General features: G+C 38.6%; 52 protein-coding genes (1 of these 52 running past the window's edge). 21 read left to right on the top strand and 31 right to left on the bottom strand.

Annotated features, from left to right (window positions below):
• The 13 genes from H5115_RS00260 to H5115_RS00200 form a co-directional block, all read right to left on the bottom strand.
• Positions 1-292, bottom strand: the 5' portion of a protein-coding gene (locus tag H5115_RS00260; RefSeq protein ID WP_165724281.1) for a chalcone isomerase family protein. Its footprint begins 197 nt before the window's first position; 292 of the gene's 489 nt are visible here — the first part of the coding sequence; it begins with the start codon at positions 290-292; its stop codon lies off the left edge, out of view.
• Between the two features lie 53 nt (positions 293-345).
• Complete coding sequence (locus H5115_RS00255; RefSeq protein ID WP_182752994.1) at positions 346-846, bottom strand: DUF2878 domain-containing protein; 501 nt, start codon at positions 844-846, stop codon at positions 346-348.
• A complete protein-coding gene (locus tag H5115_RS00250; protein WP_182752992.1) occupies positions 824-2086 on the bottom strand; it encodes a cyclopropane-fatty-acyl-phospholipid synthase family protein in 1263 nt (420 codons plus the stop codon). Before H5115_RS00250 ends, H5115_RS00255 begins: the two co-directional genes overlap by 23 nt.
• 37 nt (positions 2087-2123) lie before the next feature.
• Entirely contained in the window at positions 2124-2861 is a 738-nt protein-coding gene (locus H5115_RS00245) for a DUF1365 domain-containing protein (protein ID WP_182752990.1), read from the bottom strand.
• Positions 2854-4110 (bottom strand): NAD(P)/FAD-dependent oxidoreductase, encoded by a 1257-nt coding sequence (locus H5115_RS00240; protein ID WP_182752988.1) that lies wholly within the window; start codon positions 4108-4110, stop codon positions 2854-2856. Before H5115_RS00240 ends, H5115_RS00245 begins: the two co-directional genes overlap by 8 nt.
• On the bottom strand, positions 4107-4817 hold the full coding sequence (locus tag H5115_RS00235) for an SDR family NAD(P)-dependent oxidoreductase (RefSeq protein WP_002962466.1): 711 nt from the start codon (positions 4815-4817) through the stop codon (positions 4107-4109). The genes H5115_RS00240 and H5115_RS00235 overlap by 4 nt, the downstream gene beginning before the upstream one ends.
• Positions 4818-4819: 2 nt before the next feature.
• Positions 4820-5248 carry a nuclear transport factor 2 family protein gene (locus H5115_RS00230; RefSeq protein WP_002962464.1) on the bottom strand — a complete coding sequence of 143 codons (429 nt, stop codon included), beginning with the start codon at positions 5246-5248 and terminating at the stop codon, positions 4820-4822.
• Position 5249: 1 nt separating this feature from the next.
• Positions 5250-6644, bottom strand: a complete 1395-nt coding sequence (gene phrB, locus H5115_RS00225) for a deoxyribodipyrimidine photo-lyase (RefSeq protein ID WP_182752986.1) — start codon at positions 6642-6644, stop codon at positions 5250-5252.
• The gene (locus tag H5115_RS00220; protein WP_002962461.1) at positions 6644-7597 is read right to left on the bottom strand and encodes a DUF523 and DUF1722 domain-containing protein; all 954 of its coding nucleotides are present in this window, start codon (positions 7595-7597) and stop codon (positions 6644-6646) included. Before H5115_RS00220 ends, phrB begins: the two co-directional genes overlap by 1 nt.
• An 8-nt stretch (positions 7598-7605) precedes the next feature.
• The gene (locus H5115_RS00215) at positions 7606-8286 is read right to left on the bottom strand and encodes a ChrR family anti-sigma-E factor (RefSeq protein WP_002962459.1); all 681 of its coding nucleotides are present in this window, start codon (positions 8284-8286) and stop codon (positions 7606-7608) included.
• Entirely contained in the window at positions 8279-8902 is a 624-nt protein-coding gene (locus H5115_RS00210; RefSeq protein WP_002962457.1) for a sigma-70 family RNA polymerase sigma factor, read from the bottom strand. The genes H5115_RS00215 and H5115_RS00210 overlap by 8 nt, the downstream gene beginning before the upstream one ends.
• Before the next feature lie 68 nt (positions 8903-8970).
• Entirely contained in the window at positions 8971-9549 is a 579-nt protein-coding gene (locus H5115_RS00205) for an LON peptidase substrate-binding domain-containing protein (RefSeq protein ID WP_182752984.1), read from the bottom strand.
• Between the two features lie 235 nt (positions 9550-9784).
• Entirely contained in the window at positions 9785-10057 is a 273-nt protein-coding gene (locus H5115_RS00200) for a hypothetical protein (RefSeq protein ID WP_182752975.1), read from the bottom strand.
• A 298-nt stretch (positions 10058-10355) separates the two neighbouring features.
• Between H5115_RS00200 and H5115_RS00195 the strand changes: the two genes are divergently transcribed.
• Positions 10356-12047: an alkaline phosphatase gene (locus H5115_RS00195; protein ID WP_182752973.1), complete on the top strand. Its 1692-nt coding sequence runs from the start codon at positions 10356-10358 to the stop codon at positions 12045-12047.
• Between the two features lie 60 nt (positions 12048-12107).
• On the opposite strand, the gene H5115_RS00190 is transcribed toward H5115_RS00195, so the two are convergent.
• Together H5115_RS00190 and H5115_RS00185 are read right to left on the bottom strand one after the other, a co-directional pair.
• Positions 12108-13586 (bottom strand): cellulase family glycosylhydrolase, encoded by a 1479-nt coding sequence (locus tag H5115_RS00190; protein ID WP_182752971.1) that lies wholly within the window; start codon positions 13584-13586, stop codon positions 12108-12110.
• A 386-nt stretch (positions 13587-13972) separates the two neighbouring features.
• Complete coding sequence (locus tag H5115_RS00185; RefSeq protein WP_182752969.1) at positions 13973-14323, bottom strand: hypothetical protein; 351 nt, start codon at positions 14321-14323, stop codon at positions 13973-13975.
• Positions 14324-14508: 185 nt separating this feature from the next.
• Between H5115_RS00185 and H5115_RS00180 the strand changes: the two genes are divergently transcribed.
• From H5115_RS00180 to H5115_RS00160, 5 genes are all read left to right on the top strand, one after another.
• Positions 14509-15138, top strand: a complete 630-nt coding sequence (locus tag H5115_RS00180; RefSeq protein ID WP_182752967.1) for a hemolysin III family protein — start codon at positions 14509-14511, stop codon at positions 15136-15138.
• Positions 15139-15246: 108 nt separating this feature from the next.
• Positions 15247-16206 (top strand): hypothetical protein, encoded by a 960-nt coding sequence (locus tag H5115_RS00175; protein WP_182752951.1) that lies wholly within the window; start codon positions 15247-15249, stop codon positions 16204-16206.
• 284 nt (positions 16207-16490) lie between these two features.
• The gene (locus tag H5115_RS00170; RefSeq protein ID WP_182752949.1) at positions 16491-17303 is read left to right on the top strand and encodes a TIGR02391 family protein; all 813 of its coding nucleotides are present in this window, start codon (positions 16491-16493) and stop codon (positions 17301-17303) included.
• An 85-nt stretch (positions 17304-17388) separates the two neighbouring features.
• Positions 17389-17877: a hypothetical protein gene (locus H5115_RS00165; protein ID WP_182752947.1), complete on the top strand. Its 489-nt coding sequence runs from the start codon at positions 17389-17391 to the stop codon at positions 17875-17877.
• A gap of 107 nt (positions 17878-17984) precedes the next feature.
• Positions 17985-18461 carry a hypothetical protein gene (locus tag H5115_RS00160; protein WP_182752945.1) on the top strand — a complete coding sequence of 159 codons (477 nt, stop codon included), beginning with the start codon at positions 17985-17987 and terminating at the stop codon, positions 18459-18461.
• Between the two features lie 305 nt (positions 18462-18766).
• Here the strand turns inward: H5115_RS00160 and H5115_RS00155 are convergent, their stop codons facing one another.
• Both H5115_RS00155 and H5115_RS00150 read right to left on the bottom strand, forming a co-directional pair.
• Positions 18767-19078, bottom strand: coding sequence for an MGMT family protein (locus tag H5115_RS00155; RefSeq protein ID WP_182752943.1), 312 nt, complete (start codon positions 19076-19078; stop codon positions 18767-18769).
• Entirely contained in the window at positions 19068-19964 is an 897-nt protein-coding gene (locus H5115_RS00150) for a LysR family transcriptional regulator (protein ID WP_182752941.1), read from the bottom strand. The genes H5115_RS00155 and H5115_RS00150 overlap by 11 nt, the downstream gene beginning before the upstream one ends.
• A 122-nt stretch (positions 19965-20086) precedes the next feature.
• Here H5115_RS00150 and H5115_RS00145 point away from each other — a divergent pair, with 122 nt between their 5' ends.
• Both H5115_RS00145 and H5115_RS00140 read left to right on the top strand, forming a co-directional pair.
• Positions 20087-21169: an efflux RND transporter periplasmic adaptor subunit gene (locus H5115_RS00145; protein WP_182752939.1), complete on the top strand. Its 1083-nt coding sequence runs from the start codon at positions 20087-20089 to the stop codon at positions 21167-21169.
• Positions 21170-21171: 2 nt separating this feature from the next.
• Positions 21172-24240, top strand: a complete 3069-nt coding sequence (locus H5115_RS00140) for an efflux RND transporter permease subunit (RefSeq protein WP_182752938.1) — start codon at positions 21172-21174, stop codon at positions 24238-24240.
• A 108-nt stretch (positions 24241-24348) separates the two neighbouring features.
• On the opposite strand, the gene H5115_RS00135 is transcribed toward H5115_RS00140, so the two are convergent.
• Positions 24349-24645, bottom strand: coding sequence for a PBPRA1643 family SWIM/SEC-C metal-binding motif protein (locus H5115_RS00135; RefSeq protein WP_182752936.1), 297 nt, complete (start codon positions 24643-24645; stop codon positions 24349-24351).
• A 265-nt stretch (positions 24646-24910) separates the two neighbouring features.
• On the opposite strand from H5115_RS00135, the gene H5115_RS00130 reads away from it, so the two are divergent.
• On the top strand, positions 24911-25465 hold the full coding sequence (locus H5115_RS00130) for a hypothetical protein (RefSeq protein WP_220487146.1): 555 nt from the start codon (positions 24911-24913) through the stop codon (positions 25463-25465).
• A gap of 16 nt (positions 25466-25481) precedes the next feature.
• On the opposite strand, the gene rluF is transcribed toward H5115_RS00130, so the two are convergent.
• The 10 genes from rluF to H5115_RS00080 form a co-directional block, all read right to left on the bottom strand.
• Positions 25482-26477: a 23S rRNA pseudouridine(2604) synthase RluF gene (gene rluF / locus H5115_RS00125; RefSeq protein ID WP_182752932.1), complete on the bottom strand. Its 996-nt coding sequence runs from the start codon at positions 26475-26477 to the stop codon at positions 25482-25484.
• Positions 26478-26563: 86 nt separating this feature from the next.
• Positions 26564-27634, bottom strand: a complete 1071-nt coding sequence (locus tag H5115_RS00120) for a DUF418 domain-containing protein (protein WP_182753214.1) — start codon at positions 27632-27634, stop codon at positions 26564-26566.
• Between the two features lie 30 nt (positions 27635-27664).
• Positions 27665-28879 carry an EAL and HDOD domain-containing protein gene (locus H5115_RS00115; RefSeq protein WP_182752930.1) on the bottom strand — a complete coding sequence of 405 codons (1215 nt, stop codon included), beginning with the start codon at positions 28877-28879 and terminating at the stop codon, positions 27665-27667.
• An 89-nt stretch (positions 28880-28968) separates the two neighbouring features.
• A complete protein-coding gene (locus H5115_RS00110; RefSeq protein WP_182752928.1) occupies positions 28969-30504 on the bottom strand; it encodes a glycogen synthase in 1536 nt (511 codons plus the stop codon).
• A gap of 80 nt (positions 30505-30584) precedes the next feature.
• Positions 30585-31886 carry a glucose-1-phosphate adenylyltransferase gene (gene glgC, locus H5115_RS00105; RefSeq protein WP_182193809.1) on the bottom strand — a complete coding sequence of 434 codons (1302 nt, stop codon included), beginning with the start codon at positions 31884-31886 and terminating at the stop codon, positions 30585-30587.
• A 14-nt stretch (positions 31887-31900) separates the two neighbouring features.
• Entirely contained in the window at positions 31901-34438 is a 2538-nt protein-coding gene (locus H5115_RS00100; protein WP_182752926.1) for a glycogen/starch/alpha-glucan phosphorylase, read from the bottom strand.
• On the bottom strand, positions 34431-36494 hold the full coding sequence (gene glgX / locus H5115_RS00095; protein WP_182752924.1) for a glycogen debranching protein GlgX: 2064 nt from the start codon (positions 36492-36494) through the stop codon (positions 34431-34433). Before glgX ends, H5115_RS00100 begins: the two co-directional genes overlap by 8 nt.
• Positions 36487-38694 (bottom strand): 1,4-alpha-glucan branching protein GlgB, encoded by a 2208-nt coding sequence (gene glgB, locus H5115_RS00090; protein WP_182752922.1) that lies wholly within the window; start codon positions 38692-38694, stop codon positions 36487-36489. The genes glgX and glgB overlap by 8 nt, the downstream gene beginning before the upstream one ends.
• Positions 38695-40689 carry a 4-alpha-glucanotransferase gene (malQ, locus tag H5115_RS00085; protein WP_182752920.1) on the bottom strand — a complete coding sequence of 665 codons (1995 nt, stop codon included), beginning with the start codon at positions 40687-40689 and terminating at the stop codon, positions 38695-38697.
• Between the two features lie 9 nt (positions 40690-40698).
• Positions 40699-41001 (bottom strand): isoamylase early set domain-containing protein, encoded by a 303-nt coding sequence (locus H5115_RS00080; protein WP_002958606.1) that lies wholly within the window; start codon positions 40999-41001, stop codon positions 40699-40701.
• A 386-nt stretch (positions 41002-41387) separates the two neighbouring features.
• Between H5115_RS00080 and H5115_RS00075 the strand changes: the two genes are divergently transcribed.
• Entirely contained in the window at positions 41388-42320 is a 933-nt protein-coding gene (locus H5115_RS00075; RefSeq protein ID WP_182671206.1) for a hypothetical protein, read from the top strand.
• Between the two features lie 57 nt (positions 42321-42377).
• Here the strand turns inward: H5115_RS00075 and H5115_RS00070 are convergent, their stop codons facing one another.
• A complete protein-coding gene (locus H5115_RS00070; RefSeq protein ID WP_182752918.1) occupies positions 42378-43547 on the bottom strand; it encodes a cache domain-containing protein in 1170 nt (389 codons plus the stop codon).
• A gap of 516 nt (positions 43548-44063) precedes the next feature.
• Positions 44064-44492, bottom strand: a complete 429-nt coding sequence (locus H5115_RS00065) for an Lrp/AsnC family transcriptional regulator (RefSeq protein ID WP_182752916.1) — start codon at positions 44490-44492, stop codon at positions 44064-44066.
• A 194-nt stretch (positions 44493-44686) separates the two neighbouring features.
• Between H5115_RS00065 and H5115_RS00060 the strand changes: the two genes are divergently transcribed.
• From H5115_RS00060 to H5115_RS00045, 4 genes are read left to right on the top strand one after another with little or no spacing between them, the layout of a single operon-like run.
• Positions 44687-45892 carry an aspartate aminotransferase family protein gene (locus tag H5115_RS00060; RefSeq protein WP_165724041.1) on the top strand — a complete coding sequence of 402 codons (1206 nt, stop codon included), beginning with the start codon at positions 44687-44689 and terminating at the stop codon, positions 45890-45892.
• A 50-nt stretch (positions 45893-45942) separates the two neighbouring features.
• On the top strand, positions 45943-46977 hold the full coding sequence (astA, locus tag H5115_RS00055) for an arginine N-succinyltransferase (RefSeq protein WP_182671203.1): 1035 nt from the start codon (positions 45943-45945) through the stop codon (positions 46975-46977).
• Between the two features lie 7 nt (positions 46978-46984).
• On the top strand, positions 46985-48451 hold the full coding sequence (astD, locus tag H5115_RS00050; RefSeq protein WP_182752915.1) for a succinylglutamate-semialdehyde dehydrogenase: 1467 nt from the start codon (positions 46985-46987) through the stop codon (positions 48449-48451).
• 36 nt (positions 48452-48487) lie between these two features.
• Complete coding sequence (locus H5115_RS00045) at positions 48488-49291, top strand: DUF1338 domain-containing protein (protein WP_182752913.1); 804 nt, start codon at positions 48488-48490, stop codon at positions 49289-49291.
• Positions 49292-49362: 71 nt separating this feature from the next.
• On the opposite strand, the gene H5115_RS00040 is transcribed toward H5115_RS00045, so the two are convergent.
• On the bottom strand, positions 49363-50643 hold the full coding sequence (locus H5115_RS00040) for a flavohemoglobin expression-modulating QEGLA motif protein (RefSeq protein WP_002958615.1): 1281 nt from the start codon (positions 50641-50643) through the stop codon (positions 49363-49365).
• Between the two features lie 146 nt (positions 50644-50789).
• Here H5115_RS00040 and H5115_RS00035 point away from each other — a divergent pair, with 146 nt between their 5' ends.
• From H5115_RS00035 to H5115_RS00005, 7 genes are all read left to right on the top strand, one after another.
• Positions 50790-51047, top strand: coding sequence for a DUF3081 domain-containing protein (locus tag H5115_RS00035; protein WP_008169639.1), 258 nt, complete (start codon positions 50790-50792; stop codon positions 51045-51047).
• On the top strand, positions 51047-51352 hold the full coding sequence (locus H5115_RS00030; RefSeq protein WP_002958617.1) for a hypothetical protein: 306 nt from the start codon (positions 51047-51049) through the stop codon (positions 51350-51352). Before H5115_RS00035 ends, H5115_RS00030 begins: the two co-directional genes overlap by 1 nt.
• 409 nt (positions 51353-51761) lie before the next feature.
• Entirely contained in the window at positions 51762-52337 is a 576-nt protein-coding gene (gene betI / locus H5115_RS00025) for a transcriptional regulator BetI (RefSeq protein WP_002958618.1), read from the top strand.
• Between the two features lies 1 nt (position 52338).
• Positions 52339-53802 (top strand): betaine-aldehyde dehydrogenase, encoded by a 1464-nt coding sequence (betB, locus tag H5115_RS00020; protein ID WP_002958619.1) that lies wholly within the window; start codon positions 52339-52341, stop codon positions 53800-53802.
• Positions 53803-53813: 11 nt separating this feature from the next.
• Entirely contained in the window at positions 53814-55481 is a 1668-nt protein-coding gene (gene betA / locus H5115_RS00015; RefSeq protein WP_182752911.1) for a choline dehydrogenase, read from the top strand.
• Positions 55482-55639: 158 nt separating this feature from the next.
• Entirely contained in the window at positions 55640-56857 is a 1218-nt protein-coding gene (locus tag H5115_RS00010) for a BCCT family transporter (protein ID WP_182752902.1), read from the top strand.
• Positions 56858-56866: 9 nt separating this feature from the next.
• Positions 56867-57568 (top strand): TorF family putative porin, encoded by a 702-nt coding sequence (locus H5115_RS00005; protein WP_182752900.1) that lies wholly within the window; start codon positions 56867-56869, stop codon positions 57566-57568.
• The last annotated feature ends 103 nt before the right edge of the window (positions 57569-57671 follow it).

Here is a 57671-nt window from a genome sequence, read left to right as displayed (position 1 = left end):
ATAATTTACTGTCGTATTTGTCTGCTAGCTCTTTTTTTCCAATATGCTCCCACTGCTCATTTGTTGCTTTTACGATTTCTTTAGCTTCAAAGTCACGTAAATAGGTAAGTTTAAATTTAATAGGATGCGTTCCTGCGCTGTAATTACCTGAAGAGGTAAATAAAACCGCGTCATATACATCCCAAAATAAATACTCCATTCGTGCTTCGCCTACTTTGTTAAACTGTGTGTTAGCTAAAACAATTGAAGTTGTAAGCAAATAAAAAGTAACTGCCTTTAGTAAAAATTTCAAAATAAGCTCCCTTGTGTCAATGAGTAATGTTACGAAATGGGAATTGTGGGCGATCAGCGATTGATGAATAACTTGATTTTTTGGTTTATAAAAACAATAACAGTAAACACTGTAGACCAGAGCGCACCGTAAACGAGCCAAAACTGCCATAAAGGTAAACCTAAACTTATTACTTCAAAGCGTGCTCCAGCCCAATAACTTGCTGGCGCAAAAGCCATGCATACTAAAAAGGCCTGCCAAAGCTTTAATTTACTCAAAAAAACCATAGAAGTATTTAAAGAAAGTAATAACGCAGCCCATAAAAAGACGAGCCATAGAGGGAAGGGATAAACTTTAAATTCTAACAAGCCTAACTTTACTGCTATAAATTCTAATAATAGTGCTAAAGGTAGGGCTTTAATAAGAAGTAAGGTGTCTTGTTTTTTTTGTTTTGACAACCAAAACATCAAAACAATAATCAATCCGCTAAAAAGTAGCGAATCAGCTTCAAGCAGCAAGGATAAAAACCACACTGCTTGAAATAAAACAAAATTAGTAACCGAGCGCAATATCATCGTTATCGCTAACAAAACGTGGTTTACGCGCCATTAAATGCACCGTACTTGTTGCTCTGGCTCTAAACGCGCCTTCGCAATAAGCAAAATAGAACAACCATAAACGATAAAAACGTTCATCAAATTTTGAGCGGTCCAAATCAGGCCAGCTTTTTATAAAACGGCTTCGCCAATCAGCTAATGTTCTTGCGTAGTGTGCACCAATATCATTTACAGTATGAATTACCATATCGGTGTTATTTTTAATTTGCTCACTCATTTCGTTAAGTGATGGCAAACATCCGCCTGGAAAAATATACTGCTGGATAAAGTCAGAGTTTTTTAAGTAATGCTTATAACGCTGATCGCCAATAGTTATAGCTTGTATGAGCATGGCACCGTCATCTTTTAACAATTCACCACATTGGGTAAAAAAGCTAGGTAAGTACTCATGGCCCACCGCTTCTATCATTTCGATAGAAACAAGCTTGTCGTACTTTCCTTTCAATTGCCTGTAATCAAGCTTAAGTAATGTAATTTTACTTTCAAGACCAAGCTCTGAAATTTTATTAGCGACATAATCATGTTGCTCATCAGATATGGTTGTTGTTGTTACATGGCAATCGTAATGTGTGGCTGCGTATATAGCAAAAGCCCCCCACCCTGTACCAATTTCAATTACTGAATCATTTTTTTGAAGCTCAACTTGCTCACAAATGCGTTTAAGCTTGTATTGTTGAGCCTCTTCAAGTGTCGCTTCTTTTGCAGGATATACAGCACTTGAGTAAAGCATTTCTTTACTCAAAAATGATTCGTACAGATCATTACCTAAATCATAATGAGCAACGATGTTTTTCTTAGAACCCGATTCAGAATTTTTGTTTTTTATATGATTAAACCGATGTGCGATATTACTAAAAAATGCGAATTTCTTTTCAAACTCATCAAGTTGCTTCTCATTTATAGCAAATATCTCAATGAAAGAGGTTAAATTGTCACAAGACCAATGCCCCAAAATATACGCTTCACCAGCGCCAACGCTACCAGATAATGCAAATGCCTTATACATAGCTTTATCGTTTACTATAATTGTTGCTTTTAGAACTGAAGATGAGTCACCAAAAACTGTACGCTCATTTGCGTCAATTAAAATTATTTGGCCTGTTTCAATTGACGAAAAGGCTTTAATTACTAATTTTTTATATATGTTAGTTAACCAGTTTGTGCTTTGTTCGCAATTTAAGCTCGACACTTTATCCATTGAAATACCTATTAATTGTCCTGACTATCTATGTGCTTTATGGCTTGCCTGAGTGACCTAAAAAAGGAACTCGTTTTATAAACAACTTTAACGCTTGATAATAAATACCTTTGAAAATAGACCATGTCATGGCCGGAAAACGTTTAAATAACTTATTAACTTCTTCTTTAGTAAGTTCTTTACGTTTTAAGCGAAGTGTAGCATCAAATAATAGCTCTTCATTTCGCTTATTTTCAATGTGTATCAATGTTTTATCAAGCGATTGCTTAACATGCCAATGATAGTTCATATCTAGATTCATGAAAGGTGATACGGAAAAAACCTTTTTAAAGTTCACTTTTTTTTCTAAAGGTACTAAATAATAATGACGTTCGTTCCACGGTGTATTACTTACTTCAGCAATCATGTATTTAAAACGGGTGTCGTTATGACCAAAAAAGTAAAAATTAACAGGACTAAAATACAAACCAAAACAACGAAGTTGCCCAAGCATGTAAATATGAGTAAAGGTTTCAGTAATACCTAAATTGGCAAGTTGTTCGTGTGCACGCTCAATAAGAGGACGTTTAGCAAGCTGTGAGGTGCCTTTAAGATAATCAGCTTCATTAAACTTTAACGCCTTTAAGCCTGACGTACCTATGTGTTTATGCACACCATTTAGTTGTTGAGGATTATTTAAATCTACCCACATCATATACAAAGGGTAACTAAAGCGATGTTCTTTAACAGCAAAACGGCGATGTTTAACATCGCCTAAATACACTGCACTAGTCAAATTCGACCCCAAGTTGCTTGGCTACATCTACACCACTGTGTACGCCATCTTCATGAAAGCCATTGTACCAATAAGCACCACAAAAATAACTATTATTATGCCCATCAATACTGTGTTTAAGTTTTTGAGCCGCAATAGACTCTTGGTTAAATACAGGGTGGTGATAAGTAAACTCGCGCAAAATTTTACTTTGGCTTATTCCTTCAAGATGGTTAAGCGTTACACAGAACTGTGTATCTGATTGTATACCTTGCAAAATATTCATTTGGTAAGTTACAACAGCGGCTTTATCCGTGTTGTTATTAAGTAGGTAGTTCCAGCTTGCCCATGCCGCTTTTCTATCTGGCAAAAGGTTTGTATCGGTGTGCAACACCACTGAGTTCTCAGTGTAAGCTATTGCACCCAATACTGACTTTTCTTGCTCAGTAGCATCACCCAGTAGTGCAAGCGCCTGATCTGAATGACAAGCAAATATTACTTTATCAAATTTACTTTGCTCACCATTGGCAAACTCTATTGTTACTTCATCATTTTGACGCTTAACTGATTTAATATTTGTATTGAGGTTAATTTTGTCGGCAAAGCCTCTGATCAGCGGCTTAATGTACTGACGAGAGCCTCCTGGTACTACATACCACTGTGGTCTATTGGTTACATCTAAAAGCCCATGATTAAAGAAAAACTTAACAAAAAACTCAACGCCTACGTTTTCCATTTCTTTAATACTGGTAGACCAAATAGCCGCGCCCATAGGAAGAATATAATGGTATTTAAAAAAGTCATTAAACTGGTTATCGTTAAGCAATTGCCCTAGTGATTGATCAGACTGGTAATCACCTTTTTCATGCATTGCTTTGCACAGTTTGTTAAACCTAACAATGTCGTACAATAATCGCCAAAATTTAGGTCTAAAAATATTACGACGCTGTGCAAATAAGCTTGTAAACGTATGTCCATTGTATTCAAAACCAGTGGCTTCGTTATGCACACTAAAGCTCATCTGGGTTGTTTGTTTATCAATACCAATGCGCGAAAGTAACTTTTCAAAATATGGGTAAGTTCGGTCATTAAATACAATAAAGCCAGTGTCTATTGCGTATTTGATGCCACACACATCAACATCAACCGTTGCTGTGTGGCCACCTATGTAATCATTTTTTTCAAATACGGTTACATCGTAATGTTTGTGAAGCAAATGCCCACATGTTAAACCAGATACACCAGTTCCTATTATTGCTATTTTTTTCAACGGGCTAATCCTTTTGCGATTTTAAGCCAAATCGGCAGTGGTAAAATGCGTAAAGCTTTTAATATAAGTGTAAAACGATAAGGGAAATGAACGTCTTTGCGGCGTTTTTGAATACCCTTAATCATGTAGTCAGCTGCTTTTTCAGCAGTAACGGCCATAGGCATCGGGAAATCATTTTTATTAGTAAGTGGCGTTTTTACAAACCCGGGATGAACTAAAGTCACATCAACATCATTTAAATCAACCGCTAAGCTTTTTGCTAAGTAACTTACACCCGCTTTTGATGCGCCATAAGCTTCTGAACGAGGTAGCGCAAGGTAAGTAACACTTGAGCTGACCAAAACAAGTTGGCCACCTGGATTTATTTTAGGAAGTAACGCCTCAAGGCAATACCCCATAGAAAGTAAGTTAACGTTTATTACACGCTCAAACAACGCGCTATCAAAGTTGCGCGCATCATCTATATATTCACAATTACCAGCGTTTAAAATAACACGGTCAAAATGAGGAAAGCCAATAGTAGACTCTTTTATATCTTGCAGGTTAGTTGCATCAAATTTACATGCTTGGATATTGTCGTATTTAGCAAGCTCGGCGAGCTTATCACTATTACGGCCGCAAGCTATAACAGTGTCTCCTAGCTGTGCATATTTAATTGCTAGCTGCTCGCCAATACCTGATGTAGCACCCGTTATAAGTGTGATCATAATTAACCTGCTCTTTTATCAATTAGCTTTATAACGCTACCAAGTAAAGGAATGTGTTTGTATAACAACTCGCCCACATTAAAGTAGTCTCTGTGCTTAATAATTTTGCCATCTTTAAAAATAAGCTTGCTATGACCGTCTACCGAGATAGTTTTACCTGATGAGAGCTTTGGATGTGCATAATGCATAGTCCAATAAATAAAAGCATTGTTACCGCTATTAAACGAATCACTAATATCAAACTGGCAATGCTTAACATTGCTGTATAAGTTAGCAAAGTATCTGCGCAATTCTACAATGCCGTTAATTTCATGCATCGGGTCTATAAACTGTATGTTGTCACAGTAAATATCACTCAATAAATCAAGATTAGTGCTATCAAGCTGTTGGTATATTTCAACAAATTTATCTACTGGTAACTGGTTATCCATATCACACCTTAAATGCAGCAAGTGCACGTTCTCGTGCCGCTTTATGATCAACTATTGCTGGCCAGTAACATTCCTTATCTTTGCCTGTTGCGGCTAAATAAGTGTGTGGAAAATGAATGTGTTTATCTGGCACGTTTTCAAGCTCTGGCAAATACTTACGGATAAACTTGCCCGTTGGATCAAAGCGCTCGCTTTGTCTGATAGGATTAAAAACTCTAAAATAAGGCTGAGCATCACAGCCCGTACTTGCAGCCCACTGCCAACCACCATTATTTGAGGCTAAATCGCCATCAATTAAGTGCTGCATGAAAAAGCGTTCACCTTCACGCCAGTCTATTAATAAATGCTTAGTTAAAAAGCTTGCAACAACCATTCGTAAACGATTATGCATCCAACCGGTTTGCTTAAGTTGTAGCATTGCTGCATCCACTAATGGGTAACCTGTACGCCCTTCGCACCATGCTTTAAAATCGCTTTCGCTTTTACGCCACACTACAGCATTATACTTTTCGTTAAAGTTATCGCCGCGCGAAAGCTTCGGAAATTCAGCAACTAAATGTCTGTAAAATTCGCGCCAAACAAGCTCGTTAATCCACGTAAACGTTTTACTTTTCGATGTAGTTAAAATATCAGGATAACGCTGCTGAATATTAATAAGCAGTTGCTTTGTGCTTACAATACCTAGTGCTAAATACGGGCTTAAACCCGATGTGCCTTTTACACTGGGAATATCACGCTGGTCGTCGTAACTTGTCAGTTTATCGCATATAAAATTATCAACTACGGTAGAGAGTGTTTCGTCGTCAACCGGCCACTTATCTGAGCACCCATCACTTTTTAGTAAATCACTCTCGTCAAACTCAATAGGGTCAGAAGTTAAAGGCCATTGTGGCAAGCTAAAGTGTGTATCTTGATACTGCTTTAACCATGCACGTTTAAATGGAGTAAACACTTTATACATTTCATTACTTTGATTTTTGACAGAGCCTGCAGGCGCAATTAAATCACCTTCGTACAAAGTAAAAGTAATAGAAAGCTCATCGCATTCATGCAAAATTGCTTTATCGCGGTTTACTTCATTAAGCTCATATTCTGTATTAGCAATTACGTGTTTTACATCGTTTGCTTTACAAAAGTTAATAAGCTCGCGCGTACAATCACAAAAGCTAGGCGCTTCAATAATATGTAAAGTAATACCGTAATCAGCAAGTTGTGATTGAAGATAAGTAACTCGGCGCTTGAGTAAGTCAATCTGAATAGGCGCAGCTTGGTGTTGTTGCCACTGCTTTTCAGACACAAAAAAAATGGCGTGTTTAGCGCCATTATTTAGCGCTTGAATTAACGCTTCATTAGAAAAAAGGCGCAAATCGCGCCTAAACCAAAATAATGTATCCATTAAATACCAAATCGTAATTTTAAATCGTGAGGGTATGGGTTAAAAAACACTTGTTTTTCAAGGTACTCATTCGGATGAACTTTCAAATGATGTTTTAACAAGGTAAGTGGTACATACAATGGCACCAATCCTTCGCGGTATTCGTCTATGGCATCACGAAGTTCTTGTTTTTCAACCTTCGATAAATCATTTTTAAAGTAGCCTTGTAAATGCATTAGGGTGTTGCAATTATTTCTGCGAGAAGCTGGCTTTTTCAGACCCGTCATCAAACCTAAAATATATTCATCCGCAACTGCATTTATGTCGTCACCTACGAACGTTCCAAGCAGATTACCCAAATCACGATAAGCTTGGTAATTATGAGCCATCAACAAGTACTTATACTGAGAATGAAATTGAGTAAGCTTGTGAACAGTTAGTGGTTCTTGTACCAACTTTTGCCAATTTTTAAATACGTAAATTCTCATTACAAAGTTTTCACGTAAATGCATGTCATTTAAGCGACCGTTTTCTTCACATGGCAATAATGGGTTGTGCTTCATTATTTGCTCAGCAAAAAAACCAATGCCTTCAGAGGTATTACCCGTGCCTGCTTCGTTGTATATTTTAATGCGCTCCATGCCGCAGCTTGGACTTTTTGCGCAAAATACAAACCCGCTCAACTCTTTAGCTTGTTCTGTTGCAACTTTTTTACCATACTCGGTAAGTTGTTGACCTACATCTCCAGTGCCATCTGGGCGACATACTTTAATAGTATCGCCAACTTTAACTTGGCGAATAGTTGGACGAGGTATTGGTAAACCTACCGCTACCTCCGGACAAAACCGTGTATATTCAACGTGTTTACCTAACTCATCCATACAGAAGTTTGACTTTTTATGACCTGTGTCAAATCTAACTTTTTCGCCTGCTAAGCAGGCGCTTATACCTATTTTTATTATATCTGTGTGCATAAATTCTCTTAGTAAATCAAATTACCTATTGGATTTAGTAACTTGCTGAAGCCCTTATTAAAATGTAGCGCACTACTGACAACTGTAAAGCACAAACAACCATCTTTTGTTAAAGGAGTATGTTGGTGGCTACCATCTTGCCATATAAAGTCACCTGGTACATATTTTCCTTCTTCATCACTAAACTCGCCATCTAGGAGTAAAGTAACTTCAAAGCCAGTGTGCGTGTGTTCTGGTATTTCACCACCAGCATCAATATGTAACAAGCTAGAGCGTAATGGGCCATCATCAAGTGCAATACGCGATCTCGCAAGCTTACCCACTTGGGTAAATTTACTGTGAGAAATACGCGTTAGTGCACGTGGAAGCTGATAATTATGCTCATTAACTTTAATAGAAACAGGCTCTACTTCATAGACTTCGTCGATAGAATCATCAGACGTGATCATATCAAGCACATTCAATTCAAATTCTTCAAGTAACTCAGGTTGCTCAGCTTGAGGTTTCTCATACTGCGCTGGCTCTTCGCTAAATAATGCGTTTGCGTTGCTTGCCTCAATTTTAGCTACTTTAGCTTGGCACACAGGGCACATATCTACATGTATAGAAACGGCTAAACTCAATGATGTAGCAAGTGATGCATCGCAATACTGTGTCAGTAAAGTTTCACTCGGGTGATGTTTAATCATGCTGATCTCCCATTTCATTACGTAATTTTTGCAAGGCCAAACGTAATCGTGATTTTACCGTGCCTACTGGAATATTAAGTTGATGTGCAAGTTGCTCTTGCGACATGTCTTGAAAATAAACGCCTCTTACCACTTCGCGTTGAGCAATAGGTAATTTGTCTAAATAACGTTTAATTTGTTTATCTTCTAAATGATCACTGTATTCGTGATGTGTATCTTGTGATTCGTTTAATAACGGCCAAATATCTTCGCTTATGTTTTCTTCTTTATTACTTTTCATTTTACGAAGCATATCGAATGAAGCATTACGCATAACGGTATAAACCCACGTAGTAGCCGCACCTTTATCACTGTGATACAAATGTGCTTTACGCCAAACAGATGTTAACGTCTCTTGCACAAGCTCCATTGCTTGAGCTTCAACACCAAATTGCTTAATTCCAAAGCGTTTAATTTTTGGCGCAAAGTATTCAAATAAATAGGAAAATGCTTTTTTATCGCGTGACTGTGCAACATCTATAAGCGCTTGCATGAGTTCTTTACTCGGCGTTTCTGGCATGGCAGTGTACTTACCTGTATTAGGTTCACAACGTGGTGATTGTTGTTGACTTACCATAATAATTTATCCCGTTATTGCTTTTGTATTAAGTAATACGGGCAATAATTAATTTAGGATCATAAAATTTAGGCAAATTCGTTATTAATCACAGTATGGAGGAAATTAAGTAAGTTATCAAAGTTCGTTTCAAACGCAAGTTGCTGTTTTTTCTCAATAGAAATAGGTAGGAGCTCAAGCCAACGAGCTGCAATCCAAGGCAGTTTGTCAAAGTGAGTTTTTTTGTACAGTAAATTAAGTTCCGGATTACTTTTAAACACGTTTAAAAGCGCATCATGCAATAAGTCATGTTCGCCAACTGAGTTGTTAGAATCCTTATACCAATATGGCGTATTACAAGAAGACACCAAACCATGTCGCAGTTCGTCCTCGTCTTGATAAACATCATTTATTTGCACATTTTTAGATGCAAACACATCGATTAATAATACATCGTTGTCGTCTTGGTCAAAATCAATAATATCAACAAGGCAACCTTGCGCGCTTATATTAAATGGCGTGTCGTGCTCAAATGTACAAAGCACAAACCCTGTATTGTTTTTTAATGCGGTTTTAACCATATTTAAATAGCGAGGCTCAAATATGCGTAATCGCGTATAGCCTTCTGGTAACATAAAAATGGGTAATGGAAAAATCGCACGTTTCATAAAGTCTACTTCTTTCAAACACTCTGCCTTTATTTACGTGCGCTTTTGCTAAGTCGATCAGCTTTGTATGAATCGAATTAATTACCAGCTATATAATTGGCTAAAGATTAAACCAACCTCCCATAGCTTTAAACACTTGAACCGAGTAATAAGCGCTAATCATACTGACTACGGGTGCTAACATTAATGCAAATAATCCAAGTTCACTGCTCATCGTTTTAATCCTTTAAATAATTTATTTTGCGTTTTTAATACTAGTGTCAGTATTTTTAAGTGTTGTGCTATGTGTTAAAACGGGCTCATCTAATAACCCCTCTAAAACAGTTTTAGCATCAAAATAAAGCGTTTCCTTTAGTGATTTTTCAAGCTCGATTGTAGTTTGCTTTACGTAGCTTGCTACACTTTGAGTTAATATATCAGTTACATCTAGGTCCACTTCTGTTGCGTGTACTTGCGCAGAACCTAATACTAATAAACTTGCCATAGCGATTTTAATTGAATGTTTCATAATGGTATTCCTTGTTTGTGTATTGTTTAGACGTAGTTACATACTCAAGGGTTGTGCCAACATAAGAATAAATCGTAAGCAACTGTAATTAAACAGCTTTACATACAACACTTTAATTTAAAAAATTCATACCTTGTTAATTTAACCATTTAATTTAATTTTTTGACTACTTTTTAGTTAATAAATAAAAGGGTTTAAATGTATTAATACCGTCACACTAAATACATTTAGCGTTTATAAAAACGTCATATCTACCCGCTAAAGTGCACACCACTATAAATAATTCAAAAAGTGCAGTATGACCCTTTCATCACGTCGAAATTTCTTAAAAACCTCAGCAGCAAGCATATTTACCGTCGCAGTATCGAGTGCCATTACAGGTTGTGCTCAAACATTAACAAACAAACCACTATCGGCTATTGAATTTAAACACGGTGTAGCCAGTGGCGATCCGCTCAGTAATGCTTTAATAATTTGGACACGTGCAACTACTTCTCAATCAAATTTTGAAGTTACTGTCGCTTGGGAACTGGCAAGTGACTCTCAATTTAAAAACATCATCCGCAGCGGGCGCGAACAAACAGATAAAAGCAGAGACTTTACAATAAAAATAGATGTGCAAGAACTTGCTCCAAACACAGAGTACTTTTATCGATTTGTGGGTTTAAATACACAAAGCCCAATTGGCCGGGCTAAAACACTACCAATAAACAATGTTGAACAAATAAAAATGGCTGTTGTGTCGTGCTCAAACTACCCTGCTGGGTACTTTAATGCCTACACCGATGCCGCTAAACAAAAAGATTTAGATGTAGTACTGCATTTGGGTGATTACATTTACGAATACCCAATGGGCGGATACGCTACCGAAAATGCTGAAAACATTGGCCGCCAATTAGCAGCCGATAACAGCGGTGAAATTATTACCCTTGGCGACTATCGTAAGCGCTATGCTATTTACAGAACAGACCAAGGCTTACAAGCACTTCACGCTGCAGCGCCATTTATCGCAATATGGGATGACCACGAAGTTACCAACGATACCTATAAAAGCGGTGCTGAAAATCATACCCCTGATGAAGGTGACTTTTTTAAGCGCCGTGCAGCAGCTATTCAAGCCTATTACGAATGGCTGCCAATTAGACCGCCTATGGGTGAACAAAGCCCGCAAATATACCGCACCTTCGATTTTGGTAATTTAATAAGCTTGCACATGCTAGATACGCGCGTAATAGCACGCGATAAACAACTCGCTTACAGCGACTATAAAAACCTAGAGACCAAACAAATGGATGTTGCGCGCTTTGCCAGTGATTTAAATAATCCAAAAAGGCAGTTACTAGGTAACACACAACTAAACTGGCTCACCAGTGCAATAACTAAATCAAATGCAAAGTGGCAAATATTAGGCCAGCAAGTATTGATGACTAAAATGTGGCTACCTACTGAAATATTCTCGCAATCCGATCGCACTAAAATACCGCAGGTGTTAAAAGAGCTTGTTGCCATTAAAAAAGCCGTGTTAGCTAATAAAGCGGTAACACCTGAGCAACTCGCACGCGTAAATACTTTAATGCCTTATAATTTAGATGCGTGGGATGGTTACCCAAGCGAGCGCGAAGCATTATACAAAAGCGTTACCGCATTAAATAAAAAGTTAGTCGTGGTTGCAGGTGATACGCACAATGCGTGGCATGGCACATTAAAAAATGCAAAAGGTGAAAGCGTAGGAGTAGAATTTGCAACGCCTGGTGTTACATCCCCCGGTATGGAGCATTATTTAGCGCTTAATACAGCACAAGCAAAGCAAATGGCTGACTCGCTTTCATTGTTAATAAACGACTTAAACTATTGTGACTTATCACACCGTGGATATATGTTACTGACTATTACTAAAGAGCAAATCACAACCGATTGGCGCTATATAGATAACATAAACTCCCCTAGCTACAACATCACTGATCAACACCAAAGTGTTTATAAAGGCTAATACTTTTAAAAAGAAGGTAAATGTATTATTTACCTTCTTCGCATATTTTATTTAACGCGCTTAACTACAGCTATAGATAAGCGTCCACGAAGCATCACTTCCGGGAATGCTGTTTGTATACCAGTTTGCGCTGTATGCATTACCTTGATATTGCATTTTATCGTCGGTGTTATTGTGAGTAAACGGACCGGCCGAATAATCTTTTTTCACCCAATTAGGATATGTATTAATACCATTACAATCTGTTGAACTTACAACACTGCATCCGTTTGTATCAACACTTGTACCAGCGGGTGTATCTGGGCACTGATCAATATCATCATTCACTCCATCGTTATCCACATCGCTTTGAGGATCAACTACTTCAACAACGCAACCTACATTATTAACAGTTTCACCTACAGGTGTATTAGGGCATTGATCAACACTATCGCTAATACCATCGGCATCGCTGTCAGTTAACTCACAACCAATACTATCAACCGTTGTACCTGCGGGAGTGTTATCGCACTGATCAAGGCTGTCACTTATACCATCGCCATCAGAGTCTAAAGCAACCGTACTACCACCCCAACCTTTAATGATCTCTTTAACTTTAGTGCCTGACGCGGTTAGTGAATTCCAACTACCGCCTGGAGTAAATAACGATGCACCTTCGTTTTTATCGTTTAAAGCCCAGTTAGCGTGGCTAATATTGTTTGTTTTAAAAAATGCCATCCATGCATCGGTTTCATTAATATTAACACCACCATTGCCATCAGCATTAACTGTTCCCCACTCTGTGGCGAATAGTGCAATGCCGTTATCGAGTGCTGTTTGTGCTTTATTTCGATACGATTGACCATGCGTGCCAGCATAAAAATGCAGAGTGTAAGCAATATTGGCGCGATCTATCGGGTTTTGTGATGCCACATCAACATCTTGCGACCACGTAGGTGTACCAACCACAATTAAGTTATCAGGATCGATTGCTCTAATTTTATCAATAACTGTTTCGGCGTATGGCTTAATATCGTTAGCCCATGAAATTTGTAACGGCTCGTTATAAATTTCATAAATAACATTGTCGTACTGCCCATACTTGGTAGCTACGTCTTCAAAAAAGCGAACTGCAGTTGCCTGATCGGTATGTGCTTCATGGCTATGAAAATCAATAATAACGTACATATCTTCGCTAATAGCTGCGCTTACAACAGTATCAAGACGGCTCATATTGCCCTCCCAATCAAAGTTCAAACTACCACCAGTACTCGTACCATGGCCAATAGCTGCACGAATTAATGTTGCATTAAATTCAGTTTTTGCCTTTGCTACTGTTTGAGTTGTGTAAAACTCTTCACCACCCCACCCTGTATTGCTCCAAAACAAACTTATACCGGCAAAACTTGTACTCTCTCCACCTGCAAGAATTTGATTCCCACTCACCGTTAACTTCTCAACAGCGGCATTGGCCATAGTTGAGCATCCTAATAATAAAGCTAACGATAAGCTCGCCACTTTAAAATCCTTTCTTTTGTGGTTATTTGAACTGTTATTCATGGTATTTCCTTAAATTGAAATTATCAGTCGTCATCGTTTGATGTAATAAATTGACACCAAACCAATACTTAATAGTCAAATAAAGTTAATTTGGCGAGCAGAAAGTACCATTTATTTATTAACATTAAATGAATAAAAAGGTACAAAGACAAGGGTTTTAATTAACTAAATATCAACAAGTGAGCGATTTAACGAGGTTTGAGGATTTTACTGGGTATATACAGGAATTTACACGATGTTTACATGGTGCGGGCAAAAATCTCGGTTACAAAAAATATGTATAAAAATGAAAAAGCGGTAATAATAATTATTACCGCCATCAATAATAGCTAAATGTCAGGGTAAAATATTAATAAGCCAACCAAACCGAGTTCTGATTAAGTCGCTTATTTTTTAGTAGGCAGCGCTTTTCTGCCCAAACGGTATGCATCCATAATGCTCAGCACCCAAATTATAATCATTAAAGGTACATACTTATATTCAGCGAGTTGAGCGCAGGCGTTAGATGGTTGTTGCGCGGCTTTTAAAATGGCCGTAACCGACATGGGGATTTTTCCGTTTACAATTTCATTTGCAGTACACTGTGCAATCGCAAATATATCTTGAAAGGTTAAAATTAAAAGAACAGAGAATACACCCGCAAAAATAGCGCCTATAAGGTGTTTTTTTAAAGAAAAATGCCCCGCTCCAGGATAAACAATGGCGGTAAGTAAAGCAGCTTTTAGATCTTGTTTCATGGTTATTTCAGCTCGTAATATGTATTACACTAGACACCAACATAGTGAATTAATTCTCTTTAAAATCAAGTAAAAGCTAATGTAGCGTATCAAATAAAGTTATTTAGAATTACTCACAGCTAAGATTGAAACTTTCAGCGTACAGTTGTACACTGAAATTAATTCCAATAGTGGTAGGAACAGTTATGTCGTTAGAAGCGCCTTATTCACGTAAAGAAGAGAAATTAAATGTAATCAGCCATGCACTCGGTATTATATTTGCCGCATTTGTTATGTGGGATTTATTTAGCCAAGCCACCAGCACTAACGCGTATGTTAGTACTGCAATTTATGGCAGCAGCCTATTTGTGCTGTTTTTGTCGTCCACTTTGTACCACGCCAGTATTCAACCGCGCTTAAGAGCCTTTTATAAAAAGTGCGATCACTGCGCCATATACTTATTAATTGCCGGCACCTACACTCCCTTTTTATTGATCTCATTAACCGGTGCTTGGTCATGGGCAACACTTACATTTATTTGGGCGGTGGCACTGGCGGGCGTTGCGTACAAAGTATTTGTAAAAAACGGCAATAAAAAAATATCACTCGCCACCTACTTACTCATGGGCTGGTTTGCACTGGCTATTGTTTATCCGCTTTATTCAAGTGTTGATGTAAAAGCACTTTACTGGCTACTTGCCGGCGGCATTTTTTATAGTTTAGGTACATTATTTTACAGCGCTAAAAGCACCCAATTTAGCCACGCAATTTGGCACTTATTTGTTATTGCTGGGTGTGTTTGTCATTATATTTCAATTAGCAATTACGTTTATTGAGCTGGTATAGCCAATTAAAATGGTCTAGTTTGATCCGTGAATTCACCACTCATAGTAACTAAGTGTTAGGATTTACATATTGTAATTTTTAAAAATCATGGATGATCAATGTATAATTTAAATCTAGTACCTCTTTTCTTTGTTTTAGCTTTAGTTCCATTTCAACTTTTAGCTGAACAACCGCTGCCCACTGAATTTAATAATAACCGCATCTTTCTTACTCCAGAACTGAAAGATGGTCAAAAGCTAAAGTTCTTTACAGATACAGGTGGCGGTTGGAATGCTATATCGAAAGAACTTCATCAACAATATAAATGGCCTACAATTAAAAAAGTAGATGAAGGTAATGTGCATACACTGTCAAGCATGCCGGACTTTCAAGCTGGCTCAGAAGTTCCTATTGGTGGTTTGCAAAACTTTATGGAAGGCTATTTATTTATAGTCCCTAAGGATGAACTATCAATTGAGGAAGACTTTGATGGTTTTTTAGGTGGCCGATGGCACGCAGAAAAAATTATTAAAATTGACTATTTAAATAAATCTATGTCCATCCTGCAATCTTTAGATGAAATAAACTTATACAAATTCAAGAAGATAAAACTAGGTTTTCAAAAAGACTCGCAACAAAAATACACCACCGCATTTCCTAGAATCGAAATAAAAGTTCAAGGGATAGAATACCAAATGCTTTTAGATACTGGTGCAACATCAATATTAACCGATGCAGCGGCAAAGCATATACAAGGTACATCAAAGGTAGTAGGTACTTCTTTTATTTCAGCCAGTATTTTTGAAAATTGGAAAACTCAAAATCCAAGTTGGGCTGTTATTGAAAAGGCGGAGTCTAATACTGGAGAATCAATGATAAAGGTCCCTAAAGTTATGATTGCCGAGCAAGTTACAGGGCCGGTTTGGTTTACACGGAGGGCAGATAATAACTTCCACAAATTCATGTCATCAATGATGGATAAAAAAATAGATGGAGCTTTAGGTGGTTCGGCTCTTCAATATTTTGAATTGGTAATTGATTATATAGACGAGTCTGCATATTTAAAGAGTGAATTCTGAACAATTAACTTCTTAGCTGGCACGTACCCATTATTTTGGCTTCGAATGCTTGAACTCACACCGAACAACGGATATTCAGAATCTATTGGGATTAGCTAAGCGATACTAAGAGGAAGTTTTCCCCTTTTTTACATAGTAAAATAACCTTTCCTAAGCATAATATTTATTAATGGCAATAACTTACACTATTTGCTATTAATAGAAACTCATAAAATAAGGATGTTTTCGCGCTTAAATAGGGAAAGTGTCCTCTGATAAAGCTGTTAGCACGTATGGAGTCATCTATGTCGAAAATTGATCCGTTCAGCCCTCAAACTCTTAAAGCGGTATGTCGAGTTATAGCGGATACTGAGCTTGGACTTACAAGTTCAGAAATTGGTTATCTAATTCAAGATTGTAAATTAAACGATGTATCTCCAACCATGACTAAATGGAAGAGGTTATTTAACACTCTCGTAGAAGCGCAAAATAATTATCAAGTTGGTAATCACTTGATAATGTTTATTAACCGCGCAATGGACCCTGTAAGCTATGCAAGAAACAAAGATACTTTTGAGTGGCGTCGCTCAGAATTAAATGTGGTTTTGTCGTTCTCAGGTTATAGCGTAAGAGAAGATGGAAAAACAATACGAGCACAAGCAGAAACTACTCTTAAAGGTGCAAGGGCAAGAGCTGGTGCACTGAGAAGTACGCTAGAAGATCGAGGCGCTCATATTGAAATATTCAACTATTGCAAAGCTGAGTTATTAGAAGAAAATTATTTTCATGCAGTACTTGAAGGCATCAAGGGAGTTGCACAACGTATCAGAGATATGGCAAGTTTACCTACTGATGGTGCCGCTCTTGTTAATACTGCATTTTCAGTTAACAAACCAATATTAGCAATTAATTCACTTTCTACTGAAACAGAGATCAGTGAGCAGAAAGGCTTTAGCAATATTTTAGTCGGGCTATTTGGTGCAGTACGAAATCCAGTTGCTCATTCGCCGAAAACAACATGGCCAATGACTGAGCAGGATGCTCTGGATATTTTTGCACTTATGTCATTTGTGCACAGGAAATTAGACAACACTAATAAAATCCCTGTGATCTCATAAAACGTGCTAACAAGCGCATTAAATCTGACATCACGATTTTCCTAAAATAGAATGTCGCAGCGTATGCCTAAAAAGGAGTAGAACAGTGCTAAAGAAAATAGTATCCCTGTTTCAGAGCAAGCCAAAGGAAAATACACAGAATCCAAAGCTAGAAGTTGAAGGCGTAGAAGCTTACTTCAACAAAGAACTTAATGCCTGTGAGCTAATATCAAAAGATAAATATTCTATAGTAATGCAACACCTGCTACATGAAAGTAAGCTTAAAGTCGAAGATATATCTCGAATATTTGGAGCTCCTAGAGAGCAGGCTCAAAAAATCAATGCTGCTATTAATGTAATCTACTGTAAGGCAACGATAACCAGAGCGTGGGATGACAATCTATACAAATGCATTAATGCAGAGGTTAAAAAGTTTTCTTTGTCTAGTGCGATAACAAACGAAGATTGCGAATGGTGTAAATCAATACTTGGTAAAGAGTTGGAGTTAGATAGTACTACTAAGGCTATGTTCGAGAAAAATTGTCAATGCAAACCATACAGAAAATCATTTATACAGCCCAAAATAGAATTCTAAAGGGAATAACAAGTCTCCACTTCGTTTTTGTGCGATAAATATTCACACAAAAACAAGGCTTTGGTATTGGTCGCGTGTTTGTGGTGATAGCAGTTTCATGAGGATTAATGTTGAAAACTATTCAAGAAAAATTGAAAGAACCTTTAAATGAAAGCACTAGATTATCTCGAAAATATCTCATGCTTAGCTCTTTCGTAGGGGTTCTAGTAGGAAACGTCGGTTTAATCCCTGATAAAATTACAGCATTCGGTATTAGCTTTACTTCTTCAAACCAAGCAGCACTGATAACCTTATTATGTGCTGTGGTAATTTACTTCCTAGTAAACTTTTTAACTTTTATTTATTCAGAAAGAATAACTTATAAATTTAGTGAAATTTCTGAAATTATAGAATCTGAAAAAAAGAGGTCAGAGGAAGGCCTTTTAAGTCATATTTTTATGCAAGATATTGAAGTTAAAGTAGATCGTGCAGTACTTAAAGTAAAATCAGTAATTAGAATTCGGATGTTAATTGAAGTATTTATTCCAGTGGTTTTTTCAATGTATGCTTTATTTTCTTTAATGTTAAAACTGGCAACTGTTTAAGAAAGGTTCTCACGAGGTGAGATTTTAATTTAGTGTTTACGACATAATGGTATTATTTCACTGTGACGTTACTCACTAATTAACTAGCCGTTAGCAATGCCTGCTCATGGCACTCTCCAGCCACTCGACAACATAAAATATTGATAATAATTGGCAAGGTATTTTACTGTGTCGGATGTCGTGGCTTCGCCACTTATCCGACCTACGTCAAAAGGTAGGTTGGTTAAGCCGAAGGCGCCACCCAACAGAGTATCGATTCACGCCTAGAGGTCAGCTATGGCACTTACCTGCCCATAATAGTCATATCACTCCCACCTGCACTCGCGCATATTTACTTTGTCGCTTTTAAACAGTACGCCTTCTGATAATAACTTTTCGCGTTGTTCTTGATATTTTTCGCTACCTTCAGGGAATGATATTTTACCTTGGCTATTCACTACCCTGTGCCAAGGTATAACCGAGTCGTTTGGCATCATTTTTAATAAGCGCCCGACCAACCGTGAGTTTTGCGGGTAGCCCGCAAGTGCTGCAACTTGCCCGTAACTTGCTACTTTTCCTACTGGTATGCCTGCAATAACAGTATAAATAAGTGTTTCTTTATCAATATCAGCGTTCATTTAAATACGCCTCACTAAGTACTTTAAATTGCTCCCAAATAGTGCGCGCTACAGGGCCGTGGTGCACTGCATGTTGTCTAAAGGCTCTAATTTGTGCGCTAAATTTATGCTCTCGGTCAGTTATGTGTATTTCTTGAAGTAAGCCTGCTTTTATTTCAGGAGCGCAGTGCTCTAGGCTCATCATTGCCCAACCTGCACCTGAGAGTAAAAACGATTTTAAGGTCGATACATCATCAATTTTCATCATGGCGGAGCCTTTTGAATACGATAGTCTGTCGCTGTCGATACTCAAGTCACTTTCAAACATGGCTAAACACGGATACGTTTGTAGTTCGCTATAGGTTAGCTTTTGAGGAAGTACGCCTTTAGCGCTCACAATGCCAATATCTAGCCTGCCTATAGGTACGCTTTCTAAATCGCCTGTCGCATGAAATAAATCAAACCACGGGCCAATGCCTAATTCGGCTTGCCCACTATTTACTTGCTCTAACGAAATAAAGCGCTTCCCGCTTGTTAAGCTAAATTCGGTGCTGGTAAACAATCTAAAAGTATTACTTATGATCTCGTTGTAACTCTGTGTATGGCAAAGTTGTTCGTAACAAATTCTAAATTGGGGTTCATTACCGAGTGCCAATTCTTTAGCAAGCTGCGCTAGCTCGCCGTTGGCATGCAGAAGTTGCTGCGCCTCGCGGTGAAAAATACGCCCTTTTTCAGTAAGCTGTAATCGGTACTTACTTCTGTCAAGTAACTCAAACCCTATTTTTTCTTCTAGATTTTTAATAGCAAGTGTAAGCGCTGGCTGCGTTTTATGTAGCTTTAGTGCTGCCCCGCTTAAGCTTGCGCTTTGCACTATGGCATCTAAAATTATTAATTGATTCAGCTTCATATAGCACTCTGCAACATTATAAGCAAAACTTATTAAGTTTCTAAAATTTAATGATTTTTATTTTATATGTTTGCAGCGTATGCTGCACTTAATTATTTTGCCATCATTGCAACGGAGAAGACATGAAACTCTTTCGTCTATGTTTTTTAACTACGACTTTATTAAGCTTAATAGCCTGTTCTGAGCCAGAACAACAAGTTAAAGAAGAGCCCATTCGCCCTGTTAAATTATTCAACATAGGTCATGATTCTCAAACTAACATTCGCAGCTTTCCTGCTGAGGTTGTTGCAAACCAAGGCTCTTACCTTGCTTTTAGGGTAAACGGCGAACTTATTAAGTTTCCTGTGCTTGCTGGTGAACACGTTGAAAAAGGTGAATTATTAGCAAAACTGGACCCAGAAGATTTTCAGTTACAGTTTGACGAGCGCAAAGCGCGCTTTGAATTGGCAAAGTCACAACTTGGCCGTATTGAGCAATTGTTTGAGAAAAAAATCACCAGCCAATCAGAATTAGATCAAGCCACTGCTAATATGCAAATTGCTGAATCTGCATTTAAAATTGCACAAACAAACCTTGAGTACAGCGAGCTACGCGCGCCATTTTCAGGCACAGTTGCAAAAGTATTTGTTAAAAACTTTGAAAACATTCAAGCCAAACAAAATATATTACGCTTAGAAACACGCGATTTAATGGATGTAGAAATCCAGGTTCCTGAAAAAATAGTCGCTCGTTTTCAAAAAGGCACCGATTACCACCCTACAGTAAAATTCGATGGCTTTGACGATAAAGAATACACACTTGATATTAAAGAGTGGGATACCCAAGCAGACCCTGCAACACTTACCTATAAAGTTGTGTTTTCTCTACCAGTACCTGAGGACTTTAATTTACTAGCGGGTATGACGGGCAGTGTATTTATTGATTTAAGTAAAGTAACTCGCTCGCAGGTGTCTTACACAATACTGCCAATTGAATCAGTGTTTTCTGAACCTCAAGAATCTATTAAAGATAATGCCTACGTGTGGCTTTTTGATTCAGAAACTAGCCAAGTACATAAACAAGCAGTAAAAATTGGCCAGCTACACCGCGATGGTATTGAGGTGTTAAGTGGTATTAAAGAAGGCCAAATTGTTGTTTCTGCCGGTGTGCATTCACTAAAAGAAGGCATGAAAGTAAGAGCATGGAATAAAGAGCGAGGCTTATAATTATGAGCTTTGCACAACTCTCCATTGAGAAAAAAGTAATCAGTTGGATGTTTACGCTGCTGCTATTAATTGGCGGTACCGTGTCGTATTTTGATTTAGGGCAATTAGAAGACCCTGAGTTTACGCTTAAAAAAGCCATGGTTATTACCATGTACCCTGGCGCATCGCCGCAACAAGTAGAAGAAGAAGTAACTTTTCCTCTGGAAAATGCAATTCAGCAATTACCTTATGTTGATTACGTTACGTCTATTTCATCTAACGGTAAATCACAAATTTCGGTAGAGATGAAAAGCACCTACCGAAAAGAGCAACTTCGCCAAATTTGGGATGAAATGCGTCGAAAAATTAACGACCTTTCTCCGTCATTACCTAGTGGTGTTTACCCAAGTACTATTTTGGACGACTTTGCCGATGTTTACGGTGTTATGTATTCGGTAACCGGTGATGGCTACTCATATGACGAACTTAAAGACTACGTCGACTTTTTAAAGCGCGAGCTAGTCTTGGTTAAAGGTGTAAGTAAAGTAACAGTTGCAGGTGAGCAACAACCGCAAGTAATGGTTGAAGTATCAACACGAAAATTGGCTCAACTAGGTATTGCACCAAGTCATATATTTCAGTTACTGCAATCGCAAAATACGGTTTCTAATGCGGGTAAAATTCGCGTGGGCGATGAATCAATTCGCTTGCACCCTACTGGCGAATTTAAAGATGTAAAAGAGCTCGAAACGCTATTAATTTCAAAACCTGGTGCAAGTGAGCTTATTTATTTAGGCGACGTAGCAAAGGTTTACAGAGAGTACGCAGAAGTACCTAACAATGTTATTCGTTATAACTCTCAGCAAGCTTTGCTTATTGGCGTGTCGTTTATGTCGGGAGTTAACGTGGTAGATGTGGGTAAACACATTGACGATCACTTAGCTTCACTTGAGTATCAACGCCCTCATGGCATTGACATTAATTCGGTATACAACCAACCACAAGAGGTTCAAAAATCGGTTGATGGTTTTATTATCAGCTTACTTGAAGCTATTGCGATTGTTATTGTAGTACTGCTGTTATTTATGGGTTTAAAAAGCGGTATTTTAATTGGTGGTATTTTACTGCTTACTGTACTGGGTACGTTTATATTTATGAAGTTGTTTGCCATCGACTTGCAACGCATATCGCTTGGAGCACTTATTATTGCCCTAGGGATGCTGGTTGATAACGCAATAGTAGTAACCGAAGGGATACTAATAAACCTTAAACGTGGGCAAACAAAACTCAAAGCAGCGGTTAATATTGTTGAGCAAACAAAATGGCCCTTACTAGGTGCAACAGTCATTGCAGTGACTGCATTTGCTCCAATTGGTTTAAGCTCTGATGCCAGTGGTGAATTTGCCGGTAGCTTGTTTTGGGTGTTGTTTATTTCGCTTTTATTAAGCTGGATAACAGCCATTACGCTAACGCCATTTTTTGCCAATTTAATGTTCAAAGAAAACGAGTTTAAAAACGAAGAAGGCCAAGAAGATGAAGACCCATATAAAGGCTTTATTTTTAATGGTTACAAAGCGGTTTTAGATTTAGCGCTGCACTTTAGAAAAACCACGCTTATATTAATGGTTGTTTTACTGTGTACTGCGGTTGTTGGTTTTGGCTCTGTTAAACAGTCGTTTTTTCCTGCCTCTAATACACCTATGTTTTATGTAGATTACTGGCAAGAGCAAGGCTCTGATATTCGCTCAACCCTAGAGGGCGTTAAAAAACTTGAAGAGTTTTTGCAAAAAGAAGACCTTGTTGAAGAAGTAACAAGTACAACAGGCCAAGGCGCGCCACGCTTTATGCTTACCTACGCGCCAGAAAAGTCATATCCCGCGTACGGGCAATTAATTATTCGTGTGGCCAACAGAGAAGCCGTAGCGACTGTAATGCAAACTGTACGTGATTACTCAAATAATCATGCACTCTCTGCACAGCTTAAAATTAAGCCAATGGAAATTGGCCCCTCTACTGATGCAAAAATAGAAGCGCGTTTTTCAGGCCCTGATCCTGTTATTTTAAGACAATTGGCTGCTAAAGCTGAAGAGCTTATTGGTAATGATGATGGCGCATACAATATTCGTGATGACTGGCGTGCACGTACTAAAATGATTCGCCCACAGTTTAACGAGCAAAAGGCACGCCGCTTAGGTATTAGTAAATCTGACTTAGACAATGTATTACTAACAAGCTTATCGGGTAAACAAGTGGGCGTATATCGCGATGGTACACAATTGCTGCCTATTATTGCCCGCTCTCCTGCTAACGAGCGCTTAAACGTGGAAAGCGTACACGACCTTCAAATATACAGCCCTGTATTGGGTGTATTTGTACCAGTAACCCAAGTGGTAGACGAGTTTATTGTACAGTGGGAAGATAGCCTAATAATGCGCCGCGATCGCAAACGTACAATTACGATTATGGCCGATCACGATGTATTAGGGGATGAAACCCCAGCTAAACTATTTGCGCGTATTCGCGGACCAATAGAAAACATGGAATTACCGCGCGGTTACGAACTGGAATGGGGCGGCGAGTTTGAATCTTCAAGCAAAGCTCAAAAAGCAATATTTGGCTCATTACCGCTGGGTTACTTAGCGATGTTTGCAGTAACCGTATTACTTTTTAACTCGCTTAAGCAACCACTTGTGATTTGGGCAACGGTTCCGTTAGCTATTATCGGTGTAAGCGCGGGCTTGTTAGCTATGAATGCTCCGTTTAGTTTTATGGGACTACTTGGTTTATTAAGCTTAAGCGGTATGCTTATTAAAAACGGTATTGTATTAGTTGATCAAATAAATCTCGAATTAAGGGAAGGTAAATCTCCCTATGAGGCCGTATTTGACTCTGGTGTAAGCCGTGTACGCCCAGTTGCTATGGCGGCTATAACTACTATTTTAGGTATGATCCCGCTGTTATTTGACGTGTTCTTCCAGTCAATGGCGGTAACAATTATGTTTGGTTTAGGCTTTGCTACAATTTTGACTCTAATTGTAGTGCCAGTACTTTACACGGTTATATTTAGAATTGATTACGAACCGCGTAAGTAGTTAAACATATAATCGGTTAACATTAAAAATGCCACTGGCTCATGGTCAGTGGCATTTTTATTTAATACCGATGAAAAAAGAAAGGCTACATATTTAGTTGTTAAGAAACTAACCGCAACACTTCTTATATTTTTTGCCGCTACCACATACACAAGGTGCGTTACGCTCTGGTAATTTATCAAATACTTGTGGTGTTGACTTGCTAAGTGCAAAGTCTAATTCGCGAATATCTTCTGGTACTTCAGCTTTAACTTCAATTGAAGCAAACAGCGAATGCTCTTCTAGTATTGCTTCTATTTCTGATTGTCGTTCAACTGAGTTTACAATTAACGTGAGCGGGTGTGACTCTGTGCCTGGCTTGGCAGTACGTTTTGGCGCAAATCCATTACTGTTATTTTTACCCATTATGTCGGGCTTACCCTTCACATAACTAAGTGTACTTGCTAATGCACAATATTAATTAGGCTTTAATGTAGATACGTCTAATATAGCGACATAAAGAGGCCATTTAATGAACTTAGATGGCATACGCAACACAGTTAAGCGCCTGCGCTCTAAAAACTCATTATCGGCGATTGCAATTTATTTAGGTATACTCTTATTTTATATTGGCTTAAGCATTTAAAAAGTAGAACCTCAAGTGACAGCAAAGCAACTTTTTCGAATCATAATGACTTCTAGCATACTATTCCCACCCATACTTTTTATTGCTTGGGACGAGAACCTAGACCCGCCATTTATTGCCAATACCGCTTATGATTTTTTAACACATAAGCTGTTCCCTGTTTTATCAGTGGTACTTGGCATTGCGGCAGGTATGTACGGATATAAAAAGTACAATGCATGTATAACATTTAAATCAAATTTTAAAGATTATCTAGAACACGATGGACGGCTTCGTGGTTGGCTTGGTATTTTGTTTATACCAGTTTTAGTTTACTTATGGCTGTGGGCTGCTTTTTGTATTTCAATAAAATTGTGGGCTTATTATTATAGCGATAATAGCTGGCAGCAAGAGTATCAGCTAGTTGCAGTAGAGGCATGCCCGACTGATTACGAATACAGCTGCGCTAATCTGGTTGTGTTAGATTTAAATACTTACAAAAAGCGCTCTTTTAGATGGTATTTAGATAAGAGTAAGTTGCAGCGCTTACAAAATGAAAATATAAACATAGTGGGTGTTAAAAGCCCACTCGGGGCTATAGTTCATCAAATACAGTGGTAGTTGAGCTTTAAATACACTACTTTTTTAAACTTAACGTGCCAGATGAACGAGCTTTACGATTGGCTGGCTTGTTGTTATTTGAGTTTTTACTATCCTCTTGCGTATTTTTACTAGCTCCACCTTTACCTACATAGGTAGTAGAGCGTTTTTGATAGGCTGAATTACTTCTTTGAGTGCGGGTGCCTCGTTCATTATTAAATGCACGTGGGTTTTCTCCCTGAAAATCACGCTTTTTAGGCTCGCCTTTATTGTTATTACTAATGCTATTTTGCTTGTTGTTATCAACCGAATGCTCTTGCGTTTTACCCGAATCGGCTATTGAATCGTTAATTTGCGCCATTTCTACATCAGTTAAATGTCGCCACTGCCCTACTTTTAAGCCCTTAAGCGTCACGTTCATAATGCGTGTACGTTTTAATGTCACAACTTCATAACCTAAGTATTCGCACATACGGCGAATTTGACGGTTTAAACCTTGTGTAAGTACTATTTTAAATTCTTTAGGGGCAGTTTGGGTAACTTTACACTTTTTAGTAACAGTATCTAAAATTGGGATGCCGTTTGCCATTTTGGTCACAAATTGGCGGTTTAGCGGTTTATCAACCGTGACTACATATTCTTTTTCGTGGTTATTACCTGCGCGCAAAATTTTATTAACGATGTCGCCTTCGTTGGTTAAAAAGATTAACCCTTCTGAGGGTCTATCTAAACGGCCAATAGGAAATATACGAGTTGGGTAGTTAACTGCTTTAACTATGTTACTTTGAATTTTACTCTCGGTAGTACACGTAATACCAACTGGCTTATTATAAGCAATATATACACGCTTTGGTTTTGCACGAAGAGGATTACCATCAATTAAGACGGTATCAGTATCTGCTACTTTTACGCCCATTTCAGGCGAGTAGCCATTAACGCTGACACGACCCTGCTCAATATATTTATCGGCTTCGCGGCGTGAACAAAATCCTGTTTCACTAATAAATTTATTTAAACGTTTTAATTCGGTCATGGCACTTATAGCGTAGTAATTTTTAAGGCGAGTAGTGTAAACCACCCACACTATTTTTTCGCCCCTAATTTAGAATTTATAGGTGTTTAAGCATTAATTTTTGCTTTCGTTAATTTACGCCATACAAATTCAAGCGGGCCTTGGTTAAAATAACGGCTGTATATAAAGGTAAATATGAGCTGCAGTGCAACTAATGCCGTTGCAACTAACCAGTAGTCAATACGATCAAAATTGAGCACCCAGTGCGTAAATAGCACTTTATATAACAACAGTTGTATGAGTGTTTGGCTAATATATAAAGTAAATGCTAAGCGCCCCGCTTGTTGAATAAGCGTGCCAACATGTGCACTGTTATTGCAAAATTTAACAATTAATTGAATATACAGCGTAGCCATACCTAGCGCCGCAAACATATTTACAAATTCTTGCACCCCATATCCTAAGCTGCCATTAAGCTGTGATGCATAAAGCCTGATTCCACAAAAAACAAGGGTCATTGCACCGCAAACTATTAATTGCTGAGTCGTTAAGCCTTTACTAAAAACGTCTTGTTTATATAAATAAATGCCAATGAGCATAAGGCCCACGCACATCCACATTGTCATTATTGGCACCATAACAAGCATTAACGTGTTCATAGCAAGGTTACTAATAAAGTAATCAATATAGTGTGGGTTATATAATTCAATAAACTGTGCTGTATCGCGGTAAATCACTTCATCGGGTACGCTAGATATAACAAGTAAGGTAACTACACCCGACAACAAGGTAAATGCAAGCCCTCTTTTTAAAAGTACATTGCTATCACTTTCTAAATATTTAATAACAAACCAGCCAGATACACCGTAAACAAATAAAATATCACCGGCCCAAAGTAAAAAACCATGCGCTAAACCAAAGAGGATTAACCAATAGAGCCTGCTTTTTATCTGCACTTCAGACTTGTAACGTTGCCACTGAATATAAAGCCCAGCACCAAAAAGCAAACTAAACAGCGTTCTAAAACGCCCGTCTACAAACACACTGCTAAGGGTGTGAATAATTGAGTCGCTAACAGGAGGATTAGTTAAGTAGGAATACCCATATTCAAAAATGCCGAAGGCGTAACCATTCATGTAAACTAGACCAAGCACGGCAACGCCGCGAATAAAGTCCATATTATAATTGCGCATTAAAGCTATTATCCGTTAAATATTATTCTTATAACTGTCAGCCCAATCGACTGACTGCTGGTAAAGTGGAGGTAGTATAGCACTGTCTATATTTAGCAAAAGTACAGCTTGTTCAAGTTCCCACCAGCTTCCTGTTTCATATGCTTTAACAACGTTCAAAATATAATAAAGTGTGTTTTTGTCCCCTAATAATGCCGTTTTTATTTCATCAGGGAAAGGTAGCTTTTCAACAAGCAAGCTCATTTGTTGATCAAGGATTGCATCCAGTAACGAGAATAACCCTGTTAAAAATGCTTCGCCTGACTGACTCTTATTAACCTTTTTTGCCACAAGCTCACAAAAGCGAGCACGTACAACACATACTTGCATTAGCTCTGCTGGCTTTTTACCCGCTGTATGAGCAGTAACAATAAGGCTCACAAACTTTTTCAGGCGTTCGTGTCCTAAATACACAAGCGCTTGCTTTAATGACGATATTTGGCTTTGTATAGGAAACACACCGCTGTTTATTAATCTTAGTAACTTATATGCGAGTGCAGCATCTAGCTCAAACAGGCTTGCGATGGTTTTAATGTCAGGGCTTTGCTTCATTATTTCAGCGTAAATAGCGACGACTAAACCATAATTATAATCAATGTCGTTTTGCTTGATCATGGTAGGCTTTGCAAAAAAATAGCCTTGAAAATAATCAAACCCCATATCAAAGGCAAGCTCATAGTCTTCTTGTGTTTCTATTTTTTCGGCTAGTAATTTTATTTGTTTATGCGCTTGTAACTTAGTAACTATGGGCTGTATTTCGCTAAGAGGTGTAATCGCAATATCAAATTTAATGAGCTTCACAAGCTTTAAAAAACGATCCCATTGTGGTTTATATACAAAATCATCGAGCGCGAGTTTGTAGTTACTATGAAATAAACCTCGGCATAGCTCATAGTTATCGTCGGTAGGTTCTATGGTTTCGAGCAACTCAATCACAACGTCTTGGCATGGTAAAAAAGCACATAAATCGAGTTTTAGTGATTCTGGTCCTATATTAATAAGCGCTTTTTTGCCTGATGTAATATGGCGTGTACCTAAATTTAATTGATTTTCCACAATAAGCCTTGCTGTTGCTTGGCCTTCTGCAATATCTGGAAAATAATTTTTTGGACTATCACGAAAAAGTAGCTCATAGGCTACTACTTTTTTACTTCGATTGAATATTGCTTGCCTTGCAACAAATACAGACACATTACCTACTTCTTAGCTTTTATATAATACTAAGTAATTAAACCCTAAGCAGGTAGATTTGTCACTAAACTTTAAAGTACAGAAACGATTTACCGGTATAAGGTTGTTATATAATCAGTTGCCACTTGTGGCCACGAAAAACGCATTTGCTCTGCGCTGTGCTTAATTTTATGCCATCTTTTAGGATTTTGCTTTTTAATTAAGAGAGTTTCGTCTAAACAGCTAATTAAATTACGCGTTTGCGTTGCCAACGTGTCTCCATTAAAGCTAAAACCATTTTCGTGGTGTTTAACAGTATCTTTTAATCCGCCAACACTGTGTACTAAACACGGTTGCCCCGCTCGCATTGCTAGCATTTGGCTAATACCACACGGTTCAAACGAGCTTGGCATTAAAAATAAGTCACCTAATTGATACATTAAATCGCCAACACCTTGCCCATACCCCTTTAAAAATAAAAGATTGGAATTACGCGCCATTGCTTTGGTAAATATGCTTTCGAGCTCTTTGTCACCCGAGCCGAGAATAATAAGTCTGCCATTATGTTCATTAATTAATTGGCACACTTTATCAATAGCTAAAACCCCATTAACCTGCTGGCACAATAACAACACTTTTTGTTCGGTAAGTCGGCCAACGCTTGTAACTAATGGACCATTATTAACCGTTGCTTTAAATTGCTGTAATCGTTGGTGGGCAATATAGTAGCCACTTTGTAACTGCTCGTAATTGGCCATCCAACCAAACAAAGTACTCTCTGCTTGGCTATAAAAATCAGCGAGAGTTGCTCCTTCAAGTGCATTGCTTGGATATTCGCAGCCATTTAAAATACCAACAAGCTTGCCTTGGCTTGCTGCATTTTGCAGATCTTGCTCAAGCCCTTCGCCACCAAAAAAACCATGTTCGTAATTGCTAGGTTCAAGAACCTCTTGGCTGTAAGTTGGCGATACAACATGTATTTTATCGCATAGATTTATTGCACTGCGCATAGGATTAAAACAATGAGGGTAACGCGGGTCACATAATTGCTGGCCATTATAACTAAGTGATGGAAACCACGCCTCTAAGCTTGAATCATCATGTTTGAAAGGTCTTATCCCTTGCAGTGCAATATTATGCACTGTGAAGGCAATAGGTAAGGTATTAAGTGAGCTATAACGTGGCTCAAACTTAAGTAAAACTGCAACGCAGGCACTGTGCCAATCATGTAAATGCAGCGCTGTAGGGGGCTTTAATACACCTTGTAATAACGCTTCGCAGACGGCTGCGTTAAATAGAGCAAATTTAGTCGCATCAGTTGCAAAAGGCCTCCCCGGTGCATCATTACAATATACACTGCCTGATTCACTAAATAACGGGTGGCTAATAACAATTTGGCTTACATTATTTTCGGCTTGTTGTACTTTAAAAATGGTTAATACATGGGGTTGAGCATTAAATGCAACGGTTACTTCACCTATATAAATACGCTCAAGCGGCTCAAACCCGTAATCAGGAATAACAACATCAACCGTTATACCTTGCTTTGCAAGAGCCTTAGGTGCATCGCGTACTACATCTGCCACACCGCCTACTTTTGCGCCTGGTAACGCGTCATTTTCTGCTGCAACCATTAATACATGCATTAATTTATTATTTCCTTTAAACCTGTGTGAGCTTGCTCACAAATGAGCAAGCTATGTTGTCGTGCTTATCTAACTTGTTGTTACGCTAACTTTTTATTTTCTCGCGCTTGGCGTTCTAACTTTTTTGCAAGCTCAGTGAGCATATCACGTGTAACAAGAACGATACCTTTTTTTGATACCCTAAAGCCGTTTTCTTCATCTGTTTTTTTGTCAAAACCGATTTCAAGACCCGCCGGTATTTCACAGCTTCTATCTATTATTGCGCGTTTAATTTTACAACCTCGGTTTATAACTGCACCGGGTAAAATAACCGACTGCTCAATGGTACAAAATGAGCGAACGTGAACGTTAGAAAACAACAGGGATTTTCTAACCGCAGAGCCCGAAATAATACACCCACCCGAGACTGTTGAGTCTAAAGCCATACCACGTCTATCTTCGTCATCGAAAATAAATTTAGCAGGTGGTAGTTGCTCTTGATAAGTCCATATTGGCCACGTTGGATCGTATAAATCAAGTTGTGGTTCTGGCATTACCAGTTCCATATTAGCTTCCCAGAACGAGTCAAGCGTACCTACATCGCGCCAATAAGGTTGCCCTTCTTGGTTTGGATCTCTAAATGGGAAGGCAAACACATTATGCTCTTCTATAATCGCTGGAATAATATCGTGACCAAAATCGCGTCCAGAGCCTTCATTTTCAGAATCTTTTTTAAGTTGCTCAAACAAAAATTCAGTATTAAAAATGTAGTTCCCCATTGATGCTAAGCATGTACCTGGCTTGCCGGGTACTGAGCTAGGCATTGCTGGTTTTTCATCAAAACGGCACACTCTATTTTGCTCATCAACGGTCATTACACCAAACGTGTCTGCGGCTTCCTCTACTGGCACTTCAATACAACACACGGTCATATCTGCGCCTTTTTGCACATGTTCAGCCAATAAAGCACCATAGTCCATACGGTACACATGATCTCCAGACAAAATCATCACATATTTAGGAAGCTCGTGACGAATAATATCTATGTTTTGAAAAACAGCATCTGCGGTTCCACAATACCAATCATCACCTTGGCGCTGAGATGCAGGTAGTATTTCAACCGACTCTCCTAGCTCTTTTTTAAAGTGCCCCCATGCGCGGTTAACATGACGTATTAATGAATGTGATTTATATTGTGTAGCAATACCAACACGTCTCACACCCGAGTTAATGCAGTTTGATAGTGGAAAATCGATAATTCGATGCTTACCACCAAAGTAAACTGCTGGCTTTGCTCGCCAATCGGTTAACTCATGCAGGCGAGAACCGCGACCGCCTGCCAGTATTAACGCGTAAGTTTCTCGGGTTAAGCTACTTATGTAGCGATTTGCATAATTAGGCATAATACTCTCTCCATTTAGTCTAGGCTGTTAGTGGCATGGCTTTTAGTTGTCGTTAAGTCTGTTTCACTAATATTGAGGGGTTCTAAATGCCAAATATCTTCACTGTATTGGCTTATGGTTCTGTCACTTGAAAACATACCACTGGCTGCTGTATTTAAAATACTCATTTGTGTCCAGTAGGTCTGATCTGCGTAAGCTTTATCAACTTCTTTTTGAGCTGCTACATAACTTTCAAAATCGTGAGCAACAAGCCATGGATCGTGCGGGCTCTTAATTGCATTTGTTATGTCGTCAAATAAGCATGGTTCAAATAAATTAAAATGCCCGCTCTCGAGTAATTGCATCACATTCTTTAAATAGCTATTTTGCGATATTAAATGCTCTGGATTATAACGTGATTTAATATCGTCAATTTCGTGCGCTTGTGCGCCAAACAAAAAGAAGTTATCAGCACCAACAGCATCTCTAATTTCAATGTTTGCGCCATCCAGCGTGCCTATTGTCAATGCACCATTCATCATAAATTTCATGTTGCCAGTACCAGACGCTTCTTTGCCTGCGGTAGATACTTGCTCTGAGAGGTCGGTTGCAGGACAAATAACTTCCATTGCGGTTACGTTGTAATTAGGTAAAAATGCGACGCGTAAATATGGTGCAGCTTGAGGGTCTTTATTTATAACCTCTGCCACGTTATTAATAAGCTTAATAATTTTTTTAGCCATGTAATAACCAGGCGCGGCCTTACCACCTAATAGAACACAACGAGGAACAAGTCCTTGGGTATCCCCACGGCGAATACGGTCATATAAATGAATCACATGAAGTATGTTTAATAGCTGACGTTTGTATTCGTGAATACGTTTTACTTGTACGTCAAACATCATTGATACATCAAAATCGATATCGCAGCGAGCCTTAACTAAATCAACTAAACGTTGTTTGTTTTCACGTTTAGCATTTTGCCACTGATCATGAAATGCCTTGTCGTCATAAAAACGACGTAGGTCACTAATTTTTGAAAAGTTTTTAACCCAGTTATGACCAATTTTTTCACCAATTAATTCACTTAATACTGGATTACAATGCGCAAGCCATCGACGAGGCGTTACACCATTTGTTTTGTTATTAAACTTATCTGGCCACAATGCATAAAATTCTTTAAATAATCCCGCTTTTAACAGTTCAGTATGAAGTGCTGCTACGCCATTTACAGAGTAACTACCTACAATAGCTAAATAAGCCATACGAATTTGCGGCTCATCACCCTCTTCAATCAGTGACAATGCACGTTGCTTTTCAACATCTCCCGGCCATTGCTGTGCAACTTGTGCTAAAAAGCGTGCATTTATCTCGTAAACTATTTCTAAAATGCGTGGTAATAATTTTGAAAACAACGAAACAGACCATTTTTCAAGCGCTTCAGGAAGTAGCGTATGATTTGTATAGGCCATGGTTTTAGTTGTGATTTGCCACGCATCGTTCCAATTTAATTCGTAATCATCAATTAAAATACGCATTAGCTCTGCAACAGCAATACTTGGGTGCGTGTCGTTTAACTGAAAAACATGAAAATCAGCAAAGTCACTAAAGCTCTCGCCATGTTGAGAAACCCATTGGTCTACTACGTCTTGAATACTCGCCGATGATAAAAAGTATTGTTGGCGTAACCTAAGCTCCTTACCATTTTCGCTGCTGTCATTTGGATACAGCACCATGGTGATCTGTTCGGCTAGATTTTTTTGTGCGACGGCTTCTGAATAACTGCCCGCATTAAATTCGGTTAAATTAAATTCATCTGTTGCCTCTGATTTCCACAGACGTAGTGTATTTACGATATTGTTTTTATAACCAGGGACAGGTACATCGTACGGTACAGCTAATACATCTTGTGAGCCCATCCATTGACGGTGCTCTCTGCCAAATTTATCTGTGTAACTTTGCACATAGCCACCAAACTTCACACGTTTTGCATGCTCTGGTGCGCTTAGCTCCCATGGATGTCCTTCACGTAGCCAGTTATCTGGTTGCTCAATTTGGTTACCATCTTTAATCGATTGATTAAACATGCCGTATTCGTATCGTAGGCCATAGCCAATAACAGGCAACGCTAAACTAGCACAGCTATCTAAAAAGCAGGCTGCAAGGCGCCCTAGCCCGCCATTTCCTAGCCCAGCGTCGTGCTCGGCGTCTTCAATTGTTTCTATTGTTGTGCAGTACTCTTGTAGTGCTGAGCTTACTTGTTCATCTAAATCTAGATTTAAAACAGCATTACCTAGCGCACGCCCCATCAAAAACTCAAGAGAAAGGTAAGCCGTTTTGCGGCGTTTCTCTTGCTTAATTTGTTGATTCGTTTCTCTGCAGCGAGCCACAAGTCTGTCGCGAATAGTAAGCGCTAATGCGTGATACAAATAATGCTGCGATTCACCCACCTTATCTCGGCCGAGGGTATAATAAAAATGCCGTGTTAAGTCATCTTTAAGCGTACTTTCATCAATAACGGGCCCTTCTTGCCAGCTCTTTACTACACACACTTGATCACTTTGTTTAACCATGACTAACATCCTCTAAATTGGCACTAAAAACCCAACTACTTTGTGCTGAAATTTCAACCATCGCATCTTCATTACTGCTCACAGATGCATTATGTACACTTGATAGAATCATTTGCCACGGCGCATTAATTGGCGATGGGGGCATTTGACAAAAAATTGTTTTTTCACTGGCATTAAATACAATCAGCAATGCATGATTGTTTTGCTTATCAAGTAAGCTATACATTAAAAACTGTCTGGTATCTTCATGCCAGTGAGCATCAGTCATGGTTTTACCTTGTTCGGTAAACCACTTAACGGTAAAACGCTCGTCTATATCATCTAAAAATACACTGTGTTTAAACGCACTGTGCGCACGTCTAATTTTTAATGCATCATCAATAAATCGTGTTAACGAATGATTAAGTTGAGAATCTTTCCAGGCAAGCCAACTAGTGCGATTATTTTGGCAATAAGCATTGTTATTCCCCCCTTGCGAGTGCGCCATTTCGCTACCAGCAGCAATCATGGGAACACCTTTTGAGAGAATTAAAGTAAGTAAAAAGTTCTTTTGTTGCTGTAAGCGCAGTGCGTTTATTTTAGAGTCGCTGGTAAAACCTTCTACCCCACAGTTAAACGAATGATTTGCACTGTGCCCATCTCGATTTTGCTCGCCATTAGCTTCGTTATGTTTATGCTCATAACTCACTAAATCGGCAAGGGTAAAACCATCATGACTCGTTATGAAATTAATACTATTGAGCGGCCCACGTTGGCTGTGCTCAAAAATATCAAACGATCCATGCAAACGTTTTGCAACGCTTGCAATAATGCCTGTTTCACTTTGCCAAAAACGTCTAATCACATCGCGATATTGATCGTTCCATTCTCGCCATGGCGGCGGAAATGCACCAAGCTGATAACCACCTGGGCCTATATCCCAAGGCTCACTTATTAACTTAACTTTGTTAAGCACAGGGTCTTGGGCAACTACTTGTAAAAAAGTATGTGCGGAGCTAAAGCCTGCTTTTGAGCGGCCTAAAATGGTCGCTAAATCAAACCTAAAACCATCAACTCCCATTACTTCAACCCAATAACGAAGGCTATCAAGTACAAGTTGCAGTGTTTTAGGGTGGTCAATATTTATGGTATTACCACAGCCGGTATCGTTTATATATACGTCAGGCTGCCCCTCTACTGTGCGGTAATAGGCTAAGTTATCAAAGCCTCTAAGCGATAGTATAGGGCCATCTGCCCCTGCTTCAGCTGTATGGTTGTAAACAACATCTAATATGACTTCTATGTCTGCAGCATGGAGCTCTTGCACCATTTGCTTAAACTCGTTTATATCCTCGTTTACCAAATAGTCTTTATGGGGCGTAAAAAAGTTAAGCGTGTTGTAACCCCAGTAGTTTTGCAAACCTTTCCCTGTTAAAAATTGCTCACTAATAAAAGAATGAACAGGCAAAAGCTCAACGGCTGTAACACCAAAGCTTTGTAAGTGTTCAATAAAGCTTGGATGGCTTAACCCTAAAAACTTTCCTTGTAGAGATTTGGGAATTTTAGGATGACGACACGTTGTACCTTTCACATGACACTCATAAATAACCGTGTTTGACCAACGGTGGTTAGGCTTTTTATGCGCGTACAACGTAGGAGCCGCTACTTTTGATTTAGGTATATCAATCGCATTATTTACAGTGCTTTTAGTACCGATGGGCATTTGCCCGTAATGGCGTTCACTCCAAGTAAACTCGCCAAACAAGTCTTTTGCATATGGGTCTATCAGCAGCTTATTTTCGTTAAACAGTTGACCATTTTTAGGGTTATATTCACCCTCAACTCTAAAACCATAAAGCGCACCGGCGTTTAATGGCGAAATATGAATACTCCAAATACCCCCTTCGTTGATATTCATCGCCATTTTTAGTATTTCTGAATGGCCACTTTTATCAAACAGGCATACATAAGCTTGGCTCGCCCCAGGCGCATAAAGCGCGAAGTTGACCCCATTATCAATAACACTAGAGCCAAGTGGTTCTACATTACCGGGTGCTACATCAAATCGGTTACTCATCATCAACCTTTTGTAAATAAATAGTAGTTAAGCCACCAATGGCAATTGAAATACTGTGTTTAAAACCATGATTTGATTCGTTTATTGCCTGAACTATCAGCGATGAATCTTTAGTTACCTCAACGCCAGAGCCAAAAAACTGAGTATCGTCTGTATTTACAATGACCTTGTAACGCCCTTTACTCGGTACGCCAATAACGTAGCTTTCATAGGACGCGGGGGTAAAATTAGCAATAACAACCACAAAGTTTTTTGCGTTTTTAGCATAGCGAACAAAGCTTAAAATGCTCTGCTGATTATTATTATTATCTATCCAGGTAAAACCAGCCGCGCTCGAATCAAGCTCATACAACGCGGGTTGGGTTTTATAAACGGTATTGAGCGCTTTTACGGTGTGCTTTATACCATTATGGCTTTGGAGCTCAAGTAAATGCCAATCGATAGAATGATCGTGCCCCCACTCTTTTCGCTGTGCAATTTCACCGCCCATAAATAAGAGTTTTTTACCCGGGTGTGCCCACATAAATGCGTAATAAGCGCGTAAATTTGCAAATTTTTGCCAATCATCGCCTGGCATTTTTTCAATTAACGAGCCTTTACCATGTACTACCTCATCGTGGCTTAATGGCAATATATAGTTTTCGCTAAACGCGTATACCATCGAAAAAGTCATTTCGTGATGATGGTGCTGACGATAAAGTGGGTCGTGCTGCATGTAATGCAAACTATCGTTCATCCAGCCCATATTCCACTTATAACCAAAGCCTAAACCGTTGTGCTCAACACTTTGGGTGACACCCGGCCATGCTGTTGACTCCTCAGCCACCATCATAATGCCTGGGTTGTTTTTATAGCTGCGCATATTGACTTGCTTTAGGCACTCAATTGCACCTAAGTTTTCACGCCCGCCGTAACAATTAGCAACCCACTCGCCTTCTTTTCGGCTGTAATCTAAATACAACATAGAAGCTACGGCATCTACACGCAGGCCATCTAAACCAAATTGATGTAGCCAATACATAGCATTTGATATTAAAAAGCTTTTAACTTCAGGACGGTCGTAGTTATAAATGTAGGTATTCCAATCAGGATGAAACCCTTGGCGTTTATCAGCATGCTCATATAAATGGGTGCCATCAAATCGATGTAAGCCATGCGGATCGCTTGGAAAATGCCCTGGTACCCAATCAAGCAAAATACCTAAATTAGCTTTGTGGCACTGCTCTACAAAGTATTTAAAGCTGTTGTAGTCGCCAAAGCGGCTGGTAGGTGCAAATAATCCAACAGGCTGATACCCCCACGAACCATCAAACGGGTATTCACTTATTGGCATAAGTTGCAGGTGAGTAAAATTCATTTCAAGAGCGTAGCTAACGAGTTTATCGGCAAGCTCTGTGTAACTTAAATAGCGGTTGTTTTCAGCGCGTTGCCATGAGCCTAAATGCACTTCGTAAATACTAATTGGTGCATCAATATGGTTACGCTTTTGTCTGTTTTGAAGTGCCTGCTCGCCAAGCTTTATAGGTTCTGGTTTATACTGCAGTACACTTGCAGTGCCAGGTGCTTGTTGCATTTTAAATGCATAGGGGTCGGCTTTTTCGAGCACCTCTCCACTTTGCGCGGTAATTGCAAATTTGTAGCACATGTCAGCTTTAAGGCCTGGTACAAATAACTCCCATACACCACTTGCAGGATGAAAGCGCATAAAGTGGCGATTCGCTTGCCAAAAGTTAAACTCACCAATAATAGAGACACTTGCCGCATTAGGCGCCCATACACAAAAACGTACACCGTCTACGTTTTGTTGAGTACTAAAATGTGCACCAAAATGCGAGTAAGCATGTTCAAGGCTCCCTTCGTTAAATAAATACATTGCCTCTGCATCAAGTGTGCTTTGGAAACTGTATTCATCATAAAAGGTAACGCTGCTATCTGTGTACTGAGCAATGCATCCATATGGCGCAGTGGGCAAAGCATCAACTTTGGCTATAAATAAGTCACTTTGCTGGTAGCGTTTCGCCTTAATACTTTTATTATTTAATGTAACACTTACGCTTATTGCACAAGGTAGATAAAAACGAATTTCAACCTCAGCATCCGTTTTATGTGCCCCTAAGAAGCTAAATGGGTCTTTAAATCGCCCTATATTTAATGCGTGTACTTGTGCATCATAACTATTTTCATTAGTTGTACTGCTCATTTAACCTTTCCTTATTGAATCGATAGCAGCTAAAAGTGAGGCATTTTTGGTAAAAATTTCTTCACTGGTATGCGTTAATACACGTCGCCAATTAGGATATTCTTTATCTGTCCCGGGGATATTAACCGGATACTTTTGCTCATCTAAGTCATCTATTTGTATTGCAAATAAACGCGATTGAGAGCCTGCTAAACACAATGCAAGTGCGCTATAAACAGTCACAGCTTCACTATGTAATAAAAGCTCAGTTGTATTGCCATGGTGATTAATAAAACGCAGTAACCTTTGTTGCTCTTCTATTCGCTGTTGCTTTAGTTGCTCGTATTCATTGCAAGTTATAAGCTTATATTGTTGCTTAATATCTAAATCATCATGTTGCCACCAGCCTGTAAATGGAGGAACATCGTGATTGGCTATCATTAACAAACAATGTGTTGCTAGCTCATCTACCGATAAAAACTCTCCACTGTGTTGTTTTTCAAAATAGAATAAGCTGTTGGAAAAAATACCGCTAGATGCCAAAGCTTCCCTAACCTCTGGCGGTACGATGCCTAAATCTTCACCAATAACAATACTCTGATTAATATGCGATTCAATTTTTAAAATGGCAAGTAAATGCTCAAACGGATAATAAACATAACAGCCGTCTTGTTCGCCATTGCTTTCAAAGCACCACCATAGGCGCCTAATAGCCATTACGTGGTCAATTCGAAGCCCACCTACGTTTTGCATGTTTGCGCGAATGAGCGAGCGGTAAAATTGGTAGTGATTATTACTAAGGCTTTGGGGATTGAGGGCTGGGAGGCCCCAATTTTGACCTGCTTCAGCCCATGGATCGGGTGGAGCGCCTACACTTGCACCTTGGCTAAACAGCGATTGCTGGTTTTTAAATTCAGCCCCATCTCCAGCACAACCAACAGCTAAGTCGTTTATTAAGCCAATAGCCATGCCTAGCTCTGCACAACTTTTTTGACACAGTGCCAATTGCGTATGCGCTTGCCATTGCAGGTAATAAGCAAATGTTAGGTTATCTGATTCGAGGGTATTTAACGTAGTAGAGTGAGCATTACAAAAATCAGTAAACGCTTGGCGACGCTCATCACTTGCCGTTAATTCAAACTGATTATAAAGCGCTTCAAATAACGTATACTTTATACGGCTTACATTTTCATAATCTATAAACTGATCATTACTTTTAATAAGTGCAGCGACATCATCTTGCTGCATAATGGCGTCAAGGTTTTCGTTATTTATTGCGTCTTCGCTTAGTACGATAGAAATATAGAGAGGATTTAATAAAGCGCGACTATTAGGGCTATAAGGACTGGCTCGCTCCGGGATATCAGCAAATAACAAATGCAGTGGATTAAGTAATATATAATCCATGTTTTGGGAGCTGCATAGTTTTGTAAGCGCTAATAAATCGTCAAAGTCGCCAATACCCAAATTCGCTCTATTTTTTAATGTGTAGAGCTGAATAGATAATCCAGTGCGCTTTGTGTCTCCCACTTGATAGACTTGCTCAGGCACGCACCAAATTTGTGTAATAGCGTGTTGCTCACCTACCTGAACATTAGCGTCATGATAGCCAATTGGCATATTATCTATGGGTAATGCCAGCTCAATATAACGAACGCCATGCAAGTAATATTCACCAGTGACAGCCAAGTTATAAAGGTTATCAAATGCTAAATGCATTCCAAGTGAAGGGACATCGATATTAGCGGCTAAATATTGCTGACGTTCATCTATACGAAGCTTTAACAAACATGCAGTTTGCTCAACTAAACTCACACTAGGTACTAAATCAAGCCAAAGCGATGCATCTAAATCATAAGTTAGTTGAGCTATTCCTGCTTCATTATTTGTATCAACACCACAACATTGCAAAGCACGTTTACGCGTTTCTTCGCTAAAAAATACCTGTTCACCTGTATACTTAGTGAATTCAAAGCCAATACCATGCAGGTAAAACAACTGCGAAAGAGCATCCATTAAATCGCCTTAATTAGTGCGTTGAGTATTTACTATGCTGTTTTCTGTGCCAAATGTATTGCCGATATAACCGTCAGCTTGATGGTCGTTATCCCAAATGTCTCCATTAATCAGATAACGAAAGTGAAATTGTTGATCGATAGGTAAGCGTTGCTTAAATTTAAACACACCTTGTTTTTTATAAAGCTTCATTGGCACTGGTTGCCAATCATTAAATTCACCTAATAAGCAAACTTCTTCTGCCTCTGGATGAGAAAATTCAAAAGTAACTTCAGCTTCATCTTTTGTTTTAAAAAAACGTTTATTCAACATAGCAGGCTCCAACTAAACCAAAAAGGGTACTTAATCTTTGCCACAGGCCATACAACTAAACAAAAAGGCGATGTGGTAACCATCTAAAAATCATTAAACGTGTTATTAGTTAAACAAAACTTTATTTACGCTTTATTACAGTGCAAATAATATTTCAATTACACCAAAAAGGTGCATTAACCTTATATACAATACGCTTTAAATGATACTTAACATACAGAGCAATATTCAAACCAACAAACTATTAAAAACCTCATTAGTTCAATATATAAATATTTATAGCTGCAAATATCCGAAGAAAATTTAAAATCCTAAATTACTTTTTTTATATTACTTCATCATGGATAATACACATCATTCTAATACTCTGAAATATCATTAATTTCATGTTGAAAAAAACCATTTTAATAACTACCACCATCATTTTTTTAGTTGTAGCTGCATTTATTGGTACCTCAATTTATACCCTATACAGTAAAAAAGAAATTTCAGTTGACCCTAAATTAAAAGAAATATCAGGAATAGAATTTGATAAACAGCAACGTTTATGGGCTATTAACGACGGAGGCAATGAACCAAAGCTATACAGACTCAATAAAGACGGTTCTATTGCTAAAGAAATTTTAGTTGAAAACGCTAAAAACATTGATTGGGAAGACATGACCCAAAACAAATTTGGGCACTTCTTTTTAGGCGATTTTGGTAACAACAAAAACGATCGTAGATGGCTCACTATTTATAAAATAGAAAACCCGATAGATATAAAAACAGATACGACTCAAGCAGAAATAATTAAGTTTACCTACCCCGAAATGGATGGCAGTCCTATAAAGCCCAATAACCGTAATTTTGATTTAGAGGCATTTGTAGCTCTAGGACGTCACTTATATTTATTTACTAAAAACCGCACAGAGCCATTTGACGGTATTACTAAGGTTTATAAAGTGGGCGATCATGCCGCTAATTTTAAAGCAGAGTTAATAGACTCATTTAAAACATGTACCACTTTAGAAAAGCTATGCTGGATAACATCGGCCGCTTTAAGCCCTGATCGTAAAAAACTAATATTACTTGATTCAACCAGTATTTGGCTATTCGAAAATTTTGAGGGTGATAAGTTTTTTTCTGGCGATGTATCAAAAATTGACTTAGGAATAGTGACTCAAAAAGAAGCTATCACTTTTTTTGATGACAATACTATTGTATTTACAGATGAAGAATTTAAAGGTATTGGCGGTAATGCTTATTTTATAAAGCTTGATGAAGCCAAAAAAGAAATTATAAGAAAAAAGCCGACCTCAGAAAAAATACATCCATAATATAATGTTAGCTAAGCTAAAGTTCTAAAGCTTAGCTAACTTATGAAAGGTATCGAGTTAGTTACTCTCTTCGTTTGACGAATAGAGTGCTTTTTCTACATCAACACCTAAAATCAACACTCCAATATGACTATTATTATCATCTAAAACAGGAAAACTTAGCTGTACTTGAAAATGATGTGTTGATGCATCATATGTAACGCTATCAAAGTTATAGTCCTTTGACTGTTTAAATATTTTAGTAAACTTATTCTCATCTCCTTGCCAGTAATCACTGGTTAACTTACTTATTGCTATATTTTTTCCTTGGCTATCAGTCAATATAAGCTCAGTAACAACACCTTTAAACTGCGATTGCCATTTTTTAAATACCTTAGATAACGGTAAATCAAACATAGTTAACCCATCAGCATGCCCAACGTGTTTACTTTCTTTTATCCATAACTGGTCTCGTTTCATAATTTCAGGCTCACTCAAAGGAGACTCATTACTTATTTGAACTTCTTCGACTAAACTAGGTAAGTTTAATAAGATTTTAGCGCTACTGTAGAGCCTATCAAGTATTTGCTTTTCTTCACTTTTTGATAGTGAAAATGGAGCTTGCGCACAAGTATTTATATTTTCATCGAACTGCTGCATAAATTCAGGAAGGCGTTTGATAAGGGAATGCGAAGCAAATAATCCCAAAGGTACATATCTAAAAAATTCTTTTTGGTACTCGTCTTTATTAATGCCTAGCTTAGAGGCTGCTAATTCAAAATCGTCTAAATCAAGTAGGATTCTATCAATCCGTTTATGGTGCATTACATTTACTATTTCTTCTAATGAATTTACTTCTACCTCAGCAATAATATTCTGAGTTTTAAACCAATTTGCTTGATAACTTCCTCTTACGGCACCATAACGCATTTTATTTTTTGGTTTATTAATGCTCTCTGGGTGAGTAAACCAGTACCAGCTTTCTAAAAAAATGGGGGATGATATACGTCCATAAGCTTTCATTTCAGGCATTAAATGGGTTGTGAAATATCCATCTAAGCGCTCTAACTTTACTTCTCGACGTGCACGTAACCATGGCAAGGTTTGTAGCTGAAAAGGGGCTCCCATTTCAAATAAAATACACTCGACTTGGTTGACTGCATTATTAGGAGCTGTGGTGGGTAAGTTTGTCCCAAACTGGAGAGGCTCAGTTAAACCTAACAAAAGAGTGAAAAGATATGCGGGCATAATCCATTGCTAAATATTGTACAAATTAAAATAAGTATAGTCATGCTTATTAAAAAAGTATAAATTTTCCTTACAAAATTTTGTACCTTATCAATGGCTTCAATATTTAAACCTATGATTTATTGCTATTAACTTATAAAAAGCACGCTTAAACATTTAAATTAATGCATTTATATCTAGGGTCTGTTTATCATTGCGGATAAAAATTTGCTCACACTAGGCGCTATTTAATTGCGGCGTAAGATTTATAACCTAGTGTGCTCGATAACTGCTCCTGCGTTATTCTAATTGCTTATATCCATGTAAGAATAAGTAAAAACCAAGCAATGCTTCCGCGCCCTGCTCACGCCCCTACCCTACATCTATGTAGGCAACCAAGAGAAAATAGCGCCTAGGAAGAACCTTTTGGGGGCTGTTAATTTAACCTTGAAGGTTCAACAGACCCTAGCCTTTTTATTATTGACCTAGAGTATACCGAGTGTTCACTTAACGACTAAAACAAAAAACTCACTGACTCTAGCGCTTAAATTTAGTTTCTAAAATAACAGAAGATGTTGTGCGCTCCACCCCATCAAGATTTCCTATATCGTCCAACAAATGACTAAGCTGTTCTAAATTTTGAGCCTGTACCACCGCAATTAAATCAAACTCACCACTTATGGCATATAGCTGTGAAATAGCATCAATATGCTTAAGCTCAATGTTTGTTTTAGTCGTTAATTTTTGTCTTACTTTTATAGACACATGAGCTGATACCATTTTACTAAGGTAGTCGTCACCGTAATCAACGCTATAGCCTTTAATTACACCGTTTTCTTCTAATTTGAGCATTCGGCTCTGTACTGTTGAACGAGACAAGTCAAGCATTCGCGCAAGATCAGAAATACTCGCTCTTGCATTTGTTTTTAGTACAGAAAGTAGCTTTTCATCTTGTGGAGTTATCATAATGGTTATTTTCTTCGTTATTTTGACTTTTATTTTAATCATTTTTCACAAAATAGCACTGCAATTTTAACAGCCAACCTTCGATAATGACCTCTATAAGAAATAATAACGTGTTTGCTGAAGAATAAAGGCTATATTCTTCTTTGAGTTAGCAACTAATCTTTTATCTAAGCCCATTAAATTTAGGTGTAAAAATGCAAGTAACAAGAGACTTATTTAACGACGTAATGGTACCAAACTATAACCCATCAGCAATTATCCCAGTTCGTGGTGAAGGTTCACGCGTTTGGGATCAAAATAACAATGAGTTCATTGATTTTGCCGGTGGTATTGCCGTTAACTGTTTGGGTCACTGTCATCCTGCATTAGTTAAAGCATTAAAAGAGCAAGGCGAAAAAATTTGGCATTTATCAAATGTTATGACCAATGAGCCAGCACTTCGTTTAGCTCAAAAAATGGTTGAAGCAACATTTGCTGATAAAGTTTACTTTGCAAACTCAGGTGCAGAAGCAAACGAAGCAGCCCTCAAGCTAGCGCGTCGTTATGCATTGGACGTATATGGCGCTGAAAAAACGCAAATTATTGCATTTAATAAAGGTTTCCATGGTCGTACATTCTTTACAGTAACTGTGGGCGGGCAAGCTGCATATTCAGATGGCTTTGGTCCAAAACCTGCGGACATAGTACATTGTGATTTTAACGATATAGCGGCATTTGAAGCGCTGATCAGCGATAAAACATGTGCTGTTATGATGGAACCATTACAAGGTGAAGGCGGTATTATTTCACCAACAGATGAATTTGCTAAAAAAGTACGCGAACTTTGTACTAAACATAACGCGTTACTTATTTTTGATGAAGTACAAACGGGTGTTGGTCGCACAGGCGATTTATACGCCTATGAAGGTTTAGGGGTTGTTCCTGACATTTTAACAACGGCAAAAGCATTGGGTGGTGGTTTTCCTATTGGCGCTATGATCACTCGTACACCTATTGCTGAGCATTTAAAAATTGGTACTCACGGTTCTACTTATGGCGGAAACGCACTTGCTTGTGCTGTGGCCGAAGCGGCATTTGATACAGTAAATACACCAGACGTACTAAACGGTGTTAAAGAGCGCGAGCAATTATTCCGTGACGGATTAAACGCAATTAACGAAAAATATAACGTATTTAGCGAAGTACGTGGTAAAGGCTTATTAATTGGCGCAGTACTAAATGACAAATTTGAAGGCCGCGCACGCGACTTTTTAGTAGCCAGTGCTAATAATGGTTTGATGAATCTTGTAGCAGGTATGAATGTAATTCGTTTTACACCGTCTTTAATTATTCCGTTTGAAGATATTAAAGAAGGCTTAGCGCGCTTTGAAAAAGCCGTTAGCGACGTAGTAAACGGTTAATATAGTTTAAATTAGCACGCCTACTGGCGTGCTATTGGAGCAAGCAATAAATGCAAGTATTACGTCCTATTACTGCCAATGATTTTGACGCGCTTAAACAAATAGCGATTGAATCCGGTCATGGGTTTACCTCTTTACCTGTGGACGATACACAGCTTAAAGAAAAAATTGAACGTGCTGAAAAAAGCTTTGCCAAAAACATTAACCAGCCACTTGATGAAAGCTATTTATTTGTTTTAGAAGACAGTGAAACAGGTGACGTTATTGGCACAACCGCTATAGAAGCCGCGGTAGGTTTATCGGTGCCTTTATATCATTATCATTTGGGTAAAACAGTACACCACTCGCCTACTTTAAATGTATATAACACCGTTGATATTTTAAGCATGTGTAACGACTACACTGGTTGCTCAGAAATATGTACATTATTTTTGCGCGAAAATAGCCGTAAAGGCCTAACGGGTCGATTTTTATCTCGTTCACGCTTTTTGTTTATGGCTCAGCACAGCGAGCGTTTTGCCGATACTGTTATCGCAGAAATGCGCGGTGTTAGCGACGAAGACGGTCATTCTCCTTTTTGGCAATGGCTACAAGAGCACTTTTTTAGTATCGAATTTCCACAAGCGGATCACTTAGTTGGCTTAGGCGATAAGGTGTTTATTAGCGAGTTAATGCCTAAATACCCTATTTATGTGAACTTGCTTAGTAAAAAAGCCCAAGCAGTGATTGGGCATGTGCATGAAAAAACAAAACCTGCGCTAAAACTATTAGAAAAGGAAGGTTTTGAGCACAGAGGCTACGTTGACTTATTTGATGCAGGCCCAACAGTTGAAGCAAAGCTTGGTAATATTCGCAGCATCCGCGACTCTCAAGTTTGCCCTGTTACGATTGGCGAGCTTGATCACATATCACAAAATAGCTCTGATACGCTGGCTGTATGTAATCAAGGCGTAAGTGGCTTTAGAGCAACATTTACCAAAGAAGCACACTACAATCATGCAAAACATACCCTCGTCATTAGCCAAGATGTGGCTAAGGCGCTTAATTTAAGCCAAGGAGATGCAGCGCGATTTTTTCGCCTGTAAATAATTTATGAATACACACCTAATTAATAATCAGTGGCATGTGGGACTTGGTCCAGCATTTGAGTCAATCAATCCAAGTAATGGCGATGTGGTATGGCAAGGTAATGGCGCAAACGCCCAGCAAGTAGGTTCTGCTATAAAAGCAGCCAGAGCTGCACAATTACAATGGTCAGACAAACCGCTTGAAGAGCGTATCGCCATTTTAGAAAACTTCGCAGCACAATTAAAAGAACACAGCGAAGAATTTGCTACTATTATTGCACGCGAAACGGGTAAGCCATTATGGGAAACCCGCACCGAAGTGGGCGCAATGACAGGCAAAGTAGCTATTTCAGTTAAAGCGTATCATGAGCGTACAGGTACAACCGAAAACCCAATGCCCGGTGCTAAAGCGTTTATTAGACACAAACCGCATGGCGTTGTGGCTATTTTTGGCCCGTATAACTTTCCGGGACATTTACCAAACGGGCATATTGTTCCTGCAATTTTAGCAGGCAACACCGTGGTATTTAAGCCATCAGAATTGACTCCGCACGTTGCAGAATTTACCCTCTCACTTTGGTTAAAAGCAGGTTTGCCAGCGGGTGTTATTAACCTTGTCCAAGGTGAGATTGAAACAGGTAAAGCGCTTGCTTCTCATAAAGATATAGATGGCTTGTTTTTTACCGGTAGCTCAAACACAGGCCACTTATTACATAAACAGTTTGCAGGACACCCTGGCAAAATTTTAGCACTTGAAATGGGCGGCAATAATCCTCTTATTGTAAAAGATGTGAGCGATATAAGCGCCGCTGTACACGATATTATTCAATCAGGCTTTATTACCTCAGGTCAACGTTGTACGTGTGCACGTCGCTTATTTATTGAAAAATCAGCCAACGGCGATGCTATTTTAGAAAAGCTAATAAGCGCAACTAAAAACATAGTTGTAGGCGACAGTTTTGCTACAGAGCAGCCTTTTATGGGTGCAATGATAAGCGAAAAAGCAGCACTGGGTATGGTTGCCGCGCAAAGTGAATTAGTCTCAAAAGGTGCACAAATCCTTGTTGAACTTAAGCAATTAAAACCAGGCACAGGTTTTGTAAGCCCTGGCATTATTGATGCAACAAACATTACCGACATGCTAGATGAAGAACATTTTGGACCGCTTATTAAAGTGTATCGTTACAACGACTTTGACAGTGCAATTATTGAAGCTAACAACACAAGCTTTGGGTTAGATGCAGGTTTACTTAGCGACAGTGAAGATGATTACACTCACTTTTTAAAGCGCATTCGTGCCGGTATTGTTAACTGGAACCGCCCTATTACGGGTGCCTCTAGTGCAGCTCCATTTGGCGGTATTGGCGCCAGTGGTAATCACAGAGCAAGTGCATACTATGCCGCCGATTATTGCGCATACCCTGTCGCATCTGTGGAGTCAGATAAAGTGAGCTTACCGCAAACCCTAGCGCCTGGCTTGGTAATTGAATAAGCAATAAAACCAAAATTTTAGATTTAAGGACTTAACATGCATACTGATGTAAACACATTATTTGAGAGCCTTTGGGAAAACTATTTAAACGTAACTCCATCGGCAGATAAAATTCATGACCTTTTAGGTTCAACGCAAAAAGATGACATCATTAACGATCATATTGCGCTGCGTACATTTAATATTGAAAAAGTGGGTCTTGAAAAGCTCGCCGCTCACTTTCTAGCAATTGGTTACAAAGAATGTGGTGAGTACCACTTTGAAGCTAAAAAACTTTACGCAAAACACTATGAGCATAGCGATCCTAATCAGCCAAAAGTATTTATCTCTGAACTATTAGTAGAAAAATGCTCGCCAGAGTTACAAGCCATCGTAACCGACATGGTTGACAAAATTGATGAAAGTGCAGTTACAGCAGACAACTTTTTATATTCAGGCACGCATTGGCAAGTAAGCACCGATACTTACAAACAACTGCTAGCTGAAAGCGAATATGCAGCGTGGATGTCGGCGTGGGGTTACCGTGCCAATCACTTTACCGTAAATATTAATACGCTTGCTAAGTTTGATAACATTCATGATGTTAACCAAGCTCTAAAAAATGCAGGTTTTTCGCTTAATACATCAGGCGGCGAAGTTAAAGGCTCACCAGAGGTGTTACTAGAGCAATCGTCAACACTTGCTGATGAATACTCTGTTACCTTTAGTGACGGTGATATGAGCATTCCTAGCTGCTTTTATGAGTTTGCTATTCGTTACCCTAAAGCAGACGGCGAGCTTTATACTGGTTTTGTTGCAGCCTCAGCTGACAAAATATTTGAAAGCACTAACGCGCGATAATTACATTTAAAGTACTTTAATCTAAAAGCCCGTTACGGGCTTTTTTTATGTTGGTAAGTTATATTGATTGATTATAAAAATAACGGTTTATAATCGTTTTCTAACTTTTCAAACGATAAGTCACCAATAAAACGTCCGAAGCTCAACCAAGTTGCCAAACCACGTAAGTCTTTAAAGTGTGGTGGCACAAATTGTGGGCTCTCTATTACGCCTAAATCATGAAGCTGCGATATTAATCTAAAATCATCTATCGATATTTTACCTACCAGTAATAAAGGAAGTCTATCTATTCGACCAAGCTGTATTGCAACGCGTATTAAGTTATAAACCAGTACAAAGCCTTTAATGTAGGCAATATCTTTTGTAAAAGGCAAACCTGTTGGCGTACTGCCTCTAAATACACGCTGCGCAAGTGTGTAGCTGTCGTCTTTTGATAAACCTTGCGCTACGTAATCACGGTAAATGTCTACAAACTCAGCGCCATCTATTACCTTTGTAACGGCTTGAATACGATTCACTAATTTAGATAAACGCCTTGGAGTCGATTTTAATGTAATAATTTCGGTTAGTACCGCTAAACCTTCTTGGGTAATAGTGGAGCTTGGCGTACCTTTACTCAAACACGTTAAATAAGGCTGAGCTAAACCATTTTGAGTGGTACCTACGTGTATCCACCCTTCGTGAACTTCTAAAATATCAAGTTCGCGCTGAGAAAACTTAACATCTTGATTAAGCTTTATATTATTAGCACCTGCGGCTGCATCACTAACAATACCATCGCTAAGCATTACCTCTACATTTATGCCTGCCATACTAGCGGTTACTTGCTCAGACAGAATACGCACTGCATCAACAGCATCAATATTTTTAGGGTCGTCAGGCAGTATGTCGGCTATAAGTAAATTTTGCAGCGGTTTATCTAACATATTAGCTAGCTCAGAAAGTGAGGGCTCACCGGCATGAAATAAATCTTTAGGGTGACCAAATAACTCCACCGATAAGTCATGAAACTCTGGCGTTCCACGATACTCAAGCATGCTTAATACTGTTTTATACTCTGTGCACATTTTTCCCATGTATTGAGCTATGGGATTTAACTGCCCCAATTGGTTAATAATGTTACGGTGCAAAGTAGAAAACGCTTGGCGTAACTCGCTAGGTACAAAACCAAGATCGCGCTGTTGATAGTATGCACGATCAATAAGTGGATTTTTTTGACATTTTTGTCTAAAAAACTCCTCTTTAGTTTGTTTATCCCAATTAATAGCATCGAGTATCCTAATAGGCGTTTGCAATGCAATTAATTGATCCGATAACTCACGAGTTTTTAGTAGTAACGCCTTGTCTATCATGGTGTAAGCTCAACAATAAATGAATTTTGAGCATAATTTAAAAAGGCCAAATTACAAAGCAATATCACATTTTTTTAGCTATTGTTTTTAAGATGATCGACCCTCATATCTAAATCGTATTAGCTTTTTAATAAAAGGTATAAAACATGAAAAACGAACTCGACAATAAACAGATTTTAGCCGTATATGAACGCATAATTCAAAAAGGTGAAATGACTGATGAAGGCAAACATTATCAGGGAGTTACTGCATATTCAGACGTAGACGGTTACACCGTATATCTACAAGGTAGCGGCGTAGAACTGCGCTTTGGTTTTCATAATACTTACCACCTTGACTACGAGCATGAAAAGCATAAAGACGACTTTTTGAAAAAATTATATAACATTGCAAACGAGAGCTAATGCACCCACGAAAACTAAGACACCGCCCGACCAGTAAGCTCAATACTACTTTTATTAATCAAGTAGTAGAAGAGCTTAAAGCTAATCCAAGTAAAGTCTCTATTATTCAAGACAACCTAGAACAGTACCGTTCTCAAACTCATTTAAAGCGTGGTTTTTTACTGGCTATAGAGCGCTTTGATTGGGTATTTGAAGCAAGCAAAGATATTGATTTCATTTGCCAGCAAATTTTAGCTGATGACTACATTGGCAATAGACTAAGACGTTACCCCCTACTTTTTAAAGGCGTTATTAATAATGCCTAACCTTTCAATACCAAGCGCTTTAAAGCGATAAAACCACAAAGTTTACTCTCCATATAAATTTATTAGAGCACTAAGCAATTGCAGGTTTAGTGTTCTTTTGTATCAAAATAATACTATTAGTACTCTAACTATTATTGTTCTAATGGTTTTTTGACATTTTATTCATTTATTGCTGTAAACAAATCATTACCATTATTAAATTTAAAAATTAAATTCTCAAGCTACTGTTTTAAATAAAATTAAACAAATAAAAACCACATCTTTTTTGTCCTATTAATTGCTCTTTTATTAATGATTAATCTACATTTTGGCATCTAGGTATTTACTTCAGCCTTGAATTGTTAGAGCTATTACCTTAAGCTTATGTTTATTGAACGTTCAATTAATAAAAATTATGCCTAAAGTCGGAATGGAACCTGTCAGACGTCAGCAGCTAATTGACGCAACTATAGAGTCAGTTGCTACTAAGGGACTACAAGGCACAACTATAAACAGCATTAGTAAAAATGCAGGTTTGTCGTCAGGCATCATTAGTCATTATTTTAATGGTAAGCAGGGGTTAATTGAAGCCACGGTTAGATACTTACTAACAAGCTTAAAGCAAGGCTTAATAAGTAAAGTAAATCATCAAACCACTGCCATTGAGCGTTTAATGTTTATTATCGAAGCCAACTTTGCGCTTGTACAACAGCGTAATGATACAACCCGAACGTGGTTAAGTTTTTGGGCGCAATCGATGCATGATGAAGAATTACACAGACTACAAAACGTAAACAGTAAACGCTTGCAAAGTAATTTAGCATTTTCTTTTAAGCAATTAATGCCTATTGAGCAAGCAAATCAAGCTGCAGAACTTAGCGCCGCAATGATCGATGGCCTATGGTTAAGAGCAGTACTGAGTAAATCAGACAATAATCAGTTTAAACACAGTGAAAAGTTAGCAAAAAGCTATGTACTTTCACTTATCAAGCAATATGGAGCCTAGCGTGACTACACCTGTCTATCAAAATTTTATTAACGGCCATTTTCTTGCAAACCAGAGCGGCAAAACATTTGATGTAACAAACCCAGCAACGGGTGAGGTTATTTACGCAGTAGAAATTGCAGACGAATTTATTCAAAACGCAGCCATTGCCAGTGCAAAGCAAGGTTTTGCACAGTGGTCAGCAATGACACCTATTGAACGTAGTCGTATTTTATTAAAAGCAGTGGCTATTTTACGCGAGCGCAATGATGAGCTAGCACTTGTAGAAGTACTCGACACCGGCAAACCAATGCAAGAAGCTAATTGTGTTGATATTGAAACCGGCGCTGATGTAATTGAATACTTTGCAGGCCTTGCGCCAGCACAAGTAGGCCAACAACAAATGGTTGGTGATGACTTTTACTACACACGTAAAGAGCCATTAGGTATCTGTGCGGGTATAGGTGCATGGAACTACCCACTACAAATTGCATGTTGGAAGTCGGGCCCTGCCCTTGCTGCTGGTAATGCATTTATATTCAAACCATCTGAAGAAACACCACTTGGCGCAATTAAACTTGCAGAAGTGTTTGTTGAAGCTGGTGTACCTGCAGGTGTGTTTAATGTTGTTCAAGGCGCAGGCGATGTAGGCCAGTGGCTAACGCAGCATAGCGATATTGATAAAGTATCGTTTACGGGTGAAGTAGGCACAGGTAAAAAAGTAGTAGCAAGTGCTGCCGGTACGTTAAAAGATGTCACTATGGAACTTGGTGGTAAATCTCCACTATTAGTATTTGATGATGCCAACATAGAGCAAGCGGTTAGCGCTGCTATGTTAGGTAACTTTTATACGCAAGGCGAAATTTGTACTAACTGTACACGTATTTACGTTCATAAAAATGTATATCAGCAGTTTATTGATGAACTTAAAGCGCGCACTGAGAAAAACATTATTGCTGGCGACCCACAAGATTTAAATACAAACTTTGGCGCACTTATCTCTAAAAAGCACCAAGAACTAGTAATGAGCTACGTTAATAAAGGCATCGAAGAAGGTGCAACGCTATTAACTGGTGGTACAACGCTTTCACCTGAATCTGCACCTAATGGCTATTTTGTAGCACCAACTGTGTTCATTGATTGCAACGACGATATGACAATCGTTAAAGAAGAAATATTTGGCCCTGTAATGAGCGTGCTTGTTTTTGACGACGAAGACGATGTTATTGCACGCGCTAACGCAACCCACCTAGGCTTGGCAGCAGGCGTATTTACTAGCGATATTAAACGTGCGCACCGCGTTATTCACAAGTTACAAGCTGGTATTTGTTGGATTAATGCATACGGTAACTCACCTGCTGAAATGCCAGTTGGCGGTTATAAGCAATCGGGTATTGGCCGTGAAAATGGTATACAAACTCTTGATCAATACACGCAAACTAAGTCTATTTATGTTGGTATGGCCGACATAGAAAGCCCATTTTAAGGCGCCCTACTATGAGTAATCATTACGACTATATTATTGTTGGCGCGGGTTCGGCGGGTTGTGTTTTAGCAAACCGTTTATCTGAAGATTCAAGTAACCGCGTGTTACTACTTGAAACTGGCGGTAGTGATAAAAGTATTTTTATAAAAATGCCAACCGCGTTATCTATTCCTATGAATAGTGACAAATATGCATGGCAGTTTCATACGCAGCCTGAGCCTCATTTAGATAACCGTGAGATGCATTGTCCTCGAGGCAAAGTATTAGGCGGCTCGTCATCTATCAACGGCATGGTATACGTACGTGGCCATGCAAAAGATTTTGACGAATGGCAGCAACACGGTGCAAACGGCTGGGATTACCAATCGTGTTTACCGTATTTTCAAAAAGCAGAAAGCTTTTATCTTGGTGAAAATACTTACCGTGGTGGCAAAGGCCCACTTGGCGTTAATAACGGCAACGAAATGAAAAACCCGCTTTACCGCACCTTTATCAAAGCAGGTGTACAAGCCGGTTACGCGTCTACAGATGATTATAATGCATCGCAGCAAGAGGGTTTTGGCCCAATGCACATGACCGTAAAAGACGGCGTGCGCAGCTCTGCTTCGCGTGAGTATTTAGACCCTGTTAAATCGCGTAGTAATTTAACAATTATTACAGGTGCGCTAGCGCAGCGCGTGATTTTAGATGGTAAAAAAGCCACTGGCATTGAATACAAAGTAAATGGCGGCGTTAAAACAGCACATGCTGCAAAAGACGTAATATTAAGTGCAGGCCCAATCGGCTCTCCACATATTTTACAACTCTCTGGTATTGGTGATACTCAAGCGCTTGAAAAAGCAGGCGTTGAAGTACAGCATCATCTACCAGGTGTAGGTCAAAACTTACAAGATCATCTTGAGTTTTACTTTCAATACAAGTGTAAGCAACCTATCACGCTCAACGGCAAACTAGGCATTGTTTCAAAAGGGTTGATTGGTGCGCGCTGGTTATTAACGCGTTCGGGTTTAGGTGCAACGAATCATTTTGAATCGTGTGCGTTTATTCGCTCAAAACCAGGTGTTGAATGGCCAGATATCCAATATCACTTTTTACCAGCGGCTATGCGCTACGATGGTAGAAGTGCATTTGCAGGTCATGGTTTTCAGGTACATGTGGGTCATAACAAACCAAAAAGTCGCGGTAGTGTCACTATTGCTTCTGCGAACCCTGAGCAACCACCAACCATTTTATTTAATTACCTTGAACACCAAGACGATATTGAAGGCTTTAGAGCGTGCGTTCGCTTAACACGCGACATAATCGAACAAAGTGCCTTTGATGAATACCGCGATGAAGAAATTCAACCAGGTAAACATATTCAAACAGATGAAGAAATAGATGCCTTTGTACGCCAAGCCGTAGAAAGTGCCTACCACCCTTCTTGCTCATGCAAAATGGGTGAAGATGATATGGCCGTTGTTAATTCAAATACGCAAGTACATGGTATTGAAGGACTACGTGTTGTTGACTCATCTATATTCCCAACAGTTCCTAACGGAAACTTGAATGCGCCTACTATTATGGTTGCCGAAAAAGCAGCTGACATAATTTTAGGTAAAGAACCATTACAGAAATCGGATGTGAATGTTGCCATAACAACAAACTGGCAAGAAACACAACGTAGTACGGAGATCTAACTTTAGCCACATGCTCAGGTTTAGCCTCGTCGGGCTAAACCATTGCGTGCCTTGCAGTGGCACACGATGTAAATAGGTTACGTTGTGTTAATGCGAGAATAAAACAATAAAATACGGAGTGCTTATGAATTATTTTTATTCATTATTGGAGGGTAACAATGACTATTTGGCTTAATGCAGGCATCATTTTTACCTTACTTGCTATTATCACTATTTTAATTAAATGGGGTAACGTTCGCGTAGTAGGTGTAACACCAGTTCGAACCTTTACGTTTATAGCAATACTATTTACTTCTGGCCTTGATGTTGGCCTTATTATGTTTCCTTTAACTGAGTTTGCAGGTTATGCAGACATAAAAGCAAGCCCAGAATACGCGTTTGCAAATCCACTGGCTATTGAGTTTGGCTACTGGGGATTTTTGATCTGGGGATTTTACTTTCTTACGTGCTTTTATTTCTGTGTAATAGAACCTAAAGTGAAATTTTTCGAAATTCCTTGGGTTAAATTTATCAATAACGTTGTAATTATTGGTACATGTGCATTTACCGCTTATTTACTGCTTACAAACCTACCATGGTATTTACCCGAATTAGGCGATGGAACAAGTATAGTTTCTGAGTTTTATTTAATTGTATTCGCGGCTATTTGTTTTGCTGTGTACTCAAGTACTGACATTAAATATGTACGTATTTTAAGTATTTCTACTACGTGGTTATTCTTAGCCTTAATCGCCTTTATGTGGGCTGGCGCATTTGTAATAGGTGATAGTCAAATGTCAGCATTTACAGATAACTTAGGTTCTATTGGTACTTACTTTGCAAACATTAATGAATTTGTTTTACCGCTTAATGATTACCATGAGTTTTACTTATTCTGGTGGTTTGCGTGGAGCATAATGATTGGTCAATTTACATCACGCTTTGTTGGTGGACTTAAAACATACCAAGTATTAGCTGCAATGTTGATTTTCCCTTCTATTCCTATTGCGATTTGGTTTAGCGTACTTTATCAGTACCATGAAGCGGGCATCCCAACTCAAGGTATTAAAAACTTCGCTATGGTATTTGTAGGTATTGTATTTGTAATTAACTCACTTGATTCGTTAGTGCGTTTATATACAGATAACCTAAACTTTACCGTAAAGCGTTTTGGCAAAATGAAATACATAATCGGAAATGTTGTTGCTCTATCATTACTTACACTATTGTTTAAATTAGAATTTTTACAAATTCAGTGGGTAGGCGCATTAGTTATTGGCTTGTTCTTTATCTGTGCAGCTTTTATTGGTTACAGTAAATTTAAAACTGTAACGAATATAGATAGCTCACCAAAAGCAAACGCAATTGATTACACAAAAATAGACACAGTACACTAGGGATTAATAATGAATAACAAACTAAAACAACTTGTAGTAGCACTACCATTTGCACTTTTATCAACAACTGCAGCAGCTGATTGGTCAACAACAATCACTGCAGCGTCTGACTACACTTTTAATGGTGTAACACAGACCGATAGCGACCCTGCAATTCAAGGCAGCTTAGATTATGCCTTTGATAGTGGTGTTTACGCTGGTGTTTGGGCCTCAAACGTAGATTTTGGTGACGACACTGATTTTGAGCTTGATGCTTACTTAGGTAAATATGTACAACTTGATGAGCAATTTAGCGTTGATTACGGTATCGCTTATTACACTTATCAAGGTAATAACAGTGACGGTAACTACGCTGAAGCTTACACTAAGTTTGGTTATGCAAGTGAATACGGCCAAACTGAGCTTAACTTTTGGTATAGCTGGGATTACTTTGGAACAGGTGCGGGTCATGTAATTTCAATGGTTGCTCACACTTATGAACTAGCTACAAATCACGCACTACGTGCAAGTTTTGATATTTCAAACTCACTTGATGGTGAAAAGTGGGCTTGGGATACAAACCAGAAAAAATCGTACAAACACTACCGCCTAGCTTATCAAACAAGCTACGAAGGTTTTGGTATTGAAGTGGCTGCTGAAAACACTAGCTTAGATTACGATTATGCTGATGAGCGTATTGTACTTGCTGTTTCCCGCACATTTGATCTTTAATACAATAATTACTGATTAAACAAAAAATGCCACTCTATTTAGAGTGGCATTTTTATTTGTAAAATAACTAACTAACTAACTAACTAACTAACTAACTAACTAA

Source organism: Pseudoalteromonas sp. SR44-2, assembly GCF_014163745.1.
Classification (GTDB): domain Bacteria; phylum Pseudomonadota; class Gammaproteobacteria; order Enterobacterales; family Alteromonadaceae; genus Pseudoalteromonas; species Pseudoalteromonas distincta.
This window is presented reverse-complemented; position numbering and strand designations above follow the sequence as displayed.

Excerpts from the sequence above, each read along its gene's own strand:
- H5115_RS00255 (WP_182752994.1), bottom strand. The coding sequence starts at position 846 with ATGATATTGCGCTCGGTTACTAATTTTGTTTTATTTCAAGCAGTGTGG.
- H5115_RS00250 (WP_182752992.1), bottom strand. The coding sequence starts at position 2,086 with ATGGATAAAGTGTCGAGCTTAAATTGCGAACAAAGCACAAACTGGTTA.
- H5115_RS00235 (WP_002962466.1), bottom strand. The coding sequence starts at position 4,817 with ATGATCACACTTATAACGGGTGCTACATCAGGTATTGGCGAGCAGCTA.
- H5115_RS00230 (WP_002962464.1), bottom strand. The coding sequence starts at position 5,248 with ATGGATAACCAGTTACCAGTAGATAAATTTGTTGAAATATACCAACAG.
- phrB (WP_182752986.1), bottom strand. The coding sequence starts at position 6,644 with ATGGATACATTATTTTGGTTTAGGCGCGATTTGCGCCTTTTTTCTAAT.
- H5115_RS00220 (WP_002962461.1), bottom strand. The coding sequence starts at position 7,597 with ATGCACACAGATATAATAAAAATAGGTATAAGCGCCTGCTTAGCAGGC.
- H5115_RS00215 (WP_002962459.1), bottom strand. The coding sequence starts at position 8,286 with ATGATTAAACATCACCCGAGTGAAACTTTACTGACACAGTATTGCGAT.
- H5115_RS00210 (WP_002962457.1), bottom strand. The coding sequence starts at position 8,902 with ATGGTAAGTCAACAACAATCACCACGTTGTGAACCTAATACAGGTAAG.
- H5115_RS00205 (WP_182752984.1), bottom strand. The coding sequence starts at position 9,549 with ATGAAACGTGCGATTTTTCCATTACCCATTTTTATGTTACCAGAAGGC.
- H5115_RS00200 (WP_182752975.1), bottom strand. The coding sequence starts at position 10,057 with ATGAAACATTCAATTAAAATCGCTATGGCAAGTTTATTAGTATTAGGT.
- H5115_RS00195 (WP_182752973.1), top strand. The coding sequence starts at position 10,356 with ATGACCCTTTCATCACGTCGAAATTTCTTAAAAACCTCAGCAGCAAGC.
- H5115_RS00190 (WP_182752971.1), bottom strand. The coding sequence starts at position 13,586 with ATGAATAACAGTTCAAATAACCACAAAAGAAAGGATTTTAAAGTGGCG.
- H5115_RS00185 (WP_182752969.1), bottom strand. The coding sequence starts at position 14,323 with ATGAAACAAGATCTAAAAGCTGCTTTACTTACCGCCATTGTTTATCCT.
- H5115_RS00180 (WP_182752967.1), top strand. The coding sequence starts at position 14,509 with ATGTCGTTAGAAGCGCCTTATTCACGTAAAGAAGAGAAATTAAATGTA.
- H5115_RS00175 (WP_182752951.1), top strand. The coding sequence starts at position 15,247 with ATGTATAATTTAAATCTAGTACCTCTTTTCTTTGTTTTAGCTTTAGTT.
- H5115_RS00170 (WP_182752949.1), top strand. The coding sequence starts at position 16,491 with ATGTCGAAAATTGATCCGTTCAGCCCTCAAACTCTTAAAGCGGTATGT.
- H5115_RS00160 (WP_182752945.1), top strand. The coding sequence starts at position 17,985 with ATGTTGAAAACTATTCAAGAAAAATTGAAAGAACCTTTAAATGAAAGC.
- H5115_RS00155 (WP_182752943.1), bottom strand. The coding sequence starts at position 19,078 with ATGAACGCTGATATTGATAAAGAAACACTTATTTATACTGTTATTGCA.
- H5115_RS00150 (WP_182752941.1), bottom strand. The coding sequence starts at position 19,964 with ATGAAGCTGAATCAATTAATAATTTTAGATGCCATAGTGCAAAGCGCA.
- H5115_RS00145 (WP_182752939.1), top strand. The coding sequence starts at position 20,087 with ATGAAACTCTTTCGTCTATGTTTTTTAACTACGACTTTATTAAGCTTA.
- H5115_RS00140 (WP_182752938.1), top strand. The coding sequence starts at position 21,172 with ATGAGCTTTGCACAACTCTCCATTGAGAAAAAAGTAATCAGTTGGATG.
- H5115_RS00135 (WP_182752936.1), bottom strand. The coding sequence starts at position 24,645 with ATGGGTAAAAATAACAGTAATGGATTTGCGCCAAAACGTACTGCCAAG.
- H5115_RS00130 (WP_220487146.1), top strand. The coding sequence starts at position 24,911 with ATGACTTCTAGCATACTATTCCCACCCATACTTTTTATTGCTTGGGAC.
- rluF (WP_182752932.1), bottom strand. The coding sequence starts at position 26,477 with ATGACCGAATTAAAACGTTTAAATAAATTTATTAGTGAAACAGGATTT.
- H5115_RS00120 (WP_182753214.1), bottom strand. The coding sequence starts at position 27,634 with ATGGACTTTATTCGCGGCGTTGCCGTGCTTGGTCTAGTTTACATGAAT.
- H5115_RS00110 (WP_182752928.1), bottom strand. The coding sequence starts at position 30,504 with ATGCATGTATTAATGGTTGCAGCAGAAAATGACGCGTTACCAGGCGCA.
- glgC (WP_182193809.1), bottom strand. The coding sequence starts at position 31,886 with ATGCCTAATTATGCAAATCGCTACATAAGTAGCTTAACCCGAGAAACT.
- H5115_RS00100 (WP_182752926.1), bottom strand. The coding sequence starts at position 34,438 with ATGGTTAAACAAAGTGATCAAGTGTGTGTAGTAAAGAGCTGGCAAGAA.
- glgX (WP_182752924.1), bottom strand. The coding sequence starts at position 36,494 with ATGAGTAACCGATTTGATGTAGCACCCGGTAATGTAGAACCACTTGGC.
- glgB (WP_182752922.1), bottom strand. The coding sequence starts at position 38,694 with ATGAGCAGTACAACTAATGAAAATAGTTATGATGCACAAGTACACGCA.
- malQ (WP_182752920.1), bottom strand. The coding sequence starts at position 40,689 with ATGGATGCTCTTTCGCAGTTGTTTTACCTGCATGGTATTGGCTTTGAA.
- H5115_RS00080 (WP_002958606.1), bottom strand. The coding sequence starts at position 41,001 with ATGTTGAATAAACGTTTTTTTAAAACAAAAGATGAAGCTGAAGTTACT.
- H5115_RS00075 (WP_182671206.1), top strand. The coding sequence starts at position 41,388 with ATGTTGAAAAAAACCATTTTAATAACTACCACCATCATTTTTTTAGTT.
- H5115_RS00070 (WP_182752918.1), bottom strand. The coding sequence starts at position 43,547 with ATGCCCGCATATCTTTTCACTCTTTTGTTAGGTTTAACTGAGCCTCTC.
- H5115_RS00065 (WP_182752916.1), bottom strand. The coding sequence starts at position 44,492 with ATGATAACTCCACAAGATGAAAAGCTACTTTCTGTACTAAAAACAAAT.
- H5115_RS00060 (WP_165724041.1), top strand. The coding sequence starts at position 44,687 with ATGCAAGTAACAAGAGACTTATTTAACGACGTAATGGTACCAAACTAT.
- astA (WP_182671203.1), top strand. The coding sequence starts at position 45,943 with ATGCAAGTATTACGTCCTATTACTGCCAATGATTTTGACGCGCTTAAA.
- astD (WP_182752915.1), top strand. The coding sequence starts at position 46,985 with ATGAATACACACCTAATTAATAATCAGTGGCATGTGGGACTTGGTCCA.
- H5115_RS00045 (WP_182752913.1), top strand. The coding sequence starts at position 48,488 with ATGCATACTGATGTAAACACATTATTTGAGAGCCTTTGGGAAAACTAT.
- H5115_RS00040 (WP_002958615.1), bottom strand. The coding sequence starts at position 50,643 with ATGATAGACAAGGCGTTACTACTAAAAACTCGTGAGTTATCGGATCAA.
- H5115_RS00035 (WP_008169639.1), top strand. The coding sequence starts at position 50,790 with ATGAAAAACGAACTCGACAATAAACAGATTTTAGCCGTATATGAACGC.
- H5115_RS00030 (WP_002958617.1), top strand. The coding sequence starts at position 51,047 with ATGCACCCACGAAAACTAAGACACCGCCCGACCAGTAAGCTCAATACT.
- betI (WP_002958618.1), top strand. The coding sequence starts at position 51,762 with ATGGAACCTGTCAGACGTCAGCAGCTAATTGACGCAACTATAGAGTCA.
- betA (WP_182752911.1), top strand. The coding sequence starts at position 53,814 with ATGAGTAATCATTACGACTATATTATTGTTGGCGCGGGTTCGGCGGGT.
- H5115_RS00010 (WP_182752902.1), top strand. The coding sequence starts at position 55,640 with ATGACTATTTGGCTTAATGCAGGCATCATTTTTACCTTACTTGCTATT.
- H5115_RS00005 (WP_182752900.1), top strand. The coding sequence starts at position 56,867 with ATGAATAACAAACTAAAACAACTTGTAGTAGCACTACCATTTGCACTT.